Source organism: Streptomyces sp. NPDC044044, assembly GCF_056434405.1.
The window spans coordinates 54,788-110,264 of sequence record NZ_JBWKFG010000010.1 but is presented as its reverse complement, the minus strand read 5'-3'; the positions used below and the strand labels follow the sequence as shown (position 1 = coordinate 110,264).

General features: G+C 71.6%; 54 protein-coding genes, 1 pseudogene and 1 riboswitch (2 of these 56 cut by a window edge). Of the genes and pseudogenes, 26 read left to right on the top strand and 29 right to left on the bottom strand.

The features are described 5' to 3' along the window. Positions 1 to 872, top strand: partial view of a S28 family serine protease gene (locus AC07AG_RS34075; RefSeq protein ID WP_478760125.1) — the 3' portion only. 478 nt of this gene lie to the left of the window's left edge; the window shows 872 of its 1,350 coding nt (coding positions 479-1,350); its start codon lies off the left edge, out of view; it ends in the stop codon at positions 870 to 872. 73 nt (positions 873 to 945) lie between these two features. Further along, positions 946 to 2,379: a S28 family serine protease gene (locus AC07AG_RS34070; protein WP_478760123.1), complete on the top strand. Its 1,434-nt coding sequence runs from the start codon at positions 946 to 948 to the stop codon at positions 2,377 to 2,379. Here the strand turns inward: AC07AG_RS34070 and AC07AG_RS34065 are convergent. Then, on the bottom strand, positions 2,354 to 3,562 hold the full coding sequence (locus tag AC07AG_RS34065; protein WP_478760120.1) for an MFS transporter: 1,209 nt from the start codon (positions 3,560 to 3,562) through the stop codon (positions 2,354 to 2,356). The two genes, AC07AG_RS34070 and AC07AG_RS34065, sit on opposite strands and share 26 nt — an antisense overlap. Positions 3,563 to 3,719: 157 nt before the next feature. Here AC07AG_RS34065 and AC07AG_RS34060 point away from each other — a divergent pair, with 157 nt between their 5' ends. The 5 genes from AC07AG_RS34060 to AC07AG_RS34040 all read left to right on the top strand — a co-directional run bounded on the left by AC07AG_RS34060 (position 3,720) and on the right by AC07AG_RS34040 (position 7,303). Continuing rightward, positions 3,720 to 4,307 carry a TIGR03086 family metal-binding protein gene (locus AC07AG_RS34060; protein ID WP_478760118.1) on the top strand — a complete coding sequence of 196 codons (588 nt, stop codon included), beginning with the start codon at positions 3,720 to 3,722 and terminating at the stop codon, positions 4,305 to 4,307. 185 nt (positions 4,308 to 4,492) lie between these two features. Next, positions 4,493 to 5,317, top strand: a complete 825-nt coding sequence (locus tag AC07AG_RS34055; protein WP_478760117.1) for an HAD family acid phosphatase — start codon at positions 4,493 to 4,495, stop codon at positions 5,315 to 5,317. 155 nt (positions 5,318 to 5,472) lie between these two features. Then, the gene (locus AC07AG_RS34050) at positions 5,473 to 6,225 is read left to right on the top strand and encodes a CPBP family intramembrane glutamic endopeptidase (RefSeq protein ID WP_478760116.1); all 753 of its coding nucleotides are present in this window, start codon (positions 5,473 to 5,475) and stop codon (positions 6,223 to 6,225) included. 2 nt (positions 6,226 to 6,227) lie between these two features. After that, positions 6,228 to 6,590 (top strand): PadR family transcriptional regulator, encoded by a 363-nt coding sequence (locus AC07AG_RS34045; protein WP_478760114.1) that lies wholly within the window; start codon positions 6,228 to 6,230, stop codon positions 6,588 to 6,590. Then, entirely contained in the window at positions 6,587 to 7,303 is a 717-nt protein-coding gene (locus tag AC07AG_RS34040) for a hypothetical protein (protein WP_478760113.1), read from the top strand. The genes AC07AG_RS34045 and AC07AG_RS34040 overlap by 4 nt, the downstream gene beginning before the upstream one ends. Positions 7,304 to 7,356: 53 nt before the next feature. Here the strand turns inward: AC07AG_RS34040 and AC07AG_RS34035 are convergent, their stop codons facing one another. The 6 genes from AC07AG_RS34035 to AC07AG_RS34010 all read right to left on the bottom strand — a co-directional run bounded on the left by AC07AG_RS34035 (position 7,357) and on the right by AC07AG_RS34010 (position 13,324). Further along, complete coding sequence (locus AC07AG_RS34035) at positions 7,357 to 8,805, bottom strand: peptidoglycan D,D-transpeptidase FtsI family protein (RefSeq protein ID WP_478760111.1); 1,449 nt, start codon at positions 8,803 to 8,805, stop codon at positions 7,357 to 7,359. Positions 8,806 to 8,897: 92 nt separating this feature from the next. Further along, positions 8,898 to 9,566, bottom strand: coding sequence for a response regulator transcription factor (locus AC07AG_RS34030; protein ID WP_478760110.1), 669 nt, complete (start codon positions 9,564 to 9,566; stop codon positions 8,898 to 8,900). Then, positions 9,563 to 10,879 carry a sensor histidine kinase gene (locus tag AC07AG_RS34025; RefSeq protein WP_478760108.1) on the bottom strand — a complete coding sequence of 439 codons (1,317 nt, stop codon included), beginning with the start codon at positions 10,877 to 10,879 and terminating at the stop codon, positions 9,563 to 9,565. Before AC07AG_RS34025 ends, AC07AG_RS34030 begins: the two co-directional genes overlap by 4 nt. Further along, positions 10,876 to 11,910: a hypothetical protein gene (locus tag AC07AG_RS34020; RefSeq protein ID WP_478760106.1), complete on the bottom strand. Its 1,035-nt coding sequence runs from the start codon at positions 11,908 to 11,910 to the stop codon at positions 10,876 to 10,878. Before AC07AG_RS34020 ends, AC07AG_RS34025 begins: the two co-directional genes overlap by 4 nt. Before the next feature lie 160 nt (positions 11,911 to 12,070). Continuing rightward, a complete protein-coding gene (locus tag AC07AG_RS34015; RefSeq protein WP_478760633.1) occupies positions 12,071 to 12,541 on the bottom strand; it encodes a GNAT family N-acetyltransferase in 471 nt (156 codons plus the stop codon). 12 nt (positions 12,542 to 12,553) lie between these two features. After that, positions 12,554 to 13,324 (bottom strand): IclR family transcriptional regulator, encoded by a 771-nt coding sequence (locus AC07AG_RS34010; protein ID WP_160504308.1) that lies wholly within the window; start codon positions 13,322 to 13,324, stop codon positions 12,554 to 12,556. A gap of 136 nt (positions 13,325 to 13,460) precedes the next feature. On the opposite strand from AC07AG_RS34010, the gene AC07AG_RS34005 reads away from it, so the two are divergent. After that, entirely contained in the window at positions 13,461 to 14,990 is a 1,530-nt protein-coding gene (locus AC07AG_RS34005) for an aldehyde dehydrogenase (NADP(+)) (RefSeq protein ID WP_478760104.1), read from the top strand. A 5-nt stretch (positions 14,991 to 14,995) separates the two neighbouring features. Further along, positions 14,996 to 15,604 carry a DUF1349 domain-containing protein gene (locus tag AC07AG_RS34000; protein WP_478760103.1) on the top strand — a complete coding sequence of 203 codons (609 nt, stop codon included), beginning with the start codon at positions 14,996 to 14,998 and terminating at the stop codon, positions 15,602 to 15,604. A gap of 127 nt (positions 15,605 to 15,731) precedes the next feature. Here AC07AG_RS34000 and AC07AG_RS33995 read toward each other — a convergent pair whose 3' ends face one another. Next, entirely contained in the window at positions 15,732 to 17,009 is a 1,278-nt protein-coding gene (locus AC07AG_RS33995) for an MFS transporter (RefSeq protein ID WP_478760631.1), read from the bottom strand. A gap of 206 nt (positions 17,010 to 17,215) precedes the next feature. Between AC07AG_RS33995 and AC07AG_RS33990 the strand changes: the two genes are divergently transcribed. From AC07AG_RS33990 to AC07AG_RS33965, 6 genes are all read left to right on the top strand, one after another. After that, the gene (locus AC07AG_RS33990) at positions 17,216 to 18,229 is read left to right on the top strand and encodes a GlxA family transcriptional regulator (protein WP_478760102.1); all 1,014 of its coding nucleotides are present in this window, start codon (positions 17,216 to 17,218) and stop codon (positions 18,227 to 18,229) included. Between the two features lie 35 nt (positions 18,230 to 18,264). Beyond that, entirely contained in the window at positions 18,265 to 18,768 is a 504-nt protein-coding gene (locus AC07AG_RS33985) for an N-acetyltransferase family protein (RefSeq protein ID WP_478760101.1), read from the top strand. Between the two features lie 77 nt (positions 18,769 to 18,845). Next, positions 18,846 to 19,577 carry a DsbA family oxidoreductase gene (locus AC07AG_RS33980; protein WP_478760099.1) on the top strand — a complete coding sequence of 244 codons (732 nt, stop codon included), beginning with the start codon at positions 18,846 to 18,848 and terminating at the stop codon, positions 19,575 to 19,577. A gap of 70 nt (positions 19,578 to 19,647) precedes the next feature. Beyond that, a complete protein-coding gene (locus tag AC07AG_RS33975) occupies positions 19,648 to 20,694 on the top strand; it encodes an aminotransferase class V-fold PLP-dependent enzyme (RefSeq protein ID WP_478760097.1) in 1,047 nt (348 codons plus the stop codon). 84 nt (positions 20,695 to 20,778) lie between these two features. Beyond that, positions 20,779 to 21,375, top strand: a complete 597-nt coding sequence (locus tag AC07AG_RS33970; protein ID WP_478760629.1) for a sigma-70 family RNA polymerase sigma factor — start codon at positions 20,779 to 20,781, stop codon at positions 21,373 to 21,375. Further along, the gene (locus tag AC07AG_RS33965; protein ID WP_478760096.1) at positions 21,375 to 22,391 is read left to right on the top strand and encodes a maleylpyruvate isomerase N-terminal domain-containing protein; all 1,017 of its coding nucleotides are present in this window, start codon (positions 21,375 to 21,377) and stop codon (positions 22,389 to 22,391) included. The genes AC07AG_RS33970 and AC07AG_RS33965 overlap by 1 nt, the downstream gene beginning before the upstream one ends. A 100-nt stretch (positions 22,392 to 22,491) precedes the next feature. Here the strand turns inward: AC07AG_RS33965 and AC07AG_RS33960 are convergent, their stop codons facing one another. Then, a complete protein-coding gene (locus AC07AG_RS33960; RefSeq protein ID WP_478760095.1) occupies positions 22,492 to 22,968 on the bottom strand; it encodes a MarR family winged helix-turn-helix transcriptional regulator in 477 nt (158 codons plus the stop codon). A 197-nt stretch (positions 22,969 to 23,165) separates the two neighbouring features. On the opposite strand from AC07AG_RS33960, the gene AC07AG_RS33955 reads away from it, so the two are divergent. Further along, on the top strand, positions 23,166 to 24,233 hold the full coding sequence (locus AC07AG_RS33955; protein WP_478760093.1) for an alkene reductase: 1,068 nt from the start codon (positions 23,166 to 23,168) through the stop codon (positions 24,231 to 24,233). A gap of 53 nt (positions 24,234 to 24,286) precedes the next feature. On the opposite strand, the gene thpD is transcribed toward AC07AG_RS33955, so the two are convergent. The 6 genes from thpD to AC07AG_RS33925 form a co-directional block, all read right to left on the bottom strand. Continuing rightward, entirely contained in the window at positions 24,287 to 25,186 is a 900-nt protein-coding gene (gene thpD / locus AC07AG_RS33950) for an ectoine hydroxylase (RefSeq protein WP_478760091.1), read from the bottom strand. Between the two features lie 123 nt (positions 25,187 to 25,309). Beyond that, positions 25,310 to 25,714, bottom strand: coding sequence for an ectoine synthase (locus tag AC07AG_RS33945; protein ID WP_249590689.1), 405 nt, complete (start codon positions 25,712 to 25,714; stop codon positions 25,310 to 25,312). Positions 25,715 to 25,810: 96 nt separating this feature from the next. Then, positions 25,811 to 27,082, bottom strand: a complete 1,272-nt coding sequence (gene ectB / locus AC07AG_RS33940; RefSeq protein WP_249590690.1) for a diaminobutyrate--2-oxoglutarate transaminase — start codon at positions 27,080 to 27,082, stop codon at positions 25,811 to 25,813. 73 nt (positions 27,083 to 27,155) lie between these two features. After that, positions 27,156 to 27,749, bottom strand: coding sequence for a diaminobutyrate acetyltransferase (gene ectA / locus AC07AG_RS33935; protein ID WP_478760088.1), 594 nt, complete (start codon positions 27,747 to 27,749; stop codon positions 27,156 to 27,158). Between the two features lie 332 nt (positions 27,750 to 28,081). Then, positions 28,082 to 28,606 (bottom strand): DinB family protein, encoded by a 525-nt coding sequence (locus AC07AG_RS33930; RefSeq protein WP_478760087.1) that lies wholly within the window; start codon positions 28,604 to 28,606, stop codon positions 28,082 to 28,084. A gap of 106 nt (positions 28,607 to 28,712) precedes the next feature. Continuing rightward, positions 28,713 to 29,849 carry a pyridoxal-phosphate-dependent aminotransferase family protein gene (locus AC07AG_RS33925; protein ID WP_478760085.1) on the bottom strand — a complete coding sequence of 379 codons (1,137 nt, stop codon included), beginning with the start codon at positions 29,847 to 29,849 and terminating at the stop codon, positions 28,713 to 28,715. A gap of 55 nt (positions 29,850 to 29,904) precedes the next feature. Here AC07AG_RS33925 and AC07AG_RS33920 point away from each other — a divergent pair, with 55 nt between their 5' ends. Both AC07AG_RS33920 and AC07AG_RS33915 read left to right on the top strand, forming a co-directional pair. Next, positions 29,905 to 31,002 carry an amidohydrolase family protein gene (locus AC07AG_RS33920; protein ID WP_478760083.1) on the top strand — a complete coding sequence of 366 codons (1,098 nt, stop codon included), beginning with the start codon at positions 29,905 to 29,907 and terminating at the stop codon, positions 31,000 to 31,002. A gap of 383 nt (positions 31,003 to 31,385) precedes the next feature. Then, complete coding sequence (locus tag AC07AG_RS33915) at positions 31,386 to 32,324, top strand: SCO1860 family LAETG-anchored protein (protein WP_478760082.1); 939 nt, start codon at positions 31,386 to 31,388, stop codon at positions 32,322 to 32,324. Between the two features lie 47 nt (positions 32,325 to 32,371). On the opposite strand, the gene cobC is transcribed toward AC07AG_RS33915, so the two are convergent. The 3 genes and pseudogenes from cobC to AC07AG_RS33900 all read right to left on the bottom strand — a co-directional run. Continuing rightward, positions 32,372 to 33,439, bottom strand: a complete 1,068-nt coding sequence (gene cobC, locus AC07AG_RS33910) for an Rv2231c family pyridoxal phosphate-dependent protein CobC (RefSeq protein ID WP_478760081.1) — start codon at positions 33,437 to 33,439, stop codon at positions 32,372 to 32,374. Beyond that, the gene (locus AC07AG_RS33905) at positions 33,423 to 34,223 is read right to left on the bottom strand and encodes a sirohydrochlorin chelatase (RefSeq protein ID WP_478760080.1); all 801 of its coding nucleotides are present in this window, start codon (positions 34,221 to 34,223) and stop codon (positions 33,423 to 33,425) included. The genes cobC and AC07AG_RS33905 overlap by 17 nt, the downstream gene beginning before the upstream one ends. Before the next feature lie 146 nt (positions 34,224 to 34,369). Beyond that, positions 34,370 to 34,741: pseudogene (locus AC07AG_RS33900) on the bottom strand (cobalamin biosynthesis protein); the annotation flags it as partial. 410 nt (positions 34,742 to 35,151) lie between these two features. On the opposite strand from AC07AG_RS33900, the gene AC07AG_RS33895 reads away from it, so the two are divergent. Continuing rightward, on the top strand, positions 35,152 to 35,883 hold the full coding sequence (locus tag AC07AG_RS33895; RefSeq protein ID WP_249590698.1) for a ZIP family metal transporter: 732 nt from the start codon (positions 35,152 to 35,154) through the stop codon (positions 35,881 to 35,883). Positions 35,884 to 35,950: 67 nt separating this feature from the next. On the opposite strand, the gene AC07AG_RS33890 is transcribed toward AC07AG_RS33895, so the two are convergent. Genes AC07AG_RS33890 through AC07AG_RS33870 form a run of 5 tightly spaced genes read right to left on the bottom strand, consistent with a single transcriptional unit; the run spans position 35,951 to position 42,490 of the window. After that, positions 35,951 to 37,321 carry a cobyrinate a,c-diamide synthase gene (locus AC07AG_RS33890; RefSeq protein WP_478760079.1) on the bottom strand — a complete coding sequence of 457 codons (1,371 nt, stop codon included), beginning with the start codon at positions 37,319 to 37,321 and terminating at the stop codon, positions 35,951 to 35,953. Then, a complete protein-coding gene (cobO, locus tag AC07AG_RS33885; RefSeq protein WP_478760077.1) occupies positions 37,315 to 37,923 on the bottom strand; it encodes a cob(I)yrinic acid a,c-diamide adenosyltransferase in 609 nt (202 codons plus the stop codon). Before cobO ends, AC07AG_RS33890 begins: the two co-directional genes overlap by 7 nt. Beyond that, the gene (locus AC07AG_RS33880; RefSeq protein ID WP_478760075.1) at positions 37,923 to 39,992 is read right to left on the bottom strand and encodes a putative cobaltochelatase; all 2,070 of its coding nucleotides are present in this window, start codon (positions 39,990 to 39,992) and stop codon (positions 37,923 to 37,925) included. The genes cobO and AC07AG_RS33880 overlap by 1 nt, the downstream gene beginning before the upstream one ends. A 51-nt stretch (positions 39,993 to 40,043) precedes the next feature. Continuing rightward, a complete protein-coding gene (locus AC07AG_RS33875; protein WP_478760073.1) occupies positions 40,044 to 41,552 on the bottom strand; it encodes a cobyric acid synthase in 1,509 nt (502 codons plus the stop codon). Beyond that, positions 41,549 to 42,490 carry a cobalamin biosynthesis protein gene (locus AC07AG_RS33870; RefSeq protein ID WP_478760072.1) on the bottom strand — a complete coding sequence of 314 codons (942 nt, stop codon included), beginning with the start codon at positions 42,488 to 42,490 and terminating at the stop codon, positions 41,549 to 41,551. Before AC07AG_RS33870 ends, AC07AG_RS33875 begins: the two co-directional genes overlap by 4 nt. A 105-nt stretch (positions 42,491 to 42,595) precedes the next feature. Next, positions 42,596 to 42,729: riboswitch (cobalamin riboswitch) on the bottom strand. A 245-nt stretch (positions 42,730 to 42,974) separates the two neighbouring features. Here AC07AG_RS33870 and AC07AG_RS33865 point away from each other — a divergent pair. Next, positions 42,975 to 43,190 carry a DUF397 domain-containing protein gene (locus tag AC07AG_RS33865; protein WP_478760071.1) on the top strand — a complete coding sequence of 72 codons (216 nt, stop codon included), beginning with the start codon at positions 42,975 to 42,977 and terminating at the stop codon, positions 43,188 to 43,190. Positions 43,191 to 43,427: 237 nt separating this feature from the next. Here AC07AG_RS33865 and AC07AG_RS33860 read toward each other — a convergent pair whose 3' ends face one another. The 5 genes from AC07AG_RS33860 to AC07AG_RS33840 form a co-directional block, all read right to left on the bottom strand. Then, positions 43,428 to 43,973: a hypothetical protein gene (locus AC07AG_RS33860; RefSeq protein WP_478760069.1), complete on the bottom strand. Its 546-nt coding sequence runs from the start codon at positions 43,971 to 43,973 to the stop codon at positions 43,428 to 43,430. Between the two features lie 44 nt (positions 43,974 to 44,017). Further along, on the bottom strand, positions 44,018 to 44,872 hold the full coding sequence (locus AC07AG_RS33855; protein WP_478760067.1) for a helix-turn-helix domain-containing protein: 855 nt from the start codon (positions 44,870 to 44,872) through the stop codon (positions 44,018 to 44,020). A gap of 225 nt (positions 44,873 to 45,097) precedes the next feature. Then, entirely contained in the window at positions 45,098 to 45,346 is a 249-nt protein-coding gene (locus tag AC07AG_RS33850; protein ID WP_478760066.1) for a hypothetical protein, read from the bottom strand. A gap of 12 nt (positions 45,347 to 45,358) precedes the next feature. Beyond that, complete coding sequence (locus tag AC07AG_RS33845; protein ID WP_478760064.1) at positions 45,359 to 46,633, bottom strand: inorganic phosphate transporter; 1,275 nt, start codon at positions 46,631 to 46,633, stop codon at positions 45,359 to 45,361. A gap of 191 nt (positions 46,634 to 46,824) precedes the next feature. Next, a complete protein-coding gene (locus AC07AG_RS33840; RefSeq protein WP_478760062.1) occupies positions 46,825 to 47,565 on the bottom strand; it encodes a lysozyme in 741 nt (246 codons plus the stop codon). A gap of 213 nt (positions 47,566 to 47,778) precedes the next feature. On the opposite strand from AC07AG_RS33840, the gene AC07AG_RS33835 reads away from it, so the two are divergent. From AC07AG_RS33835 to AC07AG_RS33825, 3 genes are all read left to right on the top strand, one after another. Then, on the top strand, positions 47,779 to 48,447 hold the full coding sequence (locus AC07AG_RS33835; RefSeq protein WP_478760060.1) for a class II aldolase/adducin family protein: 669 nt from the start codon (positions 47,779 to 47,781) through the stop codon (positions 48,445 to 48,447). Positions 48,448 to 48,540: 93 nt separating this feature from the next. Further along, complete coding sequence (locus AC07AG_RS33830) at positions 48,541 to 49,677, top strand: alpha/beta hydrolase (protein WP_478760059.1); 1,137 nt, start codon at positions 48,541 to 48,543, stop codon at positions 49,675 to 49,677. Between the two features lie 88 nt (positions 49,678 to 49,765). Next, positions 49,766 to 51,238: a hypothetical protein gene (locus AC07AG_RS33825; RefSeq protein ID WP_478760058.1), complete on the top strand. Its 1,473-nt coding sequence runs from the start codon at positions 49,766 to 49,768 to the stop codon at positions 51,236 to 51,238. A 4-nt stretch (positions 51,239 to 51,242) separates the two neighbouring features. Here the strand turns inward: AC07AG_RS33825 and ypfJ are convergent, their stop codons facing one another. Beyond that, the gene (gene ypfJ / locus AC07AG_RS33820) at positions 51,243 to 52,133 is read right to left on the bottom strand and encodes a KPN_02809 family neutral zinc metallopeptidase (RefSeq protein WP_478760056.1); all 891 of its coding nucleotides are present in this window, start codon (positions 52,131 to 52,133) and stop codon (positions 51,243 to 51,245) included. 255 nt (positions 52,134 to 52,388) lie between these two features. Between ypfJ and AC07AG_RS33815 the strand changes: the two genes are divergently transcribed. The 3 genes from AC07AG_RS33815 to AC07AG_RS33805 form a co-directional block, all read left to right on the top strand. Next, entirely contained in the window at positions 52,389 to 53,174 is a 786-nt protein-coding gene (locus AC07AG_RS33815) for a PQQ-binding-like beta-propeller repeat protein (protein ID WP_478760054.1), read from the top strand. Positions 53,175 to 53,266: 92 nt separating this feature from the next. Continuing rightward, positions 53,267 to 54,865 carry an ABC-F family ATP-binding cassette domain-containing protein gene (locus AC07AG_RS33810; RefSeq protein WP_361058237.1) on the top strand — a complete coding sequence of 533 codons (1,599 nt, stop codon included), beginning with the start codon at positions 53,267 to 53,269 and terminating at the stop codon, positions 54,863 to 54,865. A 394-nt stretch (positions 54,866 to 55,259) separates the two neighbouring features. Further along, positions 55,260 to 55,477: the 5' portion of a helix-turn-helix domain-containing protein gene (locus AC07AG_RS33805; protein ID WP_249590717.1), read on the top strand. 4 nt of this gene lie beyond the right edge of the window; 218 of the gene's 222 nt are visible here — the first part of the coding sequence; the start codon lies at positions 55,260 to 55,262; its stop codon lies off the right edge, out of view.

The window sequence follows — 55,477 nt, the reverse complement described above, 5'->3', positions numbered from 1 at the left end:
TCACCCAGGCGCTGCGCGGCATCGAGAAGGGCAAGTGGCTCGGCACGGGCGCGAGCAAGGGTGGGATGACGGCGACGTACCACGAGCGCTTCTACCCCGGCGACCTGGACGCGGTCGTCGCGTTCGTGGCGCCCAACGACGCGAACAACAGGGACGACAGCGGCTACGAACGGTTCTTCAGGACGGTCGGGACGGCCGAGTGCCGGAGCGCGCTCAACGCCGTGCAGCGCGAGATGCTGCTGCGCCGTGAGGCGCTGATCCCCAAGTTCGAGGCGGACGCCAAGGCCAACGGCGACACCTTCGAGGAGACGCTCGGCACCACCGACCGCGCCTACGAGTTCGCCGTGCTCGACCAGGTGTGGAACTTCTGGCAGAGCGGCACCGTCGACAACTGCCCGACCGTGCCCGACGCCGAAAAGGCTACCGACGACGAGCTCTACGACTGGTCGAAGGAGCACGGCTTCAGCGTCTACCAGGACGAGACGCTCGGCACGAACGGCACCGGCCCCTACTACCGCCAGGCCGCCACTCAACTCGGCTGGGCCGACCTGAAGTTCAAGCACCTCAAGGACGTCCGCCACTACCCGGACATCTACCAGCCCAACTCGGTGCTTCCCGAGGCGATGCGCGGCTCGTACAACAACAGGACCATCGCCGACGTGGACCGCTGGGTGAAGACCCGCGGCCAGCGGATGATGTTCATCTACGGCGAGAACGACCCGTGGAGCGCGGAGAAGTTCACCCCGAGCCACCGCGACTCCTACCGCTACGAGGTCCCCGGCTCCAACCACGGCGCCTCCATCGCCAAACTGCCCGCCGCCGAGCAGGCCGAGGCCGTCGCGACCATCAAGCGCTGGGCCGACGTGAAGTAGTGCGCATTTAGGGGTCGTTGGGGCGTTCGGCGTTGTCGCGACAGTAGTGATCAAGGTTACGATCCGTACACCGATGATCATCAAACTGATCCCACGACCTGTCACGATCGGAGACACGGTGCGCGACAAGGAGACCGGGAGAACCAAGGGGTCCAGGGGCACCAAAGGGGTGTCCGCGCTGATATGCGCAGGGGTGCTCGCGGGCTCGGCCGTGCTGGCCGGGTCCGTGCCTGCGGCGGCGCGGACACCCGCCGGCGCGACGGGGGCCCAGGCCGACGACTTCCGTGAACGCCTGGAGAGCATCCCGGGCATGACGGTCACCGGCGTGGACGACGTGCGGGGCCACCCCCGCTACTCGCTCACCTACGCCCAGCCCGTCGACCACCGCGACCCGGGCGCGGGCACCTTCACCCAGCGCCTCACGCTCTGGCACAAGGCGACGGACAAGCCGACGGTCCTCTTCACCCCGGGCTACGACCTCTACAGCGAAGTCACCCCCCTCACCGACATCCTCGACGCCAACCAAGTGAGCCTGGAGCACCGTTACTTCGAGGGGTCGCGTCCCACGGGGCCCGCGGGCGACGACTGGTCCAAGCTCACCGTGCAGCAGGAGGCCGCCGACGAGCACCGTCTCACCCAGGCGCTGCGCGGCGTCGAGAAGGGCAAGTGGATCGGCGTCGGCGCCAGCAAGGGCGGCATGGCGGCGACGTACCACGAGCGCTATTACCCCGACGACCTGGACGGAGTCGTCGCGGTCGTCGCGCCGAACGACGCCGACAACAAGGACGACAGGGCCTACGAGCGCTTCTTCAGGACGGTCGGGACGCGCGAGTGCCGGGACGCCCTGAACGCCGTTCAGCGCGAGATGCTGGTACGCCGCGAGGTGCTGCTCCCCAAGTTCGAGGCGGAGGCGCAGCGGGAAGGCGCCACCTTCGAGGAGAACCTCGGCACCGCGGACCGCGCCTACGAGCGGGGCGTGCTCGAACAGGTGTGGGGCTTCTGGCAGAGCGGCGGGATCGACAAGTGCCCGACCGTGCCGGATGCGGACAAGGCCACGGACGACGAACTGTACTCCTGGTCGCGGAAGAACGGCATGGGCATGTTCGAGGACGAGGTCCTCGGCACCCACGGCGGCGGCCCCCACGACCGGCAGGCCGCCACGCAACTCGGCTGGGCAGAGCTGAAGTTCGACCATCTCGACGGCCTGCTTCGTTACCCGGGCCTGCGGCACCCCGACTCGTCGCTCCCTGCCGCCATGCGGGGCGGCACCTACGACGGCAGGACCGTCGCCGACGTCGACCGCTGGGTGAGGACCAAGGGCGAGCGGATGCTCTTCATCTACGCGGAGAACGACCCGTGGAGCGCCGAGAAGTTCACGCCCGGCAAGCACGACTCGTACCGCTACGTGGCGCCCGGCGCCCATCACGGCAACGCGATCGAGAAGCTGCCCCCCGCCGAGCTGGCGGAGGTGGTCGCCCACGTCAAGCGCTGGGCCGACGTAAAGTAGTCGGCCGCGAACGGGACATGAGCAGGGGTGCGGCGATCAGCAGTCGCGCCCCTGCGAGGACCGGCAGCAGGAGCCGGTAGTCGACGGTCTCGACGAGGACCGCGCCCATGGCGATGCCCACTGCCGTCGGCGTGAACATCAGGGTGTTCGCGGTCGCCGCCGCGCGTCCGAGGAGGGCCTGCGGCGTCTCGCGCTGCACCGCCGTCATGCCCGCGATCAGCGCGCACGGCAGCCCCAGACCGTTGGCGAGGCTGCCCGCGAGGGCCGTCGCGTCGTACGGCAGCGCGTGCAGGACCACGGCGAGCGCGGTGAGTGCGATGCCCGCCCCGCCGAAGCGGCGTCCTCCGAAGCGGCGCATCAGTGTGCCCGAAGCGACGCCCACCGCCACCGACCCCGCGCCCTGCACGACGTACAGCACGCCCGTGTACGCGGGGGAGTGGCCGAGTCCCTCCACGACCGCGTAGATCGCCGCCCCGCTGATCCCCGACGTCAGCATGGTCAGGCCGCCCGCGAGGACGAGGGGGCGCAGCCGCGGGTTGTTCCACAAGTGGCGTGCCCCCTCTGCGGTCTGCGCCCGCCAGCCCGACGCGGCACGCACCGGCACGTCCTCCCGCGCCCGCAGCAGCGTGAACATCCCCGCCGCGAGTACGAAGGTGGCGGCGTCCAGGAGTGCCACCTGGGCGCCTCCGCAGGCGGCGAAGAGACCGGCTCCGGCGAGCGGCGCGATGAGCTTCATGCCCTCGTTCGCGGACATCCGCAGGCCGTTGAAGTCACCTGCCAGGTCCTTGCCGACGGCCGCCGTCACCAGGGCCGCCTCCGCCGCGTCGGTGACGGCGCCGCACGCCCCGTACAGGAAGAGCACCGTGTAGAGGATCCACAGGGTGGCCGTGGAGTCGACGAACACCAGGGATGTCAGGAGAGCGCCCAGGGCCAGGTTCGTGCCGATGAGCAGGGGGACGCGGCGGGTGCGGTCGGCGATCGTGCCCAGGAGGGGGCCGATCAGGGCAGGGGCCCAGAGGGCGAAGGTGCACAGCGCGGCCAGGCCGTCCGAGCCGGTCAGTTCCTTCACCCAGATCCCGGAGACCAGCCACATCGCGGAGCTCCCGAAGCCGGAGACCACCACCGCGCCCAGACAGAGGCTCGCGTCGCGGTGGCGCAGGACCCGCGTGATCGTGGATGTCATGGCAGGTGATGGTGGCGCTAAGGACCCCGGCCGGGCATAGGGCAGGTGCGGTAGACGCCCCCCTCGGCTTCGGCGATGAGTTCCGGGCTCCGGGCCGGTCTACAGGGCAGGACAGCAGCGGTCCGTGGGTCAGGGCCGCCGAGATGCGGGAGGATCCATGACGGACATGATCGACTTCGAGCCGCAGGCCCGGCTGGTGGCGGGCATCGCTCAGGGCGTCACCGAATCGCAGCTCTCGGGGCCCACGCCCTGTCCGGAGTACGAGGTGCGCCATCTCCTTGGCCATCTCGTCGGGCTCACGGGCGCGTTCCGGGACGCCGGGCGCAAGGACCTGGGGCCGGGGCTCGACCAGGACCCGGGCAGCGCCGTGCCGGAGCTCGGCCCCGGCTGGCGCACCCACCTGCCGAAGCTGCTCGACGAGCTGGTGGAGGTGTGGCGCGATCCGGCCGCGTGGGAGGGCATGACCCGGGCGGGCGGCCTCGATCTGCCGGGTGCCGTCGCGGGCGCCGTCGCCATGGACGAACTCGTCGTGCACGGCTGGGACTTGGCGCGGGCGACGGGCCAGGCGTACGACCCCGACGAGGCGAGCCTCGGGGTGGCCGAGGCGTTGCTCACGCCCGAGGAGGGCGACACGTCCGGCAACAGCCTGTTCGGGGCCGTGGTCCCGGTGCCGGACGAGGCTCCTCTGCTCGACCGCGTGATCGGTCTCAGCGGGCGGGACCCGGGGTGGTCGCCCGGGGCGTAGGCCGGGGGGGGATAGGCCGGGGGTGCGGGCCCAGGCTTTCCCAGGATCGAGTATCGATCGGGTAAAGGGTCTCGCGGGGTGCGGAGTGATGCGCGTAGACAGTGCGCGTAGACAGGTGTTGACCTGCTCGGACTTGTCGCCCTGTCCACACCCTGAATCTGACTCTGATCCGGAGAAATCGACCTATGCGCAAGTCCCTTCGGGTGGCCGGGATCGCCACCGCCTGTGCCGTCGCAGGCGCCGCTCTGTACGGCACCGGCGCCGCCACCGCCGACAACGCATCGGCGCGGCACACCGCCGAACCCCAGAACATCGGCGTGCTCGTCGGCGAGATCGACGACTACTACGGCGCGTACCAGGACGCCGACGGCGTCTGGCGCTCCTCGCCCGACAGCCCGTACGCCAAGGACCTGGCGCGCATCCAGGCGAAGGCGAAGAAGGACATCAGGAAGGCCGCGGCGCACGGCGCGAAGAGCGGCGGTCATGGCGCGAAGGGCGGCGGCCACGGCAAGAAGCCCGCGATCGTCCTCGACGTGGACGACACCTCGCTGCTCAGCTTCGACTACGAGAAGACCACCAACTACACCTACAACAACACCACGTGGGACGCGTACGTGAAGGCGGCCAAGCGGCCTGCCGTCTTCGGCATGCCCGAACTCGTCACGTACGCCAAGAGCAAGGGCGTCGAGGTCTTCTTCCTCACCGGCCTGAGCGAGTCGCAGCGTGAGGGCGCGGTCACCAACCTCGCCAAGGCCGGGTACGACACGCAGCTCGACACGGAGCACGTGTTCACCAAGAACAAGACCGCCCCGCCCGCCTACCTGAGCGACTGCGCCACCCCCGCCAAGTGGGAGTGCACCACCGTGCAGTTCAAGGAAGGCACCCGCAAGCACATCGAGTCGACCGGCTACGACATCGTCGGCAGCTTCGGCGACCAGGTCTCCGACCTGGCGGGTGGTTACGCGGACAAGACGTACAAGCTGCCGAACCCGACGTACTTCGTGGAGTAGGCCTGACGCTGCTCGATGTCGATGTCGATGTCGGTGTCGGCATCGCGAGATAGGTTGCATTCCTGACTAGGTCGCTTTACGGTCTAGGTAGCTCACATGCTCATGGGGCCGCACGGTGCGTCCGGCGCGGCCCCTTCGGGAAGGGGGATCCCACCATGACCGTCTCGCCGGACTTCTCGGCCGCGTCCACGGCCGTCACGGCCGCTCTCGGTGCCTATCTGCTGCTCGGTGAGCCCTGGCTCGGCCGCCGTCTCTACGGCTCGCTCGCCCGCCGCCGCGACACCGAACCACGCGCTCTCGTCGGCTACTTCACCTTCGTGCTCGTCTTCTGGTGGCTCTTCGCTGCGCTCGCTCTGCTGGCGCTCCTGCTCTCGCCGGCCATGGCCGCCTCCGACCTCGGCATCGCGGCACCCGAATCGCCGGTGTCCACGGCCGTCGTCATCGTCGCGGTGGTCGCCGTCTCCGTGGTGTCAGGGCGGAAGATGCGCGCCCTCGCCGAAGGCGGCAAGAACGTGCCGGGGCTCGCCTCCATCCGGGCGATGCTGCCGCGCACGGCGCAGGAGCGCCGCCTCGCGATCGCCGTCGCCGTGACCGACGGCATCTGCGCCGAACTCGTCTACCGCGGGCTCCTGATCGCCTTCGGCGTCGGCGTGCTCGGCCTCAACCTCTATGCGGCGGCGGCCCTTTCGGTGCTCGTGTACGCCGTCGCGGGCTTGTACCAGGGCCGCACTGGTGTCATCGCCTTCGCCGCCGTGGGGGCGCTGTTCGCCGGGCTCTATGTGTCGACCGGGAGCCTGCTGCTGCCCGTCGCCATCCATATCGCCCTGTCCGTGCGGGACTTGACCCTCCCCGAACCGGAACCGATCGGTTCCGTGCCCGCGTACGAACCGGCCGCGAAGGGCAGCTGACCATGACCGCATCCGCATCCGGGGGCGCCAGGACCGACCGCCGGGCCAGCTGGTTCAAGGGCGTACTCGATCTCCTCGTGCTCGCCGGCCTCACCGACGGCGAGAGCTACGGCTACGAGATCGCCAAGCTGCTCGGCGCCGCCGGGTTCGGCCAGATCAAGGGCGGCACGCTCTATCCCGTGCTGAACCGTCTCGAGGAGGCGGGCCTGGTCGCCGCCGAGTTCCGGGCCACGGAGAAGGGCCCCGGCCGGCGCTACTACTCCCTCACGGATGCCGGACGCGCCACTCTCGGCGAGCAGGGCGGGCTGTGGCTCGCCTTCGACGGATCGGTGCGTGAGGTCCTTGCGAAGGCGGGCGTGCGATGAGCTACTTCGACGATCTTGCCGCGCAGTTGCGGCAGGAGGGGGTGCCGTCCGACCGCGTCGAGGCGACCGTCGCGGATCTGGCGGCGCACCTGGAGGAGTCGGGCGGCGCGGACCCGGAGGCCGAGTTCGGGCCTGTCGACGCGTTCGCCCGCGAGCTGGTGCCCGTGGGGGGCCAGGAGCCCGAGGTCCCCGAGGCGCATGTCGAGACGTGGCGGTGGACCGCCGACACGTACGTCGACGAAGAGCTCCTGAACCGCTTCGGCGGCGAGGGGTGGGAGGTCGAGCGGGTCGACGCCCTCGGGAGGTTCGTCAGCCACCGGGATCTTGAGCGGCCGCAGCGCTGGGAGTACCGGCGCGAGCTGGTCACGCGGGGGCGTGAGGGGCTTGACGAGCGGCTCGCCCCTGACGGGTGGGAGGCGTGCGGCACCTGGATCGTCTACGCGTGGTTCAAGCGGCCGCTGGCCGCGAGCCTTGGGCCGGGGGCGGAGATCTCGGCTCCGCCGGGGATGCCTGGGCGGTGGCGCTTCTTCAGCCGGCGGTTCTATGCGCTGGTGGGGGTCGCGGCGCTGGCCGTCGTGCTGGCGGGGGTTGCCGTCGCCGTCGATGACGGCGACGCCGACAGCGGGTTCGGCTTCGCCGGGGGGCTCTTGGTGGGGGCCTTGGTTCCGCTTGCCGCCCTGTGGGGCCTGCAGGTGTGGCGTTCGCGCCGTTGACCTGCGCGGGGTGCCGTCTCGCTGTGAAACGGCACCCCGCGGCGGATCGAGAGCTAGGACTTGAGCGCCGCCGACATCATCGCCCTCGCGATCGGCGCCGCAAGTCCGTTGCCGCTGACCTCCGACCTCGCCGCGTCCGAGGACTCGACGATGACCGCCACCGCGACCTCCTTGCCGTCGCTGCCCTTGGCGTACGAGGTGAACCAGGCGTACGGCGTCTTGCTGTTGTTCTCGCCGTGCTGGGCCGTGCCCGTCTTGCCGCCCACGTCCGCGCCGCTGATCCGCGCGTTCGTGCCCGTGCCCTTCTCGACGACCGTCTCCATGGCCGACTGCAGCTGGCTCGCCGTGTCCTCGCTCATCACACGCTCGGAGTCCGCGTCGTCGAACGAATCGAGGACATCGCCGTTCGAGTCGGTGATCTGGGACACCATGTGCGGCGACACCAGCTCACCGCCGTTGGCGATCGCGCCCGTGACCATCGACATCTGCAGCGGCGTCGCCGTCACGTCGAACTGGCCGATGCCGGTCAGGGCCGTCTGGGCCTTGTCCATGTCCGAGGGGTACGAGCTCTCCGCCGCGCGCACCGGCACATCCAGCTTGTCGGCGTTGAAGCCCATCTTCTCGGCCATCGACTTGACCTTGTCCTGGCCCAGGTCGACGGCGATCTTCGCGAAGACGTTGTTGCACGAGTACTGCAGCGCCGTACGGATCGTGGCGTCCTCGCAGGGCGCGCTCGCGCTCTCGTTCTTCAGGACGGTGGTCGTGCCGGGCAGGGTGTACGGGTTCGGGCTGTCGGTCTTGGTGTCCGCCGAGCCGTAGAGCCCGTCCTCCAGGGCCGCCGCCGCGACGACCAGCTTGAACGTCGAACCCGGCGGCAGCGGCTGCCGCAGCGCGCGGTTGACCAGCGGCTTGTCCTCGTCCTTCAGGAGCGCCTTCCACTCCTTGGAGTCCGTGGAACCGCTGATGTCGGAGGGGTCGTACGAAGGCGTCGACACCATCCCGAGGATCTTGCCCGACTTCGGGTCGACGGCGACCGCCGCGCCCTTCTTGTCGCCGAGCGCCTTGTACGCGGCCTTCTGCACCGCCGGGTCGATCGTCGTGACCACGTCACCCGGATCGGCACGCTTGTTCGTGACCGTGTCCAGCGGGTTCTTCAGCCGGTTGTCGGTGCCGTCGAGGACGTCCTTGTAAATGCCCTCCAGCTGCGTCGCTCCGTACACCTGCGAGCTGTAGCCCGTGACGGCCGAGTAGAGATCGCCGTCCTTGTAGGTGCGTTTGTACGCGAGGTCGCCGCCCTTCGTCCGGGTGGAGCCGGTGACCGCGTCACCGCCCACGATGATGTCGCCCAGCGGGTTCGCGTACTGCTCGATCACGTTCCGCCGGTTCAGCTTGTCGTCCGCGAGCGCCTTCGAGTCGTAGAACTGCACCCACGTCGCCCGCACCAGGAGGGCGAGCACGAGCAGCAGCGTGAAGACCGAGGCGTGCCTGATCGTCTTGTTCATCCCGTGAAAAGACGACCGGCACGGAGGTATTCGTTCCGTTCTGCCGGGTTTCTTAGAGATTCCTCATACTGCGGCACGCCACGGCCGCGAGGTCATTCCGTGTTCATGAAGCCCGCCTCGTACGCCGCGATCACTGCCTGTGTACGGTCCCGCGCACCCGTCTTGGCGAGGACCGCGGCCACATGCGTCTTCACCGTCGCGGGGCCCACGCCCATCCGCCCCGCGATCTCCGCGTTGGTCAGGCCCGCCGCCATCAGCCTGAGCACCTCGCTCTCGCGCCCCGTCAGCCGGGCCACCCAGGCCGGCGCCGCGGGCTTCGCGCGCCCGTGCTCGGCCGCCAGGGCGCGCACCGCCGCGGGGAAGAGCAGCGATTCGCTGCGCGCCACGAGCCGCACCGCCTGGACGAGCGAGTCCGCGTCGGCCCGCTTGAGCAGGAACCCGGAGGCCCCGGCGCGCAGCGCCTCGTACACGTAGGAGTCGTTCTCGAAGGTCGTCACGACCACGATGCGCGGCGGGTCCGCCTGCGTCCGCAGGATCTGCTCGGTGGCCCGGATGCCGTCGATCTCGGGCATGCGTACGTCCATGAGCACCACGTCGGGATGCAGCTCACGCACGACGGACACCGCCTCCGCGCCGCTCGCCGCCTCGCCGACGACCTCCAGGTCGGGCTCGGCGGAGAGGATCACGCGCAGGGCGGTGCGCACCATGCGCTCGTCGTCGGCGAGGACGATGCGGATGGGGGCCGCGGCCGGTTCGGTCATGGGTGTACGGGTCCCTTCGGGTCGGTCGTCGTGCGGGTCCCCTCGGCGGGTCCCTTCAGGGGCAGTCGTACGTTCACTCGCCACACCCCGTCGTCGGGGCCCGTCCGGACCGTGCCGCCGAGGAGCCTGGCCCGGTCGGTGATGCCGCGCAGGCCGTGGCCGCCGCCGGGGCGGGACGCGGGGGCGCCGCGGGGCAGCGGGTTCTCCGCGAGGATCTCCAGGTCGGCGCCGTCCAGGGCGATCCTGAGCGTCACGGGGGCGTCGGGGCCCGCGTGCCGCAGGGCGTTGCTCAGGCTCTCCTGGACGATGCGGTAGGCCTCGCGGGAGACCATCGGGGGCAGGGCGTCCGGGCCCTCTGGGCCGAGCTCGACCGTGGCCTTCACGCGCAGGCCGCCCGCGCGGGTGCGCTTGAGGAGCCCGTCGAGGTCGCCCGAGAGGGTGGGAGCGGGCGCGGTCGGGCTCGCTTGTCCGTCGCCGCCCTCCCTCAACACCCCCAGGACGGCGTCGAGTTCGCCGACCGTGCGCCGGGTCGTCTCCTCGATGGCGGCCAGCGCGTCGCGGACGAACTCCGGGTCGCGGTCGAGGACCCTGCGGGCGGCGCTCGCCTGGAGCGTGACGGCGCTCAGGGCATGGCCCACCGAGTCGTGCAGCTCCCGCGCGAGCCGGTTGCGCACGGCGAGGTCGGCGGCGCGCTGCTCGGCCGCCGCGAGCCGGTCGGCGGGCGAGGGGCCGAGGAGTTCGGGCGCCCAGCGCGCGAGCAGGCCCCCGGCCACGGCCGCGCACCCCGCGAGCGCGGCCAGGGAGAGGATGCCGATGACCGGGGAGAGCGCCAGCATCCAGCCCTCGCCGAAGACTTCGGGCATCCCGATCCGGCTGTCGCGCAGCACGGCGGCGAACGGCAGGGCGATGAGCACCGCCGCGAACGGCGGCAGCGCCAGCGACATTCCGCTGATGATCCCGCCGAACCCGAGGTGCAGCGTGAACCACGCGACGGTACGCCCGCGCGCCTGCCGTGACCGCGCGGGCCCGTCGGCGAGCGCATCGCCCGGCACGTCGCACAGCGCGCGCACGGCGGCCACCGACATGGGCCGGGTGAGCGGGAACAGGGCGGTGATCGCGGCGAGCGGCAACCCCGCAGCGAACGCGCCGAGTTGGGAGGTGAACGAGCCGAAGACGTTCTCCTCGCCGAGCAGCGGCCCGACGATGACGGAGCCCACGAAGACGTACGGCATGGCGAGCGCGCCGCCGAGGATCAGATGGATCCACCGGCGCCGCGCCCGCCGCCCGAACAGGGCCGATGCGAGCGTCTTCACGCCGGGAGCCGTGGGGCCCGGGCAGCGGTGCGCGCCCGCTCCTTGAAGAAGCACACCCCGAGAGCGGCCACCAGCGTCCCGATGATCATCCGCACAGCGTAGGCCAGGATCATCAGCGGCGTCGGCTGCTCGGCGATGTCGTCGACGCCGCCGAGCGAGGCGAACAGCAGCCACCCGCCCCAGCAGGTGACGGCGCCCGAGCCGAGCCAGGCGAGGGCGAGCGGCACCTTGACGGACAGCGTGGGAGCCCACCGGAAGACGATGAGCAGCCCACCGGCCACGGCTGCGGCGAGGTAGAGCAGGTCCAGTACCTCCAGGACGTAGAAGTCGGTCGTACGCTCCTCGATCCGCGCCTCGTTGAGGCCGAGGGTGGAGCCGGTGGCCCAGAGGAGGTGCAGGGTGGCGGGGGCGAGGGCCAGGAGGGCGGCGGCGACGGCGGTGCCGCGCTGAAGGCTGCGGCGGGTGGTGGTGGCCGGGCTGGGCAGGTCTCGGAGGCGGCCCTGCCACACGTGTCCCCAGCGTTCCCGTGCGTACAGGACGAACAGGGCGCCGAGGGCGAGGCCCTGGAGGATGAAGCCGCCGTAGACGACGCCGAAGACCCACTCGTCGAGAAAGGCACCGCTTCCGCCGTCCTCCGAGGGCCGGTTGATACTGCCACCGAGGGCCTTGACGAGGAGCTGGAGCGGGAACCCGGCCATGATCGGCATCAGCAGCCCGGTGGCGGCCCACATGGGGAACGCGAGCAGCCATGCGGGGGTCCGTAGGCCCCAGGGGCGGGTCAGGAGCAGCGCGAGGAGGATGACGCAGGCGTCCATCAGGACGGTGAGGCCGTTGGCGAAGATCATGGTGGTGCGGTGTTCGAGGAGGCTGCTGCCCTCGGGGATGCCGATGTGGCTGCCCGCGATCCAGGCGATCTTGAGGGTGAGGTAAGGGAGGGCGGAGAGGATCGCGAGGGCGCGGAGGGTGCGGCGGGAGCGGGGTGTCGCCACGGGGGCCGTGGCGGGCGGGGCGGGGACGAGTGTCTGGCTCATGGTCCCTACGCTCCCGGGGCGGGGCGTGCGGCACGTCCTGCGTGGCGATGATCCGGGTCCGCCGTGCGGGGGAGGGGTGAGGAATCCAGCCCGTCCGGCGTTTGAGGACGAACTCGGCGAAGCCGGTGATGACGGCGCCCAAGACCCGGTTGCTGGGCTCCTACGCCAGCACCAGCACAGCCTCGTCGATCTCCTCGCCCCGCGCATGCGCGAAGCCCCGCTCGGCGGCGGTGACCCGGAAGCCGCATTTTTCGAGGACCCGCAGGGAGCCCGCGTTGTCCGCGGCCGCCCGCGCGTACAGCGGGCGTTCCTCCACCTCCGCAAGCAGACCCCGCAAGGCGGCCGTGGCGAGCCCCCGGCCCCAGTAATAGCGGTCGATCCAGTACGTGACCTCGCGTTCGCCCGGCTTCCCGTACACCGCCGCGCTGCCCACCACGTCACCGTCCGCGAGGACCGTCCGCACGACCACGTCGGCCGACTCCCGAAGCCCCTTCCAGTGGCCCTCGAAGAGCGTCCAGTCCGCCGTCTTGGGCGAGGTGAACGCGGCGACGCGGTTCGACTCGGGGTCGTTCATCTGCCGGTAGAACACCGGGAGATCGCTGTCGTGGACGGGGCGGAGGCTGACATCCATGGTGGCCATGGCTCAGAGCCTACGAGTCGCCAGTGTCAGCCGGTCCCGCGCGTCGAACAACGCGTCCTTCACCATCTGCTCGTGCGCGGGCGTCAGCCGCGCCACCGGCACGGAGCAGCTGATCGCGTCCCGCGCGGGCGTGCGGTACGGGATGGCCACGCCGAAGCAGCGCAGGCCCAGCGTGTTCTCCTCGCGGTCCACCGCGAAGCCCTGCTCACGGACCGTGCGCAGCTCCTCGATCAGCTTCTCGCGGTCGGTGATCGTGTGCTCGGTCAGCGCGGGCAGGGTCTCCGGGAGCATCTTGCGGACCTGCTCGTCGGTGTGGGTGGCGAGCAGCGCCTTGCCCAGGGACGTCGAGTGCGCGGGGAGGCGGCGGCCCACCCGCGTGAAGGGGCGCAGGTAGTGCTGCGACTGGCGCGTGGCGAGGTAGACGACGTTCGTGCCGTCCAGGCGCGCCAGGTGGATCGTCTCCGTGGTGTCGTCCGAGAGGCGGTCGAGCGTCGGACGCGCCGCCGCCACGACCTCGTCGCCGTCGATGTACGAGGTGCCGACCAGCAGGGCCCGCACCCCGATCCCGTACCGCGTGCCTGTCGCGTCCGTCTCCACCCAGCCCAGCTCCACCAACGTACGCAGGAGCATGTAGAGGCTGGACTTGGGGTACCCGACGGCTTCCTGGACGGCGGCCAAGGAGTGCATTCCGGGGCGTCCCGCGAAGTATTCGAGCAACTCCACCGTCCGCACCGCGGACTTGACCTGTGCCCCGCCAGTCTCGCCAGCCGACATCGCCCTTGACCCCTTAGTTCGACGAGAAATAGTCTCCGAAGTCTCCGCTATTCATCATCGGAGACAGCGTTCAGCATATCGAACAGCCCAGGTGGGTGGCAGCACATCTGTGGCATCACCTCTGGAGGAGCCCGCGGTGGCAGCAGCACCAGTCTGGAGTGTCGACCCCCGAACCGGGAAGCAGCGCGAACAGGTTGCGGTCGAGGCCACGGTCCAAGAGGTGGACCAGGCGGTGCGCGACGCGCTGGCCGCCCAGGACGCCCTCGCGGACCGCACCGTACGCGCCGCGTTCCTGCGCTCGGCGGCCGAACTGCTCGACGCGGCGAAGGACCACCTGGTGGAGGCCGCGGACGCGGAGACCGCGCTCGGTCCCGTCCGGCTCACCGGTGAACTCGCCCGCACCTGCTACCAGTTGCGGGCCTTCGCGGACGTGGTCGACGAGGGCGGGTTCCTCGGCGTCGTCATCGACCACCCCGACAGCAGCGCGACGCCGCCCATCCCGGACCTGCGGCGCTACAAGATCCCGCTGGGCGTCGTGGCCGTCTACTCCGCGTCCAACTTCCCCTTCGCCTTCTCCGTCCCCGGCGGCGATACCGCGAGCGCGCTCGCCGCGGGCTGCCCCGTGGTCGTCAAGGCGCACCCGGACCACCCGGCCACCTCCGAGCTGGTGGCGGCGACGCTGCGCAGGGCCGCGGCCCGGCACGACATCCCCGAGGGCGTCATCGGCCTCGTGCACGGCTTCGACGCGGGCGTGGAGCTCGTGCGGCACCCGCTCGTCTCGGGCGCGGGCTTCACCGGCTCGATCCGCGGCGGCCGTGCCCTCTTCGACGCGGCGGCGGCCCGCCCCGTGCCGATCCCCTTCCACGGCGAGCTCGGCTCCCTCAACCCGGTCGTCGTGACCGAGGCCGCGGCGGTCGAGCGCGCCGAGGAGATCGGAACGGGCCTGGCGGGCTCGATGACGCTCGGCGTCGGCCAGTTCTGCGTCAAGCCCGGCCTGGTCTTCGCGCCGGCCGGTGCGGGCGGCGACCGCTTCGTCAAGTCCCTGACGGAGGCGGTCAGCGACACCGAGGCCGGGGTGCTCCTCGACCACCGGATGCGGGACAACTTCGTGGCGGGCGTGCGGGAGCGGGGCGAACTGCCGGACGTGGACGCGCCGGTGACACCGGGCGCGGGCAGCGAGCACACGGTCAGCGCTGGCTTCCTCACCGTCCCGGCGGCGAAGCTCGCCGAGGAGGGCGAGCACGACCTGCTCCTGGAGGAGTGCTTCGGCCCGGTGACGGTCGTCGCGCGCTACGAGAGCGAGGCGGAGATCACGAACGTGCTCACCCGCCTCCCCGGCAACCTCACGGCCACGGTGCAGCTGTCGGCCGAGGAGGCCGCGGGCGAGGGCGGCGGTGCGGCGCTGATCGCCGAGCTGACGCCGCTGGCCGGGCGCGTGCTGGTCAACGGGTGGCCGACCGGGGTCGCGGTGGCGCCCGCGCAGCACCACGGCGGTCCGTACCCGGCGACGACGTCCACCTCGACCTCCGTGGGCGGTACGGCGATCGAGCGCTGGCTGCGTCCCGTCGCGTACCAGAACACCCCCGCCGCGCTGCTCCCGCCCGAGCTGCGGGACGACAACCCCCTGGGGCTGCCGCGTCGCTACGACGGGCGCCTGGAACACTGACGCCCATGGACGTCAACATCCCCGAACTGCCCTTCTCCCTGCGCACGTACGGCCCCGACGGCAACTGGTCGTACGAGGACGGGGTGCTCACCGGCTGGGCGGGCGCCCGGCAGGACCGCTTCGTGCCGCCGACGGGCGAGGCGCTCGACCCGGCGTCGGACGCGCCCCGGCTCCTCGGTGCGCCCGAGGGTGACTTCCAGCTGATCGCGCGGGTGACGGTCGGTTTCGCGGCGGCGTTCGACGCGGGCGTGCTGTACCTGCACGTGGGCGACCGGGAGTGGGCGAAGCTCTGCCTGGAGCGGTCGCCGGACGAGGCGACGGTCTGCACGGTCGTCACCCGCGGCCGCTCCGACGACTCGAACGCCTTCGTGGTGGACGGCAGCAGCGTCTGGCTCCGGATCAGCCGCACGGGCTCGGCGTTCGCGTTCCACGCCTCACCGGACGGGAAGCAGTGGACGTTCGTCCGGATCTTCTCGCTGGGCGAGGAGAAGACGGCGGGCGCGGCCCTGGTGGGCTTCATGGCGCAGTCGCCGGTGGGGGAGGGGTGCGTGGTGACGTACGACGGGATCGAGTTCCGCCCGAACTGGCCCCGGGGCCTCAGGGACGGGTCCTAGTACACCGATCCCCGACCCGCGACCCGCGACTCTCGACAAGATGTCCTCAAACGCCGGACGGGCTGGATGGTTCCAGCCCGTCCGGCGTTTGAGGGCGAACTCGGCGGAGGCCGGTGATCAGCGGCAGTCAACGCCCCCGCCGCAGCCCCAGCGTCGCCACCCCCGAAACCGTCAGCAGCCCCGCGGCGATCAGCAGACTCACCCGCATCCCCGAGACGAAGTCTCCCGCCACAAGCCCCCCGAAGGCCGCGATCCCCAGCCCCCCGGCCACCTGCCGCGCCGAGTTGAGGACCCCGGCGGCGAGGCCCGCCCGGTCGGCGGGGACCGCCTCCATCATCGCCGCGGTGAGCGGCGGGATCGTCAGGGCGCAGCCCAGTGCCAGCGGCACCATGAGGAACGCCAGGGCGAGCGCGGGCGTCGACGCGTCCGTGAAGAGCAGTGCGAGCAGCCCCAGTACGGCCAGCGACTGCCCCGCCAGCATCGGCGTCCGTGGGCCCACCCGCGCCGCCAGCTTCCCCGCGAAGACGTTCGTCACCGCGATGAGCCCCGTCATCGGCAGGAACATCAGCCCGGCCCACAGCGCCGAACGCCCCTGCACCTCCTGGAAGAAGAGGCTGAAGACGAAGACGAGACCGTAGAAGGCGACGCTGCACGCGGCCCCGGCCGCGACGGTGATCGCGACCGTTCGTTCGCGGAAGAGCGTCAGCGGCACCACCGGATGCGCCTGCCGTGCCTCCGTACGCAGGAACGCCGCACCCGTCGCCACCGCGACGGCCAGGGCGATCAGGCCTGTCGTGCCTCCCTCGATGACCGCGAACGTCACTGCCGTCAGGGTCAGGACCGCGAGCAACTGGCCCGGCACGTCCAGCGGCGCAGGCCGCCGCTCGGAGCGCGGCGCCCGCAGCAGGAGCACCAACGCCACCGCCCCCAGGGGTACGTTGATGAAGAAGATGGCGCTCCAGTCCCACGCCGTGGTCAGCGCACCGCCCGCGACCGGGCCGAGCGCCACCGCCACCGAACCGCCCGCCGCCCACATCGCCACCGCACGCGCCCGCTTGGCCGCGTCCGAGTACGCCTGGCGCACGAGGGAGAGCGAGGCGGGCAGGACCACCGCCGCCGCCGCGCCCTGCACCACCCGCGCGCCGATCAGGACCGGCAGCGAAGGCGCGAGGCCGCACGCCACCGAGGCGGCCGTGAACACCGCGATGCCGATCGCGTACGCCCGGGTCGCGCCGATCCGGTCGGAGAGCGCGCCGGTGGAGAGCATCAGGGCGGCGAAGGCGAGGGTGTAGGCGTCCACGACCCACTGGAGCCCGGACATGCCGCCGCCCAGGGAGTCACCGATCGCGGGCAGCGCCACGTTCACGACGGAGGCGTCGAGCGTGATCAGGGCGAAGCCGAGCATGGCGGCGGTGAGTGTGAGGCCGGGGGAGGTGCGGTCGGGCGAGGTACGGCCCTTGTGGGGCGCGCCCGGAGCCGGGACCGGCTGCGCCAAGTGCCCCGGTTCGCGGGAGCCTTCGGTGAGGGAGTTCGTTGCCATGTCCATGAGTCTGCTGACCAGGGCACGGCTACAGTAGTGGCCTGAATGCCATACCTCCGGAGGTTCTGGCCATGCCCCGCCCGCAGTCCGCCCACCCCTCCCACCGGCCGCACCGCGTCGCCGTCATCGCGCCCTCACCTGTGTCGATGTTCAACCTCGCGATCCCCGAGATGCTCTTCGACAAGGTCGAGGTGGCGGGCGGACCCGGCTACGAGGTGGTCGTCTGCACCCCGCGGCCCGGCACCATCGCCACCACCGGCGGGCTCAGCCTCCAGGTGGAGCACGGTCTCGACGCCGTGCGCGAGGCCGACACCCTCCTCGTCGCGGGCACCGGACACCGCTACGCACCCGACCCGCGGACCGTCGCGGCCGTCCGCGAGGCCGCCGACGCGGGCCGGCGCATCGCCTCCATCTGCAGCGGCGCCTTCGTGCTGGCGGAGGCGGGACTGCTCGACGGGCGCAGCGCGACCACGTACTGGCAGCTCGCCGAGGAACTGCGCAGCCGCTATCCGTCGCTCGACCTCAAGGGAGACGTCCTCTACGTGGAGGACGGGCAGGTCATGACGTCCTCCGGGTACGCCGCGGGGATCGACCTGTGCCTGCACATCATCCGCACCGATTACGGAGCGGCCGTCGCCAACGAAGTGGCCAGGGCCGCGCTCGTCGCCCCCGTGCGCCCCGGCGGTCAGACCCAGTTCACCCAGACCCCGCTGCCGCCCGAGCGCGGCAACGCCTGCGCCGACACCCGGGGCTGGGCCATGCGCCACCTCGACGAGCCGCTCACGCTCACCGACCTCGCCCGGCAGGCGGGCGTCAGCGTGCGCACCCTCACCCGGCGCTTCCACGCCGAGAGCGGTGTGAGCCCGCTGCAGTGGCTCCTCCACCAGCGCATCGAGCGGGCCAAGGAGCTCCTGGAGACGACCTCGCTCTCCATGGACCAGGTGGCGCGGGCCTGCGGGCTCGGCACCGCCGACTCGCTCCGCGGCCACCTGGTGCGCCGCACCGGGCTCACGCCGAGCGCCTACCGCGCCCAGTTCAGCCGCCTTGGAACCCAAAGCTCCCGGAACGCGTCTGTCGCAGCGTGATCCACTCAGCACTCCCCACGACGATGCGGACCGTGATGCCGACCGTCATACGCACCGCCCTCACCGCCGACGCCCCGGCCCTCGCGGCCCTGCACGCCCGCGCCCGCGCCACGTACTACCCCGAGGGGCTGCCGGACGAAGGCGTCGACGGCACGGCGATGTGGCGGGGTGCCATAGAGCGCCGTGACGGGCACGTGCTGTGCGCGGTCCGCGAGGGCCGGATCGTGGGCGTCGCGTCGTTCCGTACGCCCGAGGGCGAGGCGGCGGACACCGTGGCGCTCTTCCAGTTCCACGTCGATCCCGGCCACTGGCGCGCGGGGGTCGGCGCGGCCCTGCACGCCGCGTGCGTGGAGGAGTGGCGGGCCGACGGCATCCGGACGGCCACTCTGGACGTCCACCGGGAGAACCAGCGAGCCCAGGCCTTCTACGCCCGCCACGGATGGCGGCCCGCCGAGCCGGGAGAGGGCGCGGGCACCCACGTGCGCATGCGCCTGGCCGTGACGGCCGACGGGGCGGCCGACGGGACCGCCGGGGAATGAGCGTGGCAGGTCGTACGTTGTTCAACTGACCGGAGGGATCCTCCGGACTACCGTTCGACCTGAAGAGAGCTAGTCACATGCGCGTCGAGATCTGGAGCGACATCGCCTGCCCCTGGTGCTACGTGGGCAAGGCCCGCTTCGAGAAGGCACTCGCCGCCTTCCCGCACCGCGACGACGTCGAGGTGGTGCACCGCTCCTTCGAGCTCGACCCCTCGCGCGCCAAGGGCGACAGCGGGCTCGTGATCCCGATGCTCGCCAAGAAGTACGGCATGAGCGAGGAGCAGGCCCAGGAGGCCGAGCGGAACCTCGGCGTGAACGCCGCCTCCGAAGGCCTCGACTACCTCACCGATGGCCGCGACCACGGCAGCACCTTCGACATGCACCGCCTCCTTCACTTCGCCAAGGACCAGGGCCGCCAGGACGCGCTGCTCGGGCTCCTCTACCGGGCCAACTTCGCCGAGGAGCGCTCCGTCTTCGACGACGACGAGCGCCTCGTGGAGCTCGCGGTCGCGGCCGGTCTCGACGCGGACGGGGCCCGCGCGGTCCTCGCCGACCCGTCCCGCTACGCCGACGACGTACGCACCGACGAGCGCGAGGCGGCCGAACTCGGCGCGAACGGCGTGCCGTTCTTCGTCCTCGACCGCAAGTACGGCGTCTCCGGCGCACAGCCCGCCGACGTCTTCACGCAGGCCCTGGAGCAGGCGTGGGGCAGCCGCTCGCCGCTCACCACCCTCGCGGACGGCGGCGACGGCGACGCCTGCGGTCCTGACGGCTGCGCGGTCCCGCAGGCCGCGGGCGACGACGCTTAGGCGCCGTTGAACGGCCGCCTCCCCCCACGGGCGGTGGACGTGGGTGTGCCGGGGCGCGAGAGTTGATCCCATGGGGATCATCAACGGCGCCGAGTTCGCGCCCACGTCGACGTACCTGAACACCGCGAGCTGCGGCCTGCTGCCCGCACGCGCCGTCGAGGCCATCCGGAGTCTCGCGGCCGAGAACGGCGCGGGCAGACACGGCGGCTCGGGCGACTTCGGGATCGTGCAGGCCGCCCGCGAGTCCTTCGCGCGGCTCGTCGGCGTGCCGCACGCGCGCGTGGCCAACGGCGGCTCGGTCGCCGTCCACGCCGGCCTGATCGCCGCCGCGCAGCGGCCGGGGGCCGAAGTCCTCTTCCCCGAGGGGGACTTCAGCTCGATCATCAACCCCTTCGTGGTCCGCGGCGACCTCAAGATCCGCTTCGCGCCGCTCGATGACCTCGCCGAGGCGATCCGCCCCACCACGGCGCTCGTCGTGTACTCCGTCGTGCAGTCGGCCGACGGCCGTCTCGCCGACGACACAGCGGTACGGGAGGCCGCCGCCGCCCACGGCGCCCGCACCCTCAACGACGCGACGCAGGCGGCGGGCTGGCTGCCCTTCGACGCGAGTCTGTACGACTACACCGTCACCGGCGCCTTCAAGTGGCTGCTCTGCCCGCGCGGCACGTCGTTCCTGACGGTGAGCGAGGAGGCGCAGGAGTCCCTCGTCCCGCTGCACGGCGGCTGGCTCGCGTCGGCGGACTCCTGGAACTCCACGTACGGCCCGCTCTCGGAACTGGCCCCCGACGCCCGCCGCTACGACGAACCCCCCGCGTTCCTCGCGTACCACGGAGCGGCGGCCTCCCTCGCCCACCTGGAGGAGACCGGCATCGAAGCGGTCCACGCCCATGACACGGCGCTCGCGGCCCGCTACCGCGCGGGACTCGCCGAGCTCGGTCACGCGCCGGTGCCCGGCACGTCGCCCATCGTGTCCGTCCCCGGACTCGCCGACAGGGAGCCCGAGTTGAGCCGAGCAGGGATCTTCGCCTCCGCACGGGCGGGACACCTGCGAGCCTCGTTCCATCTGTACAACACGGAGGCGGACGTGGACCGGATCCTCGACGTGCTCTCCGGCTGAACCCTGGCGCGCCGGGCGGCGGGGCACTAGGAAGGCAGGACGGGGTGGCCTCACGAGGCGGTGGTGTCAGTGGCTCAGCAGCCCATGGGGGACGCCGACCTGCACCGGCGCCTGGTGTACGGCGACGAGACGGCTCTCGCCGAGGTCTACGACACGTACGGCCCCCTCGTGCACCGCGTCGCGGCTCGCGTCACCCGCAGCCCCGCCGCCGCGGAGGACGTCGCCCAGGAGGTCTTCGCCCATCTGTGGTCAAGGCCCTGCGCGTTCGACGCGCGGCGGGGCAGTCTGCGCACCTGGCTGTGCATGCTGGCGCATCGGCGGGCGGTGGACTGGGTACGCGGGGAGGAGCGCCACCGCAAGGCCGCCCATGCCGACGACACGACCCTGCACACGATCCCCACCCCGGATCCGCCCCCGGAAGACGTGGTCATGGCACGAGAACGTTCCCTGCTCCTGCACTCCGCGCTCGCGCGGCTCCCGCTCCCGCAGCGCCAGGTGGTGCACCTGGCGTACTTCGCGGGCTGCACCTACCGCCAGGCGGCGCTGGAACTGGGCATCCCCGAGGGAACGGCGAAGACCCGCTTGCGGGCGGCCCTGCGCAGACTGGCGGAAGCCCTGACCGAATCACCCGACCCACCCGACCCGGCACTTGCCGACGCTCCAGGCGAAAGAGGCGCGTGATGACCACGGATCACGAAGCCGTACGTGAACTTCTCGGGGCCTGGGCCGTCGGCGCGCTCATGCCGGGCGACGAGCGTACGGTCGCCCCGCATCTGGCCGGCTGCGATCGGTGCGCGGCGGAGGCGGGGCGCCTGCGGGCGACGGTCCGGGACCTGGACGGCCCGCCCCTGGCCGACAGCGGGCCCGCTCCCGCCGAGCGGGGCCTCGCCCTCGCCCTGCGCACCCGCCCGGCGGCTTCCCGTACGGCTGCGCACGCCGCGCCGTACGCTGCCGCCGTGGCCGGACTCCAGGCGCTCCTGGGCGAGTTGGCGGAGCGTGAACCCTGGGGAACCCCGGTCGTGCACGACTGGGACGTCCACGACACGGTGGCGCACCTGCTGGCCGCGGACGAGCCGCTTGCCGTGCGCCTGGGCCTGCGGGTGCCCTCGGCGTGGGACGGGGTGGACGGGACGCCGTGGCGGGTGGCGTGGGCGGCGCGTACGGAAGAGGTGCTGGCCCGGGAGCGGGTGCGGACCCCGGTGGAGACGATCGCGTCCTGGCGGAACCAGGCGACCGCGCTCCTGTCGTCCCCGGAGGCACGCGACCCCGAACTGGCCGGACGGGCCACGACGTTGATGGGCGCCCGGCTTCCGCTCGCCGACCACTTCCTGGTCCGGGCCTTCGAGGCGTGGGTGCACACGGACGACATCGGCAGGGCCCTGGACATCCCGGTCCCGCCGCCGCGCACCGCCCACCTGTGGCAGCTGGTGCGCCTGGCCGTACGGATCCTGGAGCTGGCCATGGGCTCGAAGGCGCCGGACGTCGCGCTGACCGTCGCGGGGGAGGGCGGCGAGGTGTCGTGGATCCTGGGCGGCGGGGCGGAGCCGGTGAGCGCGGAGCTGGTCCTTGACCCGGTGGACTTCTGCCTGCTCATGGGCGGCAGGGTGGACCCTGCGGTCGTCCCCAGGGGAATCTCCGGCAGCGAGTCCGCCGCGGCTCAGGTCCTGACCCGGGCTGCGTCCCTGGCCTGGCTCTGACCCCGCGGTTCTCCCCGCGGGAACAGGCCTTCCCTCCCACCCGCCCGATCACCCCGCGGCCTTGCCAGCCACGAACAGGCTCTCCCTCCCACCCGCCCGATCACCCCGCGGCCTCCCCGCACAAGTTCGCCTCCACCCGGCCCAGCAGCCGCGCCAACTCCGCCCGGTCGGTCTCGTCGAGGCCCGCCAGTGTCTGGTCCTCCAGCTCGCCCCACGCCACCTCCACATCCGTCAGGAGCCCGCAGCTCGCGTCCGTGGCCTCCACGAGGACCGCGCGGCGGTCGTCCGGGTCCGGCCTGCGCAGCACGTGTCCGGCCTGCTCGAGGCGCTGCAGCATCACCGTGACCGTCGACGGATCCAGGCCGACGGCCTTGATGATCTCCGATTGCCGCGCGGGGCCCTTGTCCCACAGGAACATCATCACGAACTCCTGACCGGGGTAGAGCCCGACCTCCTTCAGCACCTTGCCCGCCGCGTTGCGGTGCAGCCGGGCCACCCGGCTCACCAGGTGGCTGACGGGTCCCCGCCGTTTCGCGGTGGGGAGCTCGGTACAGGCGGGTTCGGCCGAGGCTTTCATCGGTGCTCCTGAAGAGTGGTGGTGAGGGGGGGTGGTGAAGGGCGGTGGTGAGGGCCGGTGGTGAGGGCCGGTGGTGAGGGGCCGTGGTGTTCGGGGTCCTGGCTCCTCCAGATTAGCTTGGCCGACCAAGGAATGAGTTAGGGTGGCGATCGGTTCAATTGATTGGCCGACCAATAACTTCACCCTGGGGGCACCTGATGACCACCGCGTTCGACTCCCTCGACCTCTCCGGCACCCTGCTCGGCAACCGCATAGCCATGGCCCCGATGACCCGCAGCCGCGCCGGCGCGGGCGCCACCGCCACGGAGCTCACCGCGGAGTACTACGCCCAGCGCGCATCCGCAGGCCTGATCATCACCGAGGGCATCCAGCCCTCCGCCGTCGGCCAGGGGTACCCGGACACCCCGGGCCTGCACTCCGCCGAACAGGTCGAGTCCTGGCGCAAGGTCACCGCCGCCGTCCACGCGGCGGGCGGCAGGATCTTCGCGCAGATCATGCACGCGGGCCGCATCGGCCACCCCGTGCTGCTCCCCGACGGCCTGGTGAACGTGGCCCCCTCGGCCGTCGCGGCCAAGGGTCAGGTGTACACGGCCGATGGCCCGAAGGACTTCGTCACGCCCCGTGAGCTGACCGGCGACGAGATCCGTGCCACCATCGGCGACTTCGTGGCCGCGGCCCGCAACGCGATCGACGCGGGCTTCGACGGGGTCGAACTCCACGGCGCCAACGGCTACTTGATCCACCAGTTCCTGGCCCCCGGCTCCAACCGCCGCACCGACGAATGGGGCGGCACCCCGGAGAACCGCATCCGCTTCGCGGTCGAGACCGCAAGGGCGGTCTCCGCCGAGATCGGCGCCGCCCGCACCGGCCTGCGCCTCTCGCCCGGCAACCCCTTCAACGACATCTCTGAGCCCCGGGCCGAGCTGGAGGCGACGTACACCTCTCTGGTCAAGGAGCTGAGCGCCCTGGACCTGGCGTACCTGCACGTCATGGAGGTGGGCCCGATCCGCGACCTGTCGACCACCCTGCGCGCGAGCTTCAACGGCCCGTTCATCCTGAACCCGGCGACCGAGGGCCCCACCGGGGCCGACGCGCTCGCGCTGGTCGAGGACGGCACCGCGGACATCGTCGCGTTCGGCGCGCTGTTCCTCGCCAACCCCGACCTGCCGGCCCGCCTCAAGGCCGAAGGCCCGTACAACACGCCTGACACGTCGACGTTCTACGGCGGCACGGAGAAGGGCTACACGGACTACCCGGCGCTGTGACCAAGTTTGGCCCGGCACCCCCAGGTGCCGGGCCAACTCTCCTACGAGACTGCTTACTTCACCGGAGTGAAGTCCCGAGCCCCAATGTAATCCGGCCGCCGGATCGGCGCCGCGAACGGCTCCACCGCCGTGTTCTCCACACTGTTGAACACGATGAAGACGTTGCTGCGCGGGAACGGCGTGATGTTGTCCCCCGAACCGTGCATGGCATTGCAGTCGAACCAGGTCGCGGAGCCGGCCTCACCGGTGAAGAGCCGGATGCCGTAATCCGATGCGAGGCTGGTCAGCGTCCCGTCCGAGGGAATGCCCGCGTCCTGCATCTGCAGGGACCGCTTGTAGTTGTCCTTCGGCGTCGCGCCTTCACAGCCGAGGAACGTCTTGTGCGACCCCGGCATGATCATGAGGCCGCCGTTGGTGTCGTGATTCTTGGTGAGCGCGATGGAGACCGAGACAGTCCGCATGTTCGCGAGGCCGTCCTCTGCGTGCCAGGTCTCGAAGTCCGAGTGCCAGTAGAACCCCGAGGCACCGAAACCGGGCTTCACGTTGATCCGTGACTGGTGGATGTACACGTCGGAGCCCAGGATCTGCCGGGCCCGACCCACCACCCTCGGATCGGCGGCGAGCTTCGCGAACAGCTCGCTGATTTTGTGCACCTCAAAGATGGTGCGAATTTCCTGGGAACGCGGCTCCACGATGGACCGGTCGTCCGCCCGCATCGTGGGGTCATCGATCAACCGCTCGAGCTCGGCGTGGTAGACGCTCACCTCGTCGGGCGTGATGAGCTGGTCGATCGCCAGGAATCCGTCCCGTTCGAACCCCGCCAGTTCTTCGGCCACGATGGGCCCCGGCGTACCCGGCTCGGACCACACGACGGGGTCCTTGCGCTCGATGAGGACCTCTTCGGTGCCTCTCGTCGGGTACAGGTCGGCGGTGCGTTCGGGTGCGGTGGTCATGGTGTTGCCTGCCTCTCCTCTCGTACGGCCCTTTCCGGGATGTACACCCCCGCCGCCCAGAGGAAGAGGGCGGCGGGGGAGATTCAGGGAGCGTGCTTCAGCCCTGCGGTGCGGTGCCGGGGATCAGGCCGGCTCCGGCTCCGTGAGCAGCGGGTACACGCCGTTCTCGTCGTGGTCCTCACGGCCGGTGACGGGCGGGTTGAAGACACAGATGCAGTGGAAGTCCTCCTTGATCCGCATCGTGTGCTTCTCGTTCCCGTCGAGCAGGTACATCGTCCCCGGCGTGATCGTGTACTTCTTGCCGGTCGTGTCGTCGGTCAGCTCGGCCTCACCCTTGGTGCACACGACGGCCTCGATGTGGTTGGCGTACCACATCGACGTCTCCGTACCCGCGTACAGGATGGTCTCGTGGACCGAGAAGCCCACTCGCTCCTTGGCGAGGACGATGCGCTTGCTCTCCCAGGTGCCCGAAGCGGCCTTCACGTGCCGGTCGGTGCCTTCAATGTCCTTGAACGAACGGACGATCACGGTGACTTGGTTCCTTTTCTCTTACGGGGGTGAAGACGCGGCCCGAGGGCCGTCCCGGCGGCGCTTGCGCACCGACGGAACGGCTTCCCGCACCGCTCAGGCGGTCTCGCGCACCGCGCGGGCCAGCGTGCGCAGACCTTCGTCCAGCTCGTCGGCGGTGATCGTCAGCGCCGGAAGGAGCTTGACGACCTCGCTCTCGGGGCCGGAGGTCTCGATGAGCAGGCCGAGTTCGAAGGCCCGCTTGGCGATGGCGCCCGCGCGCTCCTTGTCCAGGAACTCCATGCCCCAGACCAGGCCGCGGCCGCGGTACTCCTTGATGGCGCCCGGGTTCTCGTCGACGATCGCCTTGAACGCCTCCTCGACCTGCTCGCCGCGGGCGCGGGTCTGCTTCTCCATGGCCGGGCCGTCGGACCAGTAGGTCTCCAGGGCGGCGGCGGCCGTGACGAAGGCGGGGTTGTTGCCGCGGAAGGTGCCGTTGTGCTCGCCCGGCTCCCAGATGTCCAGCTCGGGCTTGAACAGCGTCAGCGCCATCGGCAGGCCGTAGCCGCTGATGGACTTGGACACCGTCACGATGTCCGGCGTGATGCCCGCCTCCTCGAAGGAGAAGAACGCGCCGGTGCGGCCGCAGCCCATCTGGATGTCGTCGACGATCAGGAGCATGTCCCAGCGCTCGCACACGTCGGCGAGCTTGCGGAGCCACTCGGCGCGGGCGACGTTGATGCCGCCCTCGCCCTGGACCGTCTCGACGATCACGGCGGCGGGCTGGTTGAGGCCGGAGCCCTGGTCCTCGAGCAGACGCTCGAACCAGACGAAGTCGGGGGTCGTGCCCTCGAGGTAGCGGTCGAAGGGCATCGGCGTGCCGTGCACCAGCGGGATGCCGGCGCCGGCGCGCTTGAAGGCGTTGCCGGTCACCGCGAGGGAGCCGAGCGACATGCCGTGGAAGGCGTTCGTGAACGACACGATCGACTCGCGGCCCTTGACCTTGCGGGCCAGCTTCAGCGCGGACTCGACCGCGTTGGTGCCCGTCGGGCCCGGGAACATGACCTTGTACGGCAGGTCACGCGGGCGCAGGATGATGTTCTGGAACGACTCCAGGAACGCGCGCTTGGCGGTCGTCGACATGTCGAGTCCATGGACGACGCTGTCGCGCTCCAGGTAGTCGATCAGGGCGCGTTTGAGGACCGGGTTGTTGTGGCCGTAGTTGAGCGAGCCGGCCCCGGCGAAGAAGTCGAGGTACGAGTGGCCGTCCTCGTCGAACATGCGGCTGCCCTGCGCACGGTCGAAGATGGTGGGCCAACCGCGGCAGTAGCTGCGCACCTCCGACTCCAGGGTCTCGAAGACGCTCAGGTCGGGCTGGGTGATGGTCACAGCAGATCTCCTGGGAGATGGAAAGACTTGGGAGGTGGGGGGTGACAGGTGGTTCGTGGGGGAAGGGCGGAACTCAGCCGACTGGCTCGACCGGCTCGATCTGCGCGGCTTTCCCGGTCTCGGTGATCGGCTCTATGAGGAACAGGACCTCGGGCAGGTGCCCCTCCTCGGGGAACAGCCCCGCGTCGAAGAGCACCGTGCGCTCGACCGACGCGCCGTGGCGCTGTGCGTATGAGGTGAAGAGCCGCTCGGACGCGGTGTTGTCCGGCGTGATGGTCGTCTCGACCGAGACCAGCTCCCGGTCGGCGGCGACCTTGGCGGTGAGACCGTCGAGCAGCGCACCGGCGAGGCCGCGGCCTCGGTGCGCCTGGTCGACGGCCACCTGCCAGACCACCAGGGTGCGTGGCCGCTCGGGCCGGATGTAGCCGGTGATGAACCCAGCGGGCTCACCGTCAGCGTCCCTGGCCACCACGGAGGTCGCCGCGAAGTCGCGGCACCACAGCAGGTAGCTGTACGAGGAGTTGAGGTCCAACACCTTCGAGTCGCGGGCGATCCGCCAGATCGCGGCGCCGTCGGCGACGTCGGGGGTGTCGAGGCGCAACCCCTCGGGCATTTCCAGGGAATTCGCTTGCAGGTCGGTCGGTAGATCGGCTTGTGCAGCGGTCATGCGGATTGAATTTACCGAGCAATTTCTTTAATTGCATCGGCGGGAGGGGTTACGTAAGAGCGCCGCATGTGTTATCACGCGGGGGTGCGCGCCCGCAGGAATCCCCGGCGATATGGCCTGATTTGCTGGGGTCATAGGCCGCATAACGGGCGTGATGTGGAGTACGTCACAGAACCGTAACTCCCACGAAGCCTGTCCGAATTGTGAGACTTAGTGCTGACGAAACCTTAGTGTTTAGGTCTCGGGAAAGCGGGCAGAAGAATACGGGAAGCTGTGCTGATAAAGTGGATAAAGAAGCGGTGAGAATGCGTCCGTGAATTTACGTAGAGTATTTACGGCCCCGTCAACCCGTCGATTCCCTCCCTGAGGAGATCGGCGTGACCGTTGTGCCGCGCGTACTCCTCGATGAGGTGGACCAGGATCCAGCGCAGGCTGACCTCGGCGCCGCCCGTCACGGCCGTCTCCCGCTCGCTCAGCCGCCCGACGTCGTCCAGCGGACGTCCCTCGCACAGCTCCCGGCTCACCGACACCTCGCGCCGCCACACCGCCAGGGCCTGGTCGAACGACCGCTCCGGGTCAAGGGTGAAGCCCGCCGGATCCCCGTCGTACACCGAAGGCACGTCCCGCCCGGCGAGCACGCGCTGGAACCAGTTCCGCTCCACCTCGGCCAGATGCTGCACGAGACCGAGCAGCGTCAGCGACGAGGACGGGACCGACGCGATACGGGTCTGTGCGTCATCGAGCCCGGAACACTTGACCGCCAGGGTCCCGCGATGGAAGTCGAGCCAGTCCGCCAGCATGGCGGGCTCGCCCGCCGTCGGGTCGGGCACAGGGCGGCCGTCCTGGAGCGTGGGCATGGCCGTCACGCTGCCATGCCCACGCTCCCGGACGTCGGCTGTTCGCTGTGAGCTTGGTGTGGCCCAAAGCCGCATGAACTCGGGGCCATCGGGAAGACGGGGGCGCCTACTGCCAGGCGGCCGTCACCGCACGCCGTGCCGCTTCGAGGTCGACCGTGAGACCGGCCTCGCCCATCGCGGCACCCAGGGCGGCGAGCGAGGCGTGCACGACGCCGCGGGTCGCGTCAGGGCCGTAGTGGTTCACCCGGATCATCTCCTTGGCCAGCGCACCGCCACCGGCGACCAGCGGAAGCACCGGGTCGGCCGCCAGCGCCTTGGCGACGAGCAGCGAGGCGTCGACGCCCTCCGGGGCCCGCAGCGTCGTGGCGACCGGAGCGGCGTCCCGCGCCTCATGGACGTACGGCGTGAGGCCGCCGCCCAGGGCGATCGCGCCCGCGCGGGTCGCCGCGGCGGCGGTGGCGTGCCGCGCCATCAGGGCGTCGGGCCCCTCCGCCTCGATGCGCTCCACGCACGCTTCCAGGGCGAGCATCTCCAGCTGGGCCGGTGCGTGCAGCAGCGCCTTGCGCCCGCCGTCGATCCACCGCTCCTTCCAGTCGAGGAGGGAGAGGTAGGAGCGGCGGGGCGCCTGCGGGTTGGCGGCGAGGCGGGCCCAGGCCCGCTCGCTGACGGAGACGGCCGAGACGCCCGCGGGGCCGCCCATCGCCTTCTGCGCGCCGATCACGCACAGGTCCACGCCCCACGCGTCGGGAAGCAGCGGCTCGGCGGCCACCGATGCGACGGCGTCGAGCATGAAGAGCGCGCCGTGCTCGCGCACGACCTCACCGATCTCGGCGACGGGATTGGTGTTGCCGGTCGCGGCCTCCGCGTGGACGAGCGAGACGAAGTCGATCTCGGGGTGCGCGGCGAGCGCCTCGCGGACCTGCTCCGCCGTCACGGCGGTGTGGAAGGGGACGGCCAGGTCGACGACGGTCGCACCGCAGTCGCGCAGCCAGTTCCCGAAGGTCTGCCCGTAGGGCCCGGTGATGACGTTCAGCGCGGTCGTGCCGGGCTGCGCCGCACCCCGGATACAGCCCTCCAGGGGGAGCAGCGCCTCGCCCTGCATGATCACGACGTCCTGCGAGGTGGAGAGCAGCCCGGCGACGCGCTCCTCGATGGAGGCGAAGTGCTGGGGGCTCAAGGGGGCCAGGTCAAGGAAAGGGTGCGTCGTCACGGTGCTGCTCACTTCGCTGCTCACTTCGCTCACGAGTTCGTTCGGGCTGCCGGACCGAGCGTACCGACAGGCTCCTAAGCTGCTGCACATGAGCGATCACAGCCATCACACGGTGCTGCACGTGAAGGGTCGGGTGCTGGTCGGCCCGGACGAGGTCCGGGACGAATTGTGGGTGGTCGGGGGCAGGGTGACGTACGACCGCCCGTCGGCGGCGCCGGACGTCACGCTCGACGGCTGGACGCTCCCCGGCCTGGTCGACGCGCACTGCCACGTGGGCCTGGACGCGCACGGCCCGGTGGACGCGGCCACGGCGGAGAAGCAGGCGCTGACCGACCGCGAGATCGGCGCGCTCCTGATCCGGGACGCGGGCTCACCCTCGGACACCCGCTGGATCGACGACCGCGAGGACCTCCCGAAGGTCATCAGGGCGGGCCGTCACATCGCGCGCACGCGCCGCTACATCCGCAACTACGCCCATGAGATCGAGCCTTCCGACCTCGTCGCGTACGTCGCCCAGGAGGCGAGGCGCGGCGACGGCTGGGTGAAGCTGGTCGGCGACTGGATCGACCGCGACGCGGGAGACCTGACGGCGTGCTGGCCCCGGGCGGAGGTGGAGGCGGCGATCGCCGAGGCGCACCGCCTGGGCGCGCGGGTCACGGCGCACTGCTTCGCCGAGGATTCCCTGCGGGACCTGGTGGAGGCAGGCATCGACTGCATCGAGCACGCCACGGGCCTGACCGAGGAGACCATTCCGCTCTTCGCGGAGCGGGGCGTCGCGATCGTCCCGACGCTGGTGAACATCGCGACGTTCCCGCAGCTTGCCGACGGCGGCGAGTCGAAGTTCCCGAAGTGGTCACGGCACATGCGCCGCCTGTACGAACGGCGCTACGACACGGTGCGGGCCGCGTACGACGCGGGGGTGCCGGTATACGCCGGCACGGACGCGGGAGGCTCGCTGGCCCACGGCCTTGTCGCCGCGGAGGTGGCCGAGCTGAGACTGGCGGGCATCCCGGCCCTGGACGCACTGTCGGCGACGACGTGGGGGGCGAGGTCCTGGCTGGGGCGGCCCGGGTTGGTGGAGGGAGCGCCGGCGGACCTGGTGGTGTACGGGGCCGATCCGCGGGAGGACGTGGGGGTGCTGGGGAATCCGCGGAGGGTGGTGCTGAACGGGAGGGTGGTGGGGTAGCCCTCACCGTCGGGCGTTCCTGAGGCACCGGGTGACAACCGCGCCGGACGCATCCGCCGCCGCGGTGCCTCATATTGACGGAGCGTTACGCGTGAGGCCCCTGTTTCGTTGCACATTATTCGGCCATGAGGCGGGCGGTAACCGATGTGTTCGAGCCAGGGAGTTGCTCGGGGGGCTGGTGGGAACGTCCGTGCCGGAAGATTCGAAAGCAGGGGCGGAAACCTCCCTTTGGAGTGAACTCACGCTTCGTCGCTGGCTATTCACTCTCAGTGCGTAAAGATTCCCCCTGTCGATGTTGCCGGTGTCGCGCTCTAGCGATGTCCCCATCCAGCGAAGCGCGACGCTTCCGGCGGCTCCGTAACTCTTGTGGGGGTTCCACCACCTTGAACAGCAATGCCTTTTTCCGCCTGCCCGCACGCCGCCTCGGTGTGATCGCCACCGCCACGGCCCTCGTCGCGGGACCCGCGGCGCTCGCCACCGCGGGCCCCGCGTCGGCGACCGGCGGCGACAAGGGCCGCGCGAACGCCGTCGTGCTGCGCACCGGGCTCGACGTGTCCCTGCTCAACAAGACCCTGAACGTCCCGCTCCGGGTCTCGCTCAACGAAGTGCAGGCACCGGCGAGCGCCGAGAAGACCGCGCTCACCGCCAAGCTGGACGGCGTCAACGGCGGCCAGGCGTTCAGCGTGCTGCGGGCGGACGTGGCCACCGCGAAGGCGACCGTCGAGGGCGGGAAGGCGGAGGGGTACAGCAACATCGCGCGGGCCAAGGTGCATGTGCCCGGCCTGCCCCTGCTGTCCCTGATCGAGGTCGAGCAGGTGACGTCCAAGGCGGTCTGCGCGGCGGGCAAGCGGCCGGTGGCCGAGGCGAATCTGCTGGGCGGCGTGACGGTGCTCGGCAAGAAGGTCACGCTGTCGGCGGGGGGCCCGACCCAGGTGACGGTGCCGGGGGTCGGAGAGGTGCGGCTCGACCTGTCGAAGACGCACACGACATCGCGTACGGCGGCGGCGTCCGCCCTGGAGCTGAAGGTGTCCGTGAACCCGCTGAAGCTGAACGTCGCGGAGGTGGAGGGGACGCTGACGCTTGCGGGCGCGTCGTGCGAGACGCCTGCGGCGGCCGCGAAGCCGGAGCCCTCGACCCCGGTGAAGCCGCAGGGGGGCGCGGGCAAGAAGCCGGTGGCCGCGAAGCCGGAGAAGCCCGCCGAGGCGAACCTCGCCGAGACCGGCGGGAATTCGGCCACTCCGTACCTGCTGGGTGGCGGGGTGCTGTTGCTCGCCGGGGGCGGGGCAGCGGTGGTCATGGCCCGCCGGGTGCGGAGGGGCTGACCCTCAGCCCCTCCGGCGTTCGAGGGCGGACTCCGCGGAGCCGGTGATCACCAGCCCTTCAGTGTCTCCCTCAACGCCCCCAGCAGCCGATCCGTCGTCCCCCGGTCCCGCACCGCCACCCGGAGCCACTCGTCCCCGAGGCCCGGGAACGTGTCCCCGCGCCGCAAGGCGAAGCCCCGCTCCCGCAGACGTTCGCGGAGAGCCGGGGCCCCGGGGGCCCGGAGCAGGATGAAGGAACCCTCTGCGTCCTCCACGGCCCGCACCCCGCTGGGGGCGAACTCCCTCAGCCCACGCAGGAGATGGGCCCGGTCGGCGGCGATCCGCAGCGCCGCAGCGGACGCCTCGGCCAGCGCCGCGGGCGTCACGCAGGCCTCGGCCGCCGCGAGGGCGGGGGACGACACCGGCCACAAGGGCTGCGCCGCTGCCAGCGCCTCGATCGTCTCCGGGTCGGACAGGACGTAACCGATCCGCAGCCCCGCGAGACCCCAGGTCTTGGTCAGGCTCCGCAGCACCACGAGGCCCGGTACGTCCGTACGGCCCGCCAGCGCCTCCCGCTCGCCGGGCACCGCGTCCATGAACGCCTCGTCCACCACCAACACCCGCCCGGGGCGGGCGAGTTCGGCGATCGAGGCGGCCGGGTGCAGGACCGACGTCGGGTTCGTCGGGTTGCCGATCACGACCAGGTCGGCGTCCTCCGGGACCCTCGCCCCCGCGAGGCGGAACCCGTCCTCCTCCCGGAGCAGGACCCGACCCACCATGTGCCCCGCGTCCCGCAGCGCCGCCTCGGGCTCGGTGAACTGCGGGTGCACCACCACGGGCTGACGCACCTTCAGGGCGCGCGCGAGGAGCACGAACGCCTCCGCCGCGCCCGACGTGAGCAGCACCCGCTCCGGCGCCACGCCGTGCCGGGCCGCCACCGCCGCCCGCGCCGCCCGGCCGTCCGGATAGGCGGCGAGGCCGTCGAGCGACGCGGCGATGTGCTGCTTCAGCCAGGCCGGCGGGGTGTCCGCGCGGACGTTCACCGCGAGGTCGGTGAGACCGGCGGCGCCCCGGACCTCGGCATCCCCGTGATGCCGCAGGTCGGGCCCGCCGTCCTGGTCAGTGCGCGGGTGCATGGGTGCCGTCACCGCCGGCCGCCTCCCGGTAGCGCTCCATGACGAGGTCGAGCAGCTCCTCCTCGGGACCGATCACATCCGCCGGGAGCACCTCGACCTCGGGGTGCGCCGCAGCCCAGCCCTCCGTCTGCTGGAGGAGCCGCTCCGGCAGGGTGCCGGTGAACAGGAAGTAGGGCAGGACCACGATCCGCCGCGCGCCCAGGAGCACGCAGCGGTCGAGGCCCGACGGCACGTCCGGCGCCGCGAGCGACACGAACGCCGTCTCCACACCCGCGTAACCGCGCCCCTCCCACAGCAGCCGGGCCGCCCTGTGCACCTCGGCGTTGGCCTCCGGGTCGGTCGAACCGGGGGCCACGAGCAGGACCGTGACGTTCGCGCGGTCCTGGGGCGAGCGGGCCGGGCCGCCGAGCGCCTCGTCCAGGCGGCGGCCGAGGACCTTCAGGAGTGAGGGGTGCGGGCCCAGGGGGCGGCCGCAGGTGTACGAGGTGCCGGGGTGGCGCTCCTCCTCGCGGGCGAGCGCCGCGGGGATGCCGCCTTGGCCGCCTTGGGTGTGCTCGGCGGGCACCAGCGTCAGCGGGACGGCCGCGAAACGTTTCGCGCCCTGTCCGACGAGGTCGGTGACCGCGTCGCCCAGCGGCGGGGGCGACGGTTCGACGAAGCCGCCGGCGACCGGGAGTCCGGGGTTGCGGCGGGCGAGCTCCTGCACGAAGTCCCGGAAGGCGGCCGCCCCGGCCTCGTCCCGGGTGCCGTGGCCGGCGATGAGCAGTGCGGGCGGGCTGGTCACTCGGACTCCTTGATTGCTGTGCCTGTTCCGTTCGGGCGCGGATTGGGGTGCTGATCCGGGCGCGGAATGGGGTGCGGATTCGGGTGCGAAATCGGGTTCGGATTTGGGTGCCCATGACGCTCGGACACGCGCGGCGCATCGTACGCGCGACGCACGACCGCGCAGGTCGCCATGGACGCACGGCCCTCCGGTGCCGACTTCCGCTTCGGCACGACGAGTTCACCGCCACCGTGCAGCAGTGCGGCGGCCTCCGCCACGGAGGGCGTACCCACCGCAAAGAGCGGTGCGGCGGAGGGGTTGGGTACGTCGACGGCGGCCAACTCACCGGCCGTGTACGTCACGACCGGCACCCCGAGCCGCGCCGCCGCCCCGACGACACCGGGTTCCGCGGCCTTCGTGTCGACGGTCGCCAACGCGGCCACGGAGGCCGGGGAGATCCCCGCGTCCCGGAGGGCGTCCTCGACGAGTCCGACGACTTCCTCGGCGGGCACCCCCTTGCCCGCACCGACACCCACCACGAAGTCCACCAGGACGTCCGCCACGAAGCCCACCCCGAAGTCCGCCACGAAGCCCTCCTCGTGCCCGCCGGGCCGGATGTCCAGTTCGGCGGGCCGGAACCGCTCGGCGAACGCCCGTACGATCCCGAAGAGCCCGGGGTCCCCGGAGTCGAGCGGGTCACGGACCACCCGGGCCGCACCAGACGGCAATCGGGCCGCATCGACGTGCCGCCTGGCCCCCACGACGAGCCCCACGACGACCCCCACGACGTGCCCCCCGGCACGCAACACGTCGCGGGCCGCGGCGTCGAGCGGCGCCCCCGTCCCCGTACCGGCGACAGTGATCATGATGTGGCCCCGGGCCCTTCGGCAGCGGCGGCGCGCCCGATGTGGATGTGCGCGGCAGGGGGTGAATCGGCTAGCAAGGGCGCATGGCGGTGTTCGTGGCGCTCGGCGCCTTTGTGATGACTCTGGTGGGCGGCTGGACGGCCCAGCGGGTCACTGACCGGCGCCACCTCGTCCTGGGGCTCGCGGGCGGTCTGATGCTCGGCGTGGTCGGCCTCGACCTGCTGCCGGAGGCGCTGGAGGCAGCGGGCGGCCCGGTCTTCGGCGTACCCGCCGCGCTGCTCCTGTTCGTCGCGGGCTTCCTCACCGCGCACCTGGTGGAGCACCTCCTCGCGGGGCGCCACGCGGCCCACGGGGCCGACGAGCACACGAACGGCCGAGTCCCGCAGGTGGGCCTCACGGCCGCCGCCGCGATGGTCGGCCACAGCGCCATGGATGGCGTCGCCATCGGGGCCGCCTTCCAGGTGGGCGGCGGCATGGGCGTCGCGGTGGCCGTCGCGGTCATCGCCCATGACTTCGCGGACGGCTTCAACACGTACACGCTCACCAGCCTGTACGGGAACGCCCGCCGCAAGGCCCTCGCGATGCTCTTCGCGGACGCGGTGGCCCCGGTGGCGGGGGCGGCGTCGACGCTCCTGTTCACCATTCCGGAGCAACTTCTCGGCGGATATCTCGGCTTCTTCGGCGGCGCGCTGCTCTACCTGGCCGCCGCGGAGATCCTGCCGGAGGCCCACCACGAGCACCCGGCGCGCTCGACGCTGCTGTGCACGGTGGCGGGGGCGGCCTTCATCTGGCTGGTGGTGGGCATCGCGGAGTGAGGCCACGGCGCGCACCGGGGTCACCACGCCACGTCCCGCGGCCCGGCCGCCACCGGCCGCCCCCTGCTCATCCCCGGCACCTCTCCACGAACCGCCGGGCCATACCGGGTTCGGCGGCCCAGTGCGTGTGCAGATAACTCGCGTGCACACCCTGCTGAACGAAGCCTTCGACGCGTCGTTCAGGGGAGTGCAGACCCCAGGCGGGAGCAGCCCCGGCGCCCGGTTCGACGACGGTGCGGTGGAACTCGTGCCCGCGCATCCGGGTCCCGACGGCCGCGAGCGGACTGTCGGACACGGCGACCGCCTCGCGATACCCGAGGGTGAGCCGCTCGGACATCCGCGAGCGGGCGTCGAGCACGCCGCACATGGGCTTTCCGTCCAACTCCCGGGTCAGGTAGAGCAGTCCGGCGCACTCGGCGGCGACGGGCGCACCGCTCAGGGCCAGCTCGGCGACGACTTTCCGCAGCGGTTCGTTGGCGGAGAGCTCGGGCGCGTACACCTCGGGGAACCCGCCGCCGATGATCAGCCCCGCGGTACCGGGCGGCAGTTCCTCGTCGTGCAGCGGGTCGAACGTCACGACGTCGGCGCCCGCGGCGGTGAGCAGCTCGGCGTGCTCGGCGTAGGAGAAGGAGAACGCGGCCCCGCCGGCCACGGCGACGACCGGCCGGGGCCCGGCGCCACCGCCCTGCAGCCCGTCCGGCGCTCCTTGCGCCTCCGCACCCGGATCCCACGCCTCACCGGTCATCGCGGGCGCACTGCGCGCCAGCGCGAGGATCGCTTCGAGGTCGCAGCCCTCCCGCACCCGGGAGGCGAGCGCGGCCACCGATTCGACGGCCTCGGCCTGCCGCTCCGCCACCGGGACGAGCCCCAGATGCCGCGAGGGAGCCCTGACCTGCTGCACCCGCCCCAGCGCGCCGAGGACCGGCACCCCGGACTCCTCCAGGGCGTCCCGCAGCAGCTCCTCGTGGCGCGCGGACCCCACCTTGTTGAGGATCACGCCCCCGATCCGCACCTGCGGGTCCCAGGACGCGAAGCCGTGCACCAGCGCGGCGACCGAGCGGGACTGGGAGGACGCGTCGACGACCAGGACCACCGGCGCCCTGAGCAGCTTCGACACATGCGCGGTGGAAGCCAGCTCACCCTGCCCGGAGGCCCCGTCGAACATCCCCATGACGCCCTCGACCACGGCGAGATCGCAGCCGCGGGCCCCGTGGTGGAACAAGGGCGCCACCATCCCGGGCCCGCACAGGTACGCGTCGAGATTGCGCCCGGGGCGCCCCGTGGCCAGCGCGTGATACCCGGGATCGATGTAGTCGGGCCCCACCTTGTGCGGGGACACCGCGAGCCCGGCCTCCGAGAACGCGGCCATCAGACCCGTGGCCACGGTCGTCTTGCCGCACCCGGAAGACGGCGCGGCAACGACAAGCCGAGCTACCACTCGATGCCCCTCTGGCCCTTCTGACCCGCGTCCATCGGATGCTTGACCTTGGACATGTCGGTGACGAGATCGGCGAACTCGACCAGGGCCTCGGGTGCGTAGCGCCCGGTGATGATGACGTGCTGGTGTCCGGGACGATTCCGGAGAACCTCGACCACCTCGTCCACGTCGATCCACCCCCAGTGCAGGAGATAGGCGAACTCGTCGAGGACGTACAGCTGGTACGTCTCGGCGGCGAGGTCACGCTTGACCTGCTCCCACCCCTCGCGGGCCTTGTCCTCATGGCTCGGCTCGCCCTCGGCGGGCGCGCGCTGGATCCACGACCAGCCCTCGCCCATCTTGTGCCAGTCGACAGGGCCGCCCTCGTCGCTCGCGCCGAGCACCTTCAGGGCGTTCTCCTCACCGACCTTCCACTTCGCCGACTTCACGAACTGGAAGACCCCGATGGGCCACCCCTGATTCCACGCCCGCAGCGCCATCCCGAACGCGGCGGTGGACTTCCCCTTGCCGATCCCGGTGTGCACCATCACCAGCGGACGGTTGCGCCGCTGACGCGTGGTGAGCCCGTCGTCCGGCACCACGTTCGGCTGTCCCTGAGGCATCAGGCCACGCTCCTCATACGAGTTCCAGTTACGTCCTTGACGAGCCCGGCGATGGACTCCGCCCGCAGTTCGTCCAGCGTCACGACGGTCCCGCCGAGCTCGCCCGCGAGCTGCCCGGCGAGCCCGAGCCGCACGTGCCCCGACTCGCAGTCGACGACCACGGAAGCGATCCCCGCGGCCCCGAAAAGCCGCGCGGCACGCCCCGCCCTGGCCACCGGCTCCACGCCTCCCGTGGCCCGCCCGTCCGTGACGACCACGACCAGGGGACGCCGCGCCGGGTCCCGCAGCCGCTCGACCCGCAGCACGTCGTGCGCCTTGAGCAGCCCGGCGGCGATCGGCGTACGCCCGCCCGTGGGCAGCGTCTCCAGGCGGGCGGCGGCCGCGTCGACGGACGAGGTGGGCGGCAGCGCCACCTCGGCGTCGGACCCCCGGAAGGTGACGAGCCCGACCTTGTCCCGCCGCTGGTAGGCGTCGAGCAGCAGCGAGAGCACCGCTCCCTTCACGGCACTCATCCGCTGCCGTGCGGCCATGGACCCGGAGGCGTCCACGACGAAGAGCACGAGGTTGCCCTCACGCCCCTCGCGGGTCGCCTGCCGCAGATCGTCCCGCCGCACGACGAGCCCCCGCCCCGAGCGCCCGCGCGCCCGCTGGTGCGGGGCCGCCGCCTGCACGGTGGCCGCCAGGTGCAGCTTGGTGAGCGCCCCTTGGGGCCGCCGGGCCCCGGTGGTCCGCCCGTGCTCGGTCCGCGCCCGGGAGCGCCGCCCCGCGGCGCCTTCCCCGAGGCCGGGCACCGTCAGCATCTTCGTGCGGAACGGCTCGGAGGCCTGCACGGGCCGCTGCTCACCGCCACCGGCCGGGGCCTGCGCGGGTACCTGTGCGGGGGAGGAGTCGTCGTCCTGCCCGGTCTGGCGGTCGTCGGCGGCGGGCGCGTCGGAAGCGTCGGACGTGTCAGGGGTGTCAGGGGCGTCGGGTCCGCCCTGGGGCGGCTGCCCGCCCCCGCCGGGGCCGTCGCCGTCGGGCTCGGGGTCGTCGTCCCCGCCGTCCCCCGCGTCGCTGCCGTCGTCGGCCTGCTCCAGCGTGTCGTCGAGCTTGTCCTCGTCGAGCCCCGGAGCGTCGAAGGGGTTGCGCCGGCGCCGGTGCGGAAGCGCGAGGAGAGCGGCCTGCCGCACGTCCTCGGCGAGTACGTCACTGCGCCCCGCCCAGGCGGCAAGCGCCGTCGCGGTACGCGCCATCACGATGTCCGCGCGCATCCCGTCGACCTCGAAGGCCGCACAGGTGGCGGCGATCTGCCGCAACGCCCCGTCGCCGAGCCGCACTTGGGGGAGCAACGCGCGCGCCGCGACGATCCGCTCCCGCAGCGCGGACTCGTCGTCGTGCCACCGCGCGGCGAAGCCCTCGGCGTCGTCGTCGTACGCGAGCCGCCGCCGGACGACCTCGACCCGCTGATCGGTCTCACGGGACGCGGCGACCTCGACGGTGAGCCCGAACCGGTCGAGCAACTGCGGGCGCAGTTCGCCCTCTTCGGGGTTCATGGTGCCCACGAGCAGGAACCGCGCGGCATGCCGCACGGACACGCCCTCACGCTCTACGTACGAGGCGCCCATGGCGGCGGCGTCGAGCAGCAGGTCGACCAAGTGGTCGTGCAGCAGGTTGACTTCGTCGACGTAGAGGATGCCGCGGTGGGCGTCGGCGAGCAGGCCGGGCTCGAAGGCCTTCACGCCCTCGGACAGAGCCCGCTCGATGTCGAGCGCACCGACGAGACGGTCCTCGGACGCGCCGACGGGCAGCTCGACCATCCGCGCGTCGCGCACGGCGGCCCCGCCGGCGTCGTGCGGCCCGTCGGGGCAGGCCGGGTCGGGTGCGGCCGGGTCGCAGGAGAAGCGGCATCCGGCGACGACGGGCACCTGCGGAAGCAGGGCGGAAAGGGCCCGCACGGCGGTGGACTTGGCGGTCCCCTTCTCCCCGCGCACGAGCACGCCGCCGACGGCGGGCGAGACGGCGTTGAGCAGCAGGGCGAGCCGCAGGTCGTCCTGCCCGACGAGAGCGGTGAACGGATAGGGGGTACTCACAAGGCCTCCATTACGTGATGCGGGGCGGGGCAGGGGACAGCGGCAGGAGGGTCATGAGGGCGCCCCCGGTGCGATGAAGGGGAGGCCGGGCGGGGCGCCGGTCTCGATCAGACGGAACAGGGCGTCCGTGTCCGCGTGTTCCTCGATGAGGTCACCGAGCAGGTCGAGCTGCTCCTCGCGCAGCGCGCCGAAGCTGGTGTCGGGCGCGGGCACGAAGCGGCGCCCCGCGGCCCGCGCGACCTCGGTGAGGAAGCGCCGCCGGAACGCGTCGCTCTCCAGCGACCCGTGCCAGTGCGTGCCCCACACCTCACCGACGCGGCAGCCGTCCAGGAAGGGCTCTCCGCCGAGGACTTGGGCGACGCCGTGATGGATCTCGTACCCCTCGACGGGTTCGCCGAGCGCCTCGCCGACCGGCCGCGCGAGGGTCTTCTCCCGCTCGAAGCGCACGCGCACGGGCAGCAGGCCGAGCCCGTCCACGGCTCCGGCCCGCGACTCGACGTCGTCCTCGATGTGCTCGCCGAGGACCTGGAAGCCGCCGCAGATCCCGAGCACGGGACGCCCCTCGGCGGCGCGCCGCGCGATGGCGTCCGCGAGGCCGCGCTCGCGCAGCCACTGAAGGGCGCGGACCGTCCCGCGCGTCCCCGGCACGACCACCAGATCGGCGTCGACGAGCTCGTCGGCCCGGTCCACGAACCGCACGACGACGCCGGGTTCGGCGGCCAGCGCGTCCACGTCCGTGAAGTTCGACATCAGCGGGACCGCACAGACGGCGACCCGCAGCACGTCCTCACCGACCGGGGGAGCGACGACGGACTCCCTGACGGCACCCCGCAGGGACACCCGCAGCCCGTCCTCCTCGTCGATGCCGAGGCCGTGCTGGAACGGCAGCACACCGAACGTACGCCGCCCGGTGAGTCCGAGAAGCATGTCGAGCCCGGGTTCGAGCAGCGAGACGTCGCCCCGGAACTTGTTGACGAGATACCCGGCGACCAACTCCTGGTCCTGGGCGCCGAGCAGCGCGGTCGTCCCGAAGAAGGAGGCGAAGACGCCACCGCGGTCGATGTCCCCCACCACGACCACGGGGAAGCGGGCGGCCCGCGCGATCCCCATGTTCACGATGTCCGTACGCCGCAGATTGATCTCGGCGGGGCTGCCCGCGCCTTCACAGATCACGGCGTCATAGCTGCCCCGAAGTTCCTCCAGGCATCCCACGACGGTGGACAGCAGCGCTTCCTGCCGCCCGCCGTGGTAGCCGCGCGCGGTCATCTCGCCCACGGGCTTGCCCATCAGGACGACCTGGCTGCTGCGGTCGCTGCCCGGCTTGAGCAGCACGGGGTTCATCAGCGCGCTCGGCTCGACCCGGGCGGCCTGCGCCTGCATGGCCTGGGCACGCCCGATCTCGGCACCCTCGCGCGTGACGAAGGAGTTGAGGGACATGTTCTGCGCCTTGAAGGGTGCGACGGACACCCCCTTGCGGGCCAGCCACCGGCAGATCCCGGCGGTGACGACGCTCTTCCCCGCATCCGACGTGGTCCCGGCGACGAGCAGTCCACCACTCATGAGGCCCTGCCTTTCCGTATCGTGCTCACGGCCGCGGCGACCCCCAGGGTCAGCAGCCCCACCCGCCGCGACAGCTTCACGGCCCGCTCGATGTCGGCGATTTCGACGCCCCGCCCCTCCCCGTTCAGGACGGGCCGGTGCTCGACACGCCCCGCGTACGAGAGAGTCCCCCCGAGCCGTACGCCCAACGCCCCGGCGAAGGCGGCCTCCACGGGCCCCGCGTTGGGGCTCGGGTGCTTGGCGGCATCGTCACGCCAGGCCCGCAGCGCACCGCGCGGCGAGTCCCCGGCGGCAGCCGCGAGCACGGCGGTGAGCCGGGCACCCGGCCATCCCAGTACGTCGTCAAGGCGGGCGGAAGCCCATCCGTAGCGCCGGTACTGCGCGGACTTGTGCCCGACCATGGCGTCGAGCGTGTTCACGGCCCGGAAGCCGACAAGCCCCGGGACCCCGCCAAGAGCCCCCCACACCAAGGCCCCCACCACCGCGTCGGAGGTGTTCTCGGCGACGGACTCGACCACGGCACGCGCGATGCCGTCGGCATCCAGCGCCTGCGGATCTCGCCCGCACAGATGCGGCAGCCGCTCCCGCGCCACCTCGACGTCCCCGGCGGCGAGCGCCCCGCCGATGGCCCGCGCCTCACGCCCGAGGGAGGTGCCGCCGACCACGGCCCAGGTGGTGGCGGCGGTCAGCGCGACGGAGGCGGCGCGGGAATCACGTACGAGAGAGGAGACCAGGGCGGCGGCACCGGCCGCACCCCCGGCGCACACCACGGCGTGCAGGGCGCCCCACCCGCGGTGGTCACGCCACAGCACACGCTCGACGACGCCGGCGGCCCGCCCGAACGCGGCGACCGGGTGCCCGCGACGAGGATCGCCGAGGAACAGATCACCGAGGAGGCCGGCGGCGGCGCCGTACGCGAAGTCGCGATCGGCACGCACGGGTTCAGCCGGCCGGTACGTGGAGGGGAACAGACAGGGGCACAGGAACCGGCAACGGGCGGCCGCGCATGGCGATATGTCCTCACTCAGGGTGTCCGCGCCCTGGTTCGACGTGACCGGCGGGGAGAGTTCCTGGCTTCCGAGGAGTCCGCTCCTCGATGACAGTGGCGGGACCGCGCCGGATTCGCACCGGCTTCCTCTCCTGCCGCCGTAATGGCTCCGGCAGTCCACCACGCCCGCGAACGCCCGTCAACTTGCCGTTGACCTGGGACGGGAGAGTGTGCCGAGGCACACATGAGGCCGGTTTTTCCCTAGGCCTGGAAATTGAACTTTCCTAGACTGGAACGCGACAACCGGAGAGCGGTCCACGAGTGATTTGGTCCGGGTCGTTACGTGGTGTGGTGGTTCTCGGCGGACCTGTCGGCCCTCCGAGATCACGGCGCTATCGTGCGGGACGCCGGTTCTCCGGTAGGGGGAGGTCGGCGTGGCCAATGAGAAGTCGTCGGGACGGCTGTGGCGCAGGAGCAGCTTCAGCGGGTACTCCGGAGACTGCGTCGAAGTCGCCTTCGTGCGGGAGACGGTGTTCGTCCGTGATGCGCAGAACCCCTCGGGGCCGTGCGTCGTCTTCTCCGGTGAGCACTGGCAGGCGTTCCTGAACGCTCTTGTCGGCGACGGGGGAGAGGGAGGGGGGACAGGATGACCGAGCATCATCTCGCCGAAGTGCGGCACCTGGTGAGAGGCGGGCACGGGGGGAAGCGCGGGACATCGGGGACCGTCGTGGTCGTGGCGGGGTGCGTGCTGCTCGGCGCGGCTGCCGCCCTCGTCGGTGCGGCGGCTTCTCTCCTGGTCGAGGGCACGGCCGCCCGGCTGGCCGTCTGGGCCTTCGCGGCCATGGCGGCCGCTGTGTCCATGGGGCTCTGGTGGGGCTCGGCGGAGTTCAGGCAGGATCATCGGCCTCGGCCCTGGGCTCGGGCCGCTGGGCGGGAACCACAGCACGGCGGTCGTCGCTGAGCGTGGGCGTCGCCCCTGCCTGCGAGATCAGCTGGGTGAGCTGGCGGCTCAGCGCGACCACGGGCGCCGAGAAGACGGCGATCACCGGGCCGACCGTCCAGAAGCCCGTCATGCCGACGCTGCTCAGGACGACGAGCACTCCGGTGAGCGTCAGGACCAGAACGAGTATGCAGCCGGTGCAGTAGACGATCCTCGTCGTGAACGTCCGGAGACTGTCGTCCGTGCGATGGCGGTCCAGCGTGTCCATCCGGTCCGTGCGGCCCTGGTCGGCCATCGCCTCGCGGACGAGCTGGTTGTAGGTGGGGCCGTCGGCCGGTGTCGGTCCGGGAGAGGTGTCGACGGTGGCATCGGAGGCCGGGCCGGTGGAGGCCCCACCGCCACCTTGCGCACCACCCGAACCACCGCTTCGCCACGGCGCCTGCCCGATGGCCGTGAGGACCCCGTGCCACCACTCTCGCAACGCGGCTGGCATGTTGAGGCCTCCTCGCTCCTCACGGACTCCTTGGGCCCGAGAGGTCAGCTGCTGTCAATGCCGTCCCTGACCTGACGGATCAGGTCGAGGGCCTTCTCTCCGTCGTGCGCGGTCTCGCGGAGGGACTCGAAGCACTCCTGGTGACGCACGATCAGCTCGTGGTCGTCACGGATCGACTGGTTTCCCTGTGCTTCGAGGTAGAGCAGGTCCTCGTCGTCCAGGAAGCCGAGCAGGATGAAGCTGCTCAGGGTGGAGTAGTGGGCGCCTGCCGTGAACGGCAGCACCTGGAGGGACACCTTCGGGCGCTCCGAGATGTCGATGAGGCGCTGCAGTTGGGCGCGCTGTACGCGTGGTCCGCCGACCTGCCGGTGCAGCGCGGCCTCGTCGACGACGAAGAACGTCCACGGCGGGTTCTCACCCTCCAGGGCGCGCTCCTGGCGTGCCGTCCGCAGTTCCACGATCTTCCGCGCCTGCGCCTCGTCCAGACGCGGGGTGAGGAGCGCCATCGCGTATTCGTCCGTCTGCAGAAGGCCGGGCACGATGATCGGGTTGTACGTGCGAAAGGATGCGGCGGCGCTCTCGTACCCCAGGTACTGACTGAACTGCGGCCCGATGACGTCGTTGTACCTGGCCCACCAGCTCGGCCCCTTGGAGCCGCGGGCGGCTGCTTCGAGCTCTGCGCCCAGTTCCTGGTCCGTCACGCCGTACTGCTGGAGAAGGGCGCGCAGATCGGTCACGGAGAGGCTGACCGTGCCCTGCTCGATCCTCATGATCTTGGACAGTGACCAGTCGAGGGCTTGGGCGGCTTGGCCCTGTGACTGCTCCGTGGCCTCGCGGGCCTTGCGGAGTGCGATGCGCAGCCTGCGGCGATTCAGGCTCGGGTCGACATCCCTCGACATGGTGGCTCCTCGCTGTCGTGATGGCTGCTGATTCAATGACATAGGGCTGAGAGCCATATGTGCAGCCGACGCTAGCAGACAGCTTAGTAGCAGTATGCCATATGTCACTTCGCTGCATCGCATGTCCTCGTTCGGGTGAATGAGGGGTGTCCGGACACGTGAAAGCCGGGTGGGACGCACCCATGAGGTGCGTCCCACCCGGCTCTTGTGAGGCGGTGGTCGTCGTCAGGCGACGATCAGGTAAATCCCGTACGCCACGGCCGCCGCGCAGAGCGCGAAGCACACGTACGCGCCCGTGCGTGCCGCCGCGGGAGGGCCGCCGGCGGAGGTCGTGGAGGCGGTGGCGCCGGTTGTCGCCGCCGCCTCGCGCTTGGAGAGGCCGACGATGCCGAGGGTGAAGAGGCCCACCAGGGCCACCGTCACCCCGAGGCTGACTCCGAATACGGAGCCGAGAGCTGCCCAGTCGATGTTCATGGTCAGTTGTCCTTACACCGTGGCGGGCCGGGCGGGATCCGCCACGGTGCCGGTCGGGGCCGGGATGGTGGCCTTGACGAGGTCGATGTCCGAGGCCGTCACGGCCGAACCGGTGGGCGGCGGGGAGACGGCGGCCATCGCGGTGGTCACGACACCGGCGGGCTCGGCTTCCGAGGAGCCGCGGATCTCGTCGTCGGCGACGTTCGTGTGGTCGACGGCGTTGCGCCGGGACAGCACCCAGATGACGGCGGATCCGCCGATGAGGAGCGCGGCGGTCGCCGCGACGCCCCAGGGGCCCTGCTTGGTGAGGAACTCCGCGCCCGCGCCGACCAGGCCCGCGGCCGGGAGCGTCAGGCCCCAGGCGACGAACATGCGGGTCGCCGTGGACCAGCGGACCACGCCGCCCTTGCGGCCGAGGCCCGCGCCCATCACGGCGCCCGAGCAGACCTGGGTGGTGGAGAGCGAGAAGCCGATGTGCGAGGAGGCGAGGATCGCGGTCGCGGCGCTGGTCTGGGCGGCGAAGCCCTGCTGCGGCGCGAGGTCCGTGAGGCCCTTGCCCATGGTGCGGATGATCCGCCAGCCGCCGAGGTAGGTGCCGAGCGCGATGGCGACACCGGCCGAGACGATGACCCACATCGGGGGGTTGGCGCCCGGGTTCAGGACGCCGCCGGTGATCAGGGCCAGCGTGATGATGCCCATGGTCTTCTGCGCGTCGTTCGTGCCGTGCGCGAGCGAGACGAGGCCCGCGGAGGCGATCTGACCGGTGCGGTAGCCCTTGGCGGTCGCCTTGGTGTCGGTGTTGCGCCCGATGCGGTACGTCAGGCGCGTGGCGAGCGTCGCGGCGATGCCGGCCACGAGGGGCGCGGCGATCGCGGGGATCAGGATCTTGGTGACGACGGTGCCGCCGTTGATCGACGACCAGCCCATCGACATGACCGCGGCGCCGATCAGGCCGCCGAAGAGTGCGTGGGAGGAACTGGAGGGCAGGCCCACCAGCCAGGTCAGGAGATTCCAGAGGATCGCGCCGACCAGGGCCGCGAAGATCACCTCTGTCTTCAGTCCGTCCTCGTTGACGATCCCGCCGGAGATCGTCTTGGCGACCTCGACAGACAGGAAGGCGCCGACGAGATTCAGCACGGCGGACATGGCCACCGCCGTCTTGGGCTTGAGAGCGCCAGTCGAGATGGTGGTTGCCATCGCGTTGGCCGTGTCGTGGAAACCGTTCGTGAAGTCGAACACGAGAGCGGTAACGATCACGATCCCGAGGAGAAGCGTGATGTGTTCCATTTACCCAGGCTTCTGTTGGACGTCAGTGGCAAGTGGAACGTAGGCAACCAGGGTGAACGGAAAGTGAACTGGGCCGGGCCGTGCGGTGACCCAATCCGGGGCACCACCGCTCCGGTTCCGTCATGGCCCTGACGAAGATCGCCCGGAGGGGCGGTGCGAGGCCCGGAATCCGGGCTTCCAAGGGTGCCCGACTATCCCCGGGCGAAGCTCTTCAGCTGGTTCGGCGAGCCGTTGAAGAGATTCTGATCACCCGGCAGTGCGCCGCTGTTGTCGTACTGCCAGATCGTCAGGTACGACCACCCCTTGGGCAGCGCCCCCGGCGTCGACGACCAGCGTGCGAGCCACAGCGCGTGATTCGATCCGAAGGCGCGGCTGCCGCCCGTGCAGTCGTTCCACCACTTGGTGGTCGTGTAGATCACGGGGCGCCGCCCCGTCTGCCGCTTGACCTCGTCGCTGAAGGACTTGATCCAGCTGACCATGCCGGTGTTGCTGACGCCGTAGCACTTCCGTGAGCTGTACGGATTGTGCTCGATGTCCAGCGCGGGCGGCAGCGTCCAGCCGTCCGCCCGCCACCGTCCGCCATGGTTCATGAAGTACGCGGCCTGCTTCTTGCCGGACGACTTGCTCGGCACGGCGAAGTGGTACGCGCCGCGGATGATGCCCGCGCTGCGGGAGCCGTTGTACTGCTGGGCGAAGTGGGGATTGCGGTACGTGTGGGACTCGGTGGCCTTGACGTAGACGAAGCGTGCGCCCTTGCTCTTCGCCTTCTGCCAGTCGACGTCCTTCTGGTGCGACGAGACGTCGTGCCCCCTCGGCTGGCCCGCCGCGGAAACCGGAATCCCGGAGAGGGCGGTTCCCCCTAGGGCCAGAGCCGCTGCCGAGGCCGCGATGACGTGAGTGCGGCGACGGGACGTTCTGGGGTCACGAGCCATATTTCCCCCCGGATGGCGACGTGCGGGACAAATCCCCCGGAGAGTACTGGAAGATCGTTGAATGTCGGTCGACCGCAAGCCATTCGGGTGTGAGGGTGTTTTGCCGCCCTTCGCGGCATTGCGGACTCCGATCCGGACGCCAAGCCGGACTCCGATCCGGACTCCGGGGCTCCGCACGGCGGTGCCGCGGCCCGCGGCTGGCAGGATCACGGCATGACGGAGCAGCGGGGCGAAGACCGGCAGGACGCGATGGAGCGGGCGTGGGGCGAGCTGGTGGCGGCGGCCCGCAGGACGGTGGCGGACGGCCTGGTGGTCGGTACATCGGGCAATGTCTCGGTGCGCGTCGGTGACACGATCCTCGTCACCCCCAGCGGAGTGCCCTACGACCGTCTGAGACCGCAGGACGCGGTCGGCGTCGACGCGGAAGGCCGTCAGCTCTTCGGCGATCTCGCCCCGACGAGCGAACTGCCCATGCACCTGGCCGTCTACCGCACCACGGACGCCGGAGCCGTCGTCCACACCCACGCGGTGCACGCCACCGCGGTCTCCACGCTCGTCCCGGAGCTGCCGCCCATCCACTACATGGCGGCCGCACTCGGCGGCCCGGCCCGGGTCGCCCGGTACGCGCCGTACGGCTCCGACGAGTTGGCCGAGAACATGCTCCGGGCCCTCAGGGAGCGCACAGGCTGCCTGCTGCAGAACCACGGAACCATCACCTACGGAGACACTCTGGACCAGGCGTACGACCGCACGGCGCAGCTGGAATGGATGTCCCGCCTCTGGCTGACGGCGAGCGCGATCCCGGGGCACGCCCCCACGCTCCTGTCCGCCGGCCAGCTGAGGGAAGCGGAGGACAGGCTGCGGGGCTACGGCCAAGGCTGACGGCCCCCGGCGCGCGGGCCCGTGGCGGAAGTGACATCACCCCGCGGGCCCCGCCCACTGGCCGTGGGCACCCGGCGGCCCGACACTGGGCAGGTGCGCCCAGCCAAAGCGACGGCAACGGCCGTCACCGCCGTCACGACCGCCCTCCTGGGCGGCGCAGCCGCCGTCGCCGCGGGCCGGTTCGCCAGCAACGCGGCCCTGAAGGCGCCGTCGGGCCGCCCGCTGCCGACCGAGCCCCGCCTCACGGTCCACTCCACGGCCGCGGGCCAGATCACCCTGACCCGCGCCCTCGCCAGCCTGCGCCCCGGCACGTACGGCCTCAGCGGCAACGGCAGCCATGCGGTGATCGGGCCCGTCCTGGACACCGCGCCGCACGCGGCGGACACCGTCGTACGCCGCCTGGAGCGCGTCACACACGGCTCCCTCGACCCAGGCGACAAGGTCTGGCTCACCCCGCAGGTCCACATCGGCGACCCGCACGCGGCGCTGGACATCGACCACGCTGACGTGGACATCCCCGGCGAACTCGGCGGTCTGCCCGCCTGGTTCGTGCCGGGGGTCCGCGACACCTGGGTGATCACCGTGCACGGCCTCGGCACGACCCGCGAGCACCCCATGGTCGTCATGGACTTCCTGCACCGCCAGCAGTTCCCGGTGCTCGACCTCGCCTACCGCGGCGATCTCGGCGCGCCCCGCTCCCCGGACGGCCTCGGCCACCTCGGCGAGACCGAGTGGCGCGACCTGGACGCGGCCATCCGCTACGCCGTGCGCTACGGCGCCCGGAACGTGATCCTGCACGGCTGGTCCACCGGCGCGGCCATGGCCCTGCACGCCGCCGCGTACTCGGCCCTGCGCGAGAGGATCAGCGGACTCGTCCTCGACTCCCCGGTGCTGAACTGGGAGACCACCCTGCGGGCGCTCGCCGCGGCCCGGCGCACGCCGGGGCCCCTCCTGCCGCTCGCGGTGCGTGCCGCCCAGGGGCGTACGGGCCTGCGCGGCGACCGCATCCTGGAGGCCGCCGACCCCGAGGTGCTCAAGGTCCCCACGCTCCTCTTCCACGGCCCCGACGACGTGATCGCCCCTTGGGCGCTTTCCCGTCAACTGGCCGAGCGGCGGCCGGAACTGGTCACTCTCCACACCGTTCCGGATGCGCCCCACGGGGCCATGTGGAACGCCGACCCCGCGGGCTATGAAGAGGCGCTGCGGCGCTTCCTCACGCCTCTGATGTAGCGGGCCACAGCCTTCCGACGTAGCGCTCCGGAGCCTCGCGAAGGCATTCCGTTTGGGTTTTCGGACCGTCAACAGGAAGACTGCTCCCGTGACGTCCCGTATCCCGCGCGACTCAAGGCTCCGACTCGTCCGCGCTCAGTCCCCCAGGGCCGAGAGGCGAGCGGGGGTGGAGCGCGGCACAGCGCGACCCCTGACCGCCCCCGGCGCAGTGACGCAGCAGCGTGCGCGCCGTCCCGCGCCCCGGCCCCCCGAGGGCACACCCGCCCCCGGAGAGCTGGCCCGGATGGCGCGCAAAGGCCTCGCCGACGCCGTGAAGGTCGCCCGCTGGGCCGACACGTCCCTGCGTCCGGGACGCGGCCGCGCGGGAGCGTCCGGCGCGGACGCCGGAGCGCCCGACGCCAAAGGCGGCCGGGGAACACTCTCCGCCGAGACCGCCGAACGGGCCGCCGCGGAACTCGCGCTGACCCCGGATCAGGTCCGCGCCGACTGGGACACCGCACGCCTGGCCGGCCTCATCGAGGTGCACGGCGACAGCGCGCGCCCCGGCTGGCGGCTGCGCGCCTGGGACCGTGACGACGCCGCCGTGCTGCGCGGCTGGGTCGCCCTCTTCGACGCCTGGTCGCTCACGCACGCGGCATCGCGCGAACTGGCCCCCGCCACCGTGGCCGAGACCGTCGAGGCCATGCCGCAGCTCCTCACCCTGCTGCAGCTCTCCGCGGGCCCCGTGCCCGTGGCGCAGCTCCTGGACCTCCTCGACCAGCGCGTCACGGAACTGCGCACGGAACGCTGCGAGATCCCCTACGGCCCGCAGCCCGAGCCGGTGGACCCGGCCGAAACCCCGTCCCTGGCCACCCTCCTCGACTGGGCGCTGCGCGGCCTCGCCGCCGTCGGCGCGCTGACGTACGCGGACGGGCAGGCCACGCTCACGCCGCTCGGCAGCTGGGCGGTCTGGGTCAAGCTGGAGCAGATCTGCGTGGCCGCGCAGAGCCCGGCAGGGAACATCGAGCAGTCCGCCGACGACATGCTCCGCGGCTGCGCACGGCTGCGCCCGAACGCGGCCCGCTCCGAGTACCGCGCCTGGCTCGCCGCCCGCCCCGTGGGCAGCGCCGTCACCGAGCTCCTGGACGCGGCCCGCGGCGAGGACGCCCTCCTGCGCGGCCTCGCCTTCGAGGCCCTGCGGGTGGTCGGCGCCCCGGCCGAGGCGGAGGTGCGGGCCGTCGTGGACGAGACCTCGCTGCGGCCCTACGCCCTCATCTGGCTCGCGGAGCAGGAGGGCGCCGACCCCGAGGACGTCCACCTCGTCCTGACGCGGGACGAGTCGACGTGGCTGTGGGTCGACACCGCCGCGGCGGTCGCCGACCACGGGGAGACCCATCTCCTCATCCGCCACCTGGAGTCCGCGGTGCAGCCCACGGTGCCCGCGCTCCTCGACGAGGTCCGCCGCATCGGCCACCCCCGCACCGTCCAGGTCCTGGTCGCCCTCGCCGCGGCCCACCCCGACCCGGCGCTGGCCAAGGCCGTGCGCCGTGCGGCCTTCCAGGTGCACACCGGAGGGGTGTAGCACCTCACCGGAAGGTGTTGCACTGCCCCATGTCGCCGGTGCGGTAGCCCTGGTAGAACCACTGCTGCCGCTGCTCGGCCGAGCCGTGCGTCCAGGACTCCGGGGTGACCCGGCCCTGGAACTTCTCCTGGATGCGGTCGTCGCCGACCGCGGCCGCCGCGTCCAGGCCCTCGCGGATGTCCGCGTCGTCCAGGCTGGTGATCAGCGGCTTGCCCGTCTTGTCGTCGGGGGTGCGGGTCGCGTGCCGCGCCCAGACGCCCGCGTAGCAGTCGGCCTGCAGCTCGACCTTGACGGCGTTGCTGTTCTGTCCCGTACGCCCGTCCTGGGCGCGCTGCAGCGTCCCCATCAGGTTCTGCACGTGGTGCCCGTACTCGTGCGCCACGACGTACGCCTGCGCGAACGGGCCGCCGCTGGAGCCGAACTTCGTCCGCAGCTCCTCGAAGAAGCCCAGGTCCAGATAGACCTTCCGGTCGCCGGGGCAGTAGAACGGGCCGACCGCCGACGTTGCGGCGCCGCACGCCGTGCCCACCCGGCTGGTGAACAGGACGGTCGGGGCGGGGGAGTAGCTCGCCTGCCTGAGCCGGAACTCCGCGCGCCAGTAGTCCTGCACGCTGTTGACCACCGCCACGATGCGGCAGTCCTCCTTGGTGTTCGCGTCCTGTCCCGTACGGCAGCTCTGCTGCACCTGCGCGAGGGACGATGAGGTGGCGGCGGGCTCCTCGTTGCCGGACGAGAGGCCGAGCTGGTCCGGGCCGACCCCGAAGAACAGCCCCAGGAGCAGCGCGATCAGGCCCGCGATGCCGCCGCCGACCGTCGCCTTGCCGCCGGGAATCCGGCTGCCCCGCACATCCTGTACCTCGGACGTGTCCAGATCGGCGTCGTCGTCGAACTGCATGGGCGCACCACCCTCTGCCTCGCATCCGGGGCGGAGTGTGGCCGCCCTGTGCCGAGATGTCGGCGCCTTCATCCTGATATGCCCCACCCCGCGCGGCGCCGGACGGGGGTCCGAACGGGGGACCCTCGCCGAACGGCGCGCCGTGTCGCGGCCGCCGCCCGGGGCCGCACGGTGACGCCGCCGCTACGCTCTGCGCCTGTTCGTGGGCAGCGGTACCGGCAGAGGTACCGGCAGGGGTGTCGAAGAGGGGGCGTCGTGTCCGTAGTGCCGTTCGAGGTGGCCGCAGCCGGGCCCGTGGGACCGGTGCCCGCCCGCCGCGGCTCGCGGCTCGCGCTCCCGGTGGCCCTCGGCCTCCTCGCCCTGCCGCTGATCACCGCGGCCCACCACTCGCGGCCCGCCCCCTACGGAGACCACGTCACCGTCCACGCGCGCGTGGCCGACGGCACCGCGCCTCCCGAGCTGCGGAGCACGGGCCGCGCGGTCGAGGCGTACGACCCGGCGACGGGCCGTCCGCGCTGGACCTACAGCCGCGAGGGAGCCCGTCCGCTCACCGTGCTCCCCGCCCCCGGGCACGCCATCACGCTCTGGAACGACGGTCTGGTCACCGACACCGCGCGCGCCGACGGCAGCTCCGTCCGCTGGCACCGCGCCATCCCCGGCAGCGCGCCCTGGCTCCGCTCTCCGGCCGCCCGCGGCGCCGCAGGCGTCCTGCAGCCGCTCGACCCCAGCGGCCGCATGCTCGCCGTCGTCACCCCGCACCGCATCGCCGCCTACCGCAGCGCCGACGGCGACCTGCGCTGGGTGCTGCCCGCCCGGCCGGGCTGCGCCTTCGAGCCCGCGCGTGCCGTGCGCCACGGGAGCGCCCTGATGGTCGCCCAGCCCTGCGCCGACGCGGCGACGCCCTGGACCTCGCAGCTGATCGCGGTGGACGACCTCGGCCGGATCGTGCCCCGGCGAACACCCCTGGGCAACGAGCTGCCGGGCGGCGGCCCCGACGGCGTGGGAACCCGGGCAGAAAATGAGGTTGCACCGCCCCGTTAGAATTGGCCGCATGGCCATTCTCCTCGTGCATTAGACGGCGTGATCGCCTTCAAACCTTCCGCCGTCCATCCCCCCTGCCCAGGAGTCTGTCCGTGATCACCGCTTCCGGCATCGAGCTGCGCGCCGGCGCCCGCATCCTCATCGAGAACGCTTCCTTCCGTATCGCCAAGGGCGACCGCATCGGCCTGGTGGGCCGCAACGGAGCGGGCAAGACCACGCTCACCAAGTGCCTCGCCGGTGAGGGCATCCCGGCAGGCGGCACCATCAGCCGCTCCGGAGAGGTCGGCTACCTCCCGCAGGACCCCCGCACCGGCGACCTGGACGTGCTCGCCCGCGACCGCATCCTCTCCGCCCGTGGACTCGACACCCTGATCCGCAAGATGCGCGAGAACGAACAGCGCATCGCCAACGGCTCGGGCGCCACCCGCGACAAGGCGATGAAGCAGTACGAGCGCCAGGAGACGGAGTTCCTCACCAAGGGCGGTTACGCCGCCGAGGCCGAGGCCTCCACCATCGCCGCCGCGCTCAGCCTCCCCGACCGCGTGCTCGGCCAGCCCCTCCACACGCTCTCCGGTGGTCAGCGCCGCCGCGTCGAGCTGGCCCGCATCCTCTTCTCGGACGCCGACACCCTGCTCCTCGACGAGCCGACCAACCACCTCGACGCCGACTCCATCGTCTGGCTGCGGGACTACCTCAAGTCCTACCGCGGCGGCTTCATCGTGATCTCCCACGACGTCGAACTGGTCGAGACGGTCGTCAACAAGGTCTTCTATCTGGACGCCAACCGCGCCCAGATCGACGTCTACAACATGGGCTGGCGGCTCTACCAGCAGCAGCGCGAGTCCGACGAGAAGCGCCGCAAGCGCGAGCGCCAGAACGCCGAGAAGAAGGCCAGCCAGCTCCACTCGCAGGCCGACAAGATGCGCGCCAAGGCGACCAAGACCGTCGCCGCGCAGAACATGGCCAAGCGTGCCGACAAGCTCCTCGCGGGCCTCGACGAGGTCCGCCAGAGCGACAAGGTCGCCAAGCTGCGCTTCCCGGACCCCTCGCCCTGCGGCAAGACCCCGCTGATGGCCGAGGGACTGTCCAAGTCGTACGGCTCGCTGGAGATCTTCACGGACGTCGACCTCGCCATCGACAAGGGCTCACGCGTGGTCATCCTGGGCCTCAACGGCGCGGGCAAGACCACGCTCCTGCGCCTCCTCGGCGGCGCGGAGAAGCCCGACACCGGGCAGATCCTCGAGGGCCACGGCCTCAAGCTCGGCTACTACGCGCAGGAGCACGAGACCCTCGACCCGGAGCGCACGGTCCTGGAGAACATGCGCTCGGCCGCGCCCGACCTCGACCTCGTGGCGGTGCGCAAGACGCTCGGTTCGTTCCTCTTCTCCGGGGACGATGTCGACAAGCCGGCGGGTGTCCTGTCCGGCGGCGAGAAGACCCGTCTGGCGCTCGCGACCCTGGTGGTCTCCTCCGCCAACGTGCTGCTCCTCGACGAGCCCACCAACAACCTCGACCCGGCGAGCCGCGAGGAGATCCTCGGCGCGCTGCGCACCTACAAGGGCGCGGTCGTCCTCGTCACGCACGACGAGGGCGCGGTGGAGGCGCTCCAGCCGGAGCGGATCATCCTGCTGCCCGACGGTGTCGAGGACCTGTGGGGCCAGGACTACGCGGATCTGGTCGCGCTCGCCTGATCCGTGTGGCGCCCGGTGCGGTGCGCGAGACCGTGCCGCCGGGTGTCCACATTGGTTGATCGAATAACTGATCCACAGCGTATGGATCATTCGGCCGATCCGTGATCCTTCATCTGTGTGAGGTCTCCTCGTACCGAAGTGTGGGATACACGGATTTTCCTTGCGGCAGAGGCGTCGAACCCTTGTCTCGCCTGCCACCGCGCTGACCTGGCACTTCGTCCCACAACCCATTCGGCCGTACGGAATTCGACACGCGGAATCGTTAATTCCGCTCGTGGTGCCGCCTTCTCCGGCGGGAAACCTCGTCGTACGGACCTTGCCGAATGGGTGGCCAGGAAGCCCGGGAGGGGTGATCATGAGAAGTCCAGAGCGCACTTCCTATGAGGAGGCACGGGTGGCCGAGACTCTGAAGAAGGGCAGCCGGGTAACCGGCGCCGCGCGTGACAAGCTCGCGGCAGACCTGAAGAAGAAGTACGACAGCGGTGCGAGCATCCGGGCGTTGGCTGAGGAGACGGGCCGTTCGTACGGCTTTGTGCACCGCATGCTCAGCGAGTCCGGCGTCACGCTGCGGGGACGCGGCGGGGCGACGCGAGGCAAGAAGGCCGCAGCCGG

Excerpts from the sequence above, each read along its gene's own strand:
- AC07AG_RS33860 (WP_478760069.1), bottom strand. The coding sequence starts at position 43,973 with ATGCCAGCCGCGTTGCGAGAGTGGTGGCACGGGGTCCTCACGGCCATC.
- AC07AG_RS34015 (WP_478760633.1), bottom strand. The coding sequence starts at position 12,541 with ATGGATGTCAGCCTCCGCCCCGTCCACGACAGCGATCTCCCGGTGTTC.
- AC07AG_RS33930 (WP_478760087.1), bottom strand. The coding sequence starts at position 28,606 with ATGCCCACGCTCCAGGACGGCCGCCCTGTGCCCGACCCGACGGCGGGC.
- AC07AG_RS33955 (WP_478760093.1), top strand. The coding sequence starts at position 23,166 with ATGACCACCGCGTTCGACTCCCTCGACCTCTCCGGCACCCTGCTCGGC.
- AC07AG_RS33995 (WP_478760631.1), bottom strand. The coding sequence starts at position 17,009 with ATGCTCGGCTTCGCCCTGATCACGCTCGACGCCTCCGTCGTGAACGTG.
- AC07AG_RS34065 (WP_478760120.1), bottom strand. The coding sequence starts at position 3,562 with ATGACATCCACGATCACGCGGGTCCTGCGCCACCGCGACGCGAGCCTC.
- ectA (WP_478760088.1), bottom strand. The coding sequence starts at position 27,749 with ATGACCGCTGCACAAGCCGATCTACCGACCGACCTGCAAGCGAATTCC.
- AC07AG_RS34020 (WP_478760106.1), bottom strand. The coding sequence starts at position 11,910 with ATGAGCCAGACACTCGTCCCCGCCCCGCCCGCCACGGCCCCCGTGGCG.
- AC07AG_RS33975 (WP_478760097.1), top strand. The coding sequence starts at position 19,648 with ATGGGGATCATCAACGGCGCCGAGTTCGCGCCCACGTCGACGTACCTG.
- AC07AG_RS33850 (WP_478760066.1), bottom strand. The coding sequence starts at position 45,346 with ATGAACATCGACTGGGCAGCTCTCGGCTCCGTATTCGGAGTCAGCCTC.
- AC07AG_RS33980 (WP_478760099.1), top strand. The coding sequence starts at position 18,846 with ATGCGCGTCGAGATCTGGAGCGACATCGCCTGCCCCTGGTGCTACGTG.
- AC07AG_RS34050 (WP_478760116.1), top strand. The coding sequence starts at position 5,473 with ATGACCGTCTCGCCGGACTTCTCGGCCGCGTCCACGGCCGTCACGGCC.
- AC07AG_RS33920 (WP_478760083.1), top strand. The coding sequence starts at position 29,905 with ATGAGCGATCACAGCCATCACACGGTGCTGCACGTGAAGGGTCGGGTG.
- AC07AG_RS33895 (WP_249590698.1), top strand. The coding sequence starts at position 35,152 with ATGGCGGTGTTCGTGGCGCTCGGCGCCTTTGTGATGACTCTGGTGGGC.
- AC07AG_RS33970 (WP_478760629.1), top strand. The coding sequence starts at position 20,779 with ATGGGGGACGCCGACCTGCACCGGCGCCTGGTGTACGGCGACGAGACG.
- AC07AG_RS33960 (WP_478760095.1), bottom strand. The coding sequence starts at position 22,968 with ATGAAAGCCTCGGCCGAACCCGCCTGTACCGAGCTCCCCACCGCGAAA.
- AC07AG_RS33840 (WP_478760062.1), bottom strand. The coding sequence starts at position 47,565 with ATGGCTCGTGACCCCAGAACGTCCCGTCGCCGCACTCACGTCATCGCG.
- AC07AG_RS34070 (WP_478760123.1), top strand. The coding sequence starts at position 946 with ATGATCATCAAACTGATCCCACGACCTGTCACGATCGGAGACACGGTG.
- cobC (WP_478760081.1), bottom strand. The coding sequence starts at position 33,439 with ATGCACCCGCGCACTGACCAGGACGGCGGGCCCGACCTGCGGCATCAC.
- AC07AG_RS34055 (WP_478760117.1), top strand. The coding sequence starts at position 4,493 with ATGCGCAAGTCCCTTCGGGTGGCCGGGATCGCCACCGCCTGTGCCGTC.
- AC07AG_RS34030 (WP_478760110.1), bottom strand. The coding sequence starts at position 9,566 with ATGACCGAACCGGCCGCGGCCCCCATCCGCATCGTCCTCGCCGACGAC.
- AC07AG_RS33965 (WP_478760096.1), top strand. The coding sequence starts at position 21,375 with ATGACCACGGATCACGAAGCCGTACGTGAACTTCTCGGGGCCTGGGCC.
- ypfJ (WP_478760056.1), bottom strand. The coding sequence starts at position 52,133 with ATGCAGTTCGACGACGACGCCGATCTGGACACGTCCGAGGTACAGGAT.
- AC07AG_RS33835 (WP_478760060.1), top strand. The coding sequence starts at position 47,779 with ATGACGGAGCAGCGGGGCGAAGACCGGCAGGACGCGATGGAGCGGGCG.
- thpD (WP_478760091.1), bottom strand. The coding sequence starts at position 25,186 with ATGACCACCGCACCCGAACGCACCGCCGACCTGTACCCGACGAGAGGC.
- AC07AG_RS34000 (WP_478760103.1), top strand. The coding sequence starts at position 14,996 with ATGGACGTCAACATCCCCGAACTGCCCTTCTCCCTGCGCACGTACGGC.
- AC07AG_RS34040 (WP_478760113.1), top strand. The coding sequence starts at position 6,587 with ATGAGCTACTTCGACGATCTTGCCGCGCAGTTGCGGCAGGAGGGGGTG.
- AC07AG_RS33985 (WP_478760101.1), top strand. The coding sequence starts at position 18,265 with ATGCCGACCGTCATACGCACCGCCCTCACCGCCGACGCCCCGGCCCTC.
- AC07AG_RS34045 (WP_478760114.1), top strand. The coding sequence starts at position 6,228 with ATGACCGCATCCGCATCCGGGGGCGCCAGGACCGACCGCCGGGCCAGC.
- AC07AG_RS33875 (WP_478760073.1), bottom strand. The coding sequence starts at position 41,552 with ATGAGTGGTGGACTGCTCGTCGCCGGGACCACGTCGGATGCGGGGAAG.
- AC07AG_RS33845 (WP_478760064.1), bottom strand. The coding sequence starts at position 46,633 with ATGGAACACATCACGCTTCTCCTCGGGATCGTGATCGTTACCGCTCTC.
- AC07AG_RS33990 (WP_478760102.1), top strand. The coding sequence starts at position 17,216 with ATGCCCCGCCCGCAGTCCGCCCACCCCTCCCACCGGCCGCACCGCGTC.
- cobO (WP_478760077.1), bottom strand. The coding sequence starts at position 37,923 with ATGCCTCAGGGACAGCCGAACGTGGTGCCGGACGACGGGCTCACCACG.
- AC07AG_RS34060 (WP_478760118.1), top strand. The coding sequence starts at position 3,720 with ATGACGGACATGATCGACTTCGAGCCGCAGGCCCGGCTGGTGGCGGGC.
- AC07AG_RS34035 (WP_478760111.1), bottom strand. The coding sequence starts at position 8,805 with ATGAACAAGACGATCAGGCACGCCTCGGTCTTCACGCTGCTGCTCGTG.
- AC07AG_RS34010 (WP_160504308.1), bottom strand. The coding sequence starts at position 13,324 with ATGTCGGCTGGCGAGACTGGCGGGGCACAGGTCAAGTCCGCGGTGCGG.
- AC07AG_RS33855 (WP_478760067.1), bottom strand. The coding sequence starts at position 44,872 with ATGTCGAGGGATGTCGACCCGAGCCTGAATCGCCGCAGGCTGCGCATC.